Here is a 56027-nt window from a genome sequence, read left to right as displayed (position 1 = left end):
CCGGCGTGCGGGGGAGCGGCGGGGGCGGTGCGGCCTCCGGGGGCCCGGCGGGGGCCGGGCGGCCTCCGGGGGCGGGGGCCGGTACGGCGGGTGCTGCGGGCGCCGGATCCTCGTCCACAGGCTGTGGACGGAGATCCGGCGCGGGTTTCGCCGCTGTCGGGGCTGCTGCCGGGGCGGCCGGGGCTGCGTCCGCCCCCCGCGCGCCCCGTGCGGCGCCGCCGGCGGCCGTCCGGCTCAGGCGTGCGCGGGCGGCGTACCCGAGCAGGAGCAGCCCGGCCAGGGCCGCCAGCAGCAGGAGGAAGGCCCACCAGAAGGCCGCCGCCGAGGGCAGCGGCGCCGGCGCCCGGTCGGTGCGGGCGGCCGGGGCCCAGGCCGCACCCAGGTCGTGCGGGGCGGTCGCCAGGCGCCGGAGGGCCTGCGCGGACCGGGTGAACGGCAGGTCCTGCGGCCAGGCGCCCCGGGTGGCCAGGGCGGCCAGCCCGGTGGCCGTCCAGACGAGCGTCACCGAGCCGAGGAGGAAGGCCAGCAGGGCGACCACCGCCCCGTCGGGTATCCCCGAGCGGGGCGGTGGGGCAGGTGCGGACGGGGAGGGTGCGGGGGGACGGGTCATGGCGTTCCGGTGGGGGCTAGGCGGCCGGGTCGTCCGCGAGCTGCTGCTCCGCGCGCGTCCGTTCGGCGACCGCGTCCTCGGTCATGGCGCGGTCGGTGTAGACGAGCGGCCGCTCGGTCTCGGTGATGATGTGCTTGACGACCTGCACGTTGCCGTTGACGTCCCAGACGGCGATGCCGGGGGACAGCGTGGGGATGATCTCCACGGCCCAGCGGGGGAGCCCGAGGACCCGGCCGGTGGCGCGGGCCTCCTCCGCCTTCTGCATGTAGACGGTGCGGGTGGAGGCCATCTTGAGGATCGCGGACGCCTCCCTGGCCGCCGCGCCGTCGACCACGTCGGAGAGGTGGTGGACGACGGCGACGAAGGACAGGCCCAGGCGGCGGCCGAACTTCAGCAGCCGCTGGAAGAGCTGTGCCACGAAGGGGCTGTTGATGATGTGCCAGGCCTCCTCGACCAGGAAGATGCGCTTCTTCCGGTCGGGGCGGATCCAGGTGTGCTCCAGCCACACGCCGACGATCGCCATCAGGATCGGCATGGCGATGGAGTTGCGGTCGATGTGCGACAGGTCGAAGACGATCAGCGGGGCGTCGAGGTCGATGCCCGCCGTCGTGGGGCCGTCGAACATGCCGCGCAGGTCGCCGTCGACCAGCCGGTCCAGGACCAGGGCGACGTCCAGGCCCCAGGAGCGGACGTCGTCCAGGGAGACGCCCAGCGACTCCACCGAGGCGGGGTGGGGGTTGCGCAGCGTGTCGACGATGTCGGTGAGCACCGGCTGGCGGTCGGTGACCGCGGCGTGGACGTGCCCGTGCGCGGCCTTGAGGGCGAAGCCGGCCCGCTCCTCCAGGCCGCGGCCCATCGCCACCTCGACGATGGTGCGCAGCAGCGCCAGCTGGCCGGTGGTGGCGATCGCCGGGTCCAGCGGGTTGAGGCGGATGCCCCCGTCGAGGGCCGCCGCCGGGTCGAGCCGGATGGGAGTTATCCCCAGCGCCTCCGCGATGAGGTTCCACTCGCCGACCCCGTCCTCGCCCTGGGCGTCGAGCACCACGACCTGCCGGTCGCGGAAGCGCAGCTGGCGCAGGACGTAGGTCTTCTCCAGCGCCGACTTGCCGTTGCCGGACTCGCCGAGGACCAGCCAGTGCGGGGCGGGCAGCTGCTGCCCGTACAGCTGGAAGGGGTCGTAGACGTAGCCCTTGCCGCTGTACACCTCGCGGCCGATGATCACACCGGAGTCGCCCAGGCCGGGGGCGGCGGTGGGCAGGTAGACGGCCTGCGCCTGGCCGGTGGAGGTCCGCACCGGCAGCCGGGTGGTCTCCACCTTGCCGAACACGAAGCTCGTGAAGGCCTCGGTCAGCGCGCTCAGCGGGGACGGCATGGCGACTCCTCGGTGCGGCGGCAGGCGGGGGCGGCGGCGTGCGGCGGACTCACCGGCGGATGCCGGTGGCGAAGGGGAGGGTGTTCACGAAGGCCCGGTGGTGCTCGCGGTCGCACCACTCCAGCTTCAGGTAGCTCTTGCCGGCCGAGGCGCGGATGGTGCGCTTGTCGCGGGCCAGCGCCTCGGGGGAGCGGGAGGAGACGGTGATGTACCCGACCAGGTTGACGCCCGCGGCGCCGGAGGCGAGGTCGTCGCCGCGCTGGTCGACCCGGCCGGAGTGGGCGAGGTCGCGCGGGTCGACGGTGCGGTTCATCTTGGCCGCCCGGCTGGCCTCGGCGTCGTCGTTGGTCTTCTCGGTGAGCATCCGCTCGATGGCGACGTCGGTCGGCTCCAGGTCCATGGTGACGGCCACGGTGCGGATGACGTCCGGGGTGTGGACCAGCAGCGGTGCCAGGAAGTTGACGCCCACCGGGGTGAGCGGCCACTCCTTGACCCAGGCGGTGGCGTGGCACCACGGCTCGCGGGTCGCGGACTCCCGGGTCTTGGCGGTCAGGTACTGGGGATGGGTGGCGTCCAGCTCGGCCGGCCAGGCGTTCCGCCGCGACATGGCCTGGATGTGGTCGATGGGGTGGTCCGGGTCGTACATGGAGTGCAGCAGCGAGGAGAGCCGGGCCTGGCCGAGCGGCTGCCGGACCCGGATGTCGGCCTCGGCGAGGCGGGCGCAGATGTCGGTGAGCTCGCGCGCCATGACGGCGGCGATCCCCTCGTCGCCGCGGGCGCGGCGGTGCGCGGTGCGGCCCATCGCGTTGGCCTCGGCGGCGAGGTCGCGGGTGTAGTGCATGCAGGCGACCAGGTAGGCCCGGTGTTGCTCGGAGGAGGTGGAGACCATCGACTGCAGCTGGTCGTAGGAGTGCTGCAGCCACGGCGGGGCCCCCGGGTCGCCGCGGCGCTCGACGTCCTTGGCGTGGGCGTCGGGGTCGGCGGGCAGGGTGCGGGCCAGCATCTGGATGCGGGTCACGAAGCCGTCGCCGTTGGCGACGTGCTTGAGGAGGGTGCCGAACCGGTCGACCAGCGCCTCCTGGTCCTCCGAGTCGCGCAGGCCCACACCGGGCCCCTCGATCTCGATGGCGGCGGTGACGGTGTGCCGGTCCAGGTGGAGCAGGACGGCGACCTCGTCGGGCCCGAACGGTGCGGACAGCCAGCGCAGCCGCCCCACGCCGGGCGGCGGGCCGACCTCCACCTCGCGGCCGTCCAGCCGGGTGCCGGCCTCCATCGCGGTCGAGGCCCAGGCGGCGCGCCCGGAGCGGACGGTGCGCCGGTAGCTGCGGTTGATCTCCGCCCACTTGTAGAAGGTGCGCTTGCGGTACGGGACGTACACCGCTGCGAAGGCCAGGGCCGGGAAGCCGGCCAGGCCGAGGATGCGCAGGGGGAGGAGCGGGACCAGCAGGCCCCACATCATGCCGAGGAAGGCCCCGGCGATGATCAGCAGCACCTCGCCGGTCTCCCGGTTGCGGCCGATGACCGCGTTGGGCCTGGCCTTGCCGATGAGGTAGGTCCGGCGCTGGTGGACGTACGGGCTGCCGCCGTACTGCCCTCCGTACTGGCCGACGGGCTGGCTGGACACCGTCCGTCACACCCCCTTCGAGGTCGGGCTGCTGCGGTGGGCGGAGGAGGCGGGCGGCGGCGACTGCGCCGGGGGCCCGGCCGGGGCCTGGCGGCCCCCGCGGCCGGAGTGGGCGGCGATGCCGGAGCCGACCGAGCCGCCGGAGGCGGCGGCCGGGCCGCCCTGGGCGCGGGCGGGGGCGTCGCCGCCGCCGCGCGAGCCGTGGGTGGAGATGCCCTGCTTCACGAAGTTCGCCGGGCCGTTGACCACCGCCTGTCCGGCGGAGACGGCGCCTGCGCGGGCCCGGCGCATGGCGATCATGTCGTCGCCGAAGCCGGGCACGAAGCGGTAGATGGCGGTGCTCGCGAAGATCGACAGGAAGAGGATCGCCAGGCCCGACAGCACCCGGGCGAACGCGTCGGACGCCCCCGCGTCGGTGGCGATCGCCCCGGCGAGGCCGAGCACGATCACGATCACCGGCTTGGCGAGGTCCACCGCGACCATCAGCCCCGCCCAGCGGCGCACGTGCTGCCACAGCTGCCGGTCGACCAGCCCGGCGTAGACGGCCGTGCCGAGCAGCGCGCCCACGTAGAGCATGGCGGCCCGGATGAGCAGCTCCAGCCAGAGCACGGCGGCGGCGAGGACGGCGACCAGCGAGACGATGATGAGGATCAGCGGGCCGCCGCCGAGGTCCCCCTTCTGCAGGGTGTCGGCGAAGCCGCCCAGGTAGGTGCCGGTGTCGGACTTGGTGCCGAGCGCGATGGCCTTGGTCACCCCGTCGGTGGCGGTGACCACCGTGTACAGGATCAGCGGGGTGAACGCGGAGGCGAGGACCGTCAGCCACAGGAAGCCGACGGCCTCGGAGAACGCCTGCTGCAGCGGCGCGCCCCGGACGGCCCGCTTGGCCACCGCCAGCAGCCACAGCACCAGGGTGAGGATCGTGGAGGCGGCGAAGACGACGGCGTACTGGCGCAGGAACGCGGCGTTGGTGAAGTCGACCTCGGTGGTGCCGTCGATCGCGGCGGACAGGCGGCGGATGACCCAGGCGGCGGCCTCGGCGCAGCCCTTGGCGAGGGAGCCGAGGGGGTCGGTGACCGTGTCGAGGGTGCCGCCGCCGGGCAGTCCGCCGCCGGTGTCGCAGCGGCCGCTGCCGGGGCCGGGCAGCGTGACGCAGGTCGGTGACGGGCTGGGCGACGGCCCCGGGCTCGGCGCCGCCAGGACGGCCCGCGCCGCGGCCAGCGCCGTGAACTGCAGGGCGGCGAGGGCGCCGGCGAGGACGCCGACTCGGCGGAGGAGGGGGCTAGCGGGCATAGCGGAAGCCTCCGTACTGCTCGGCCGCGGACCTGATCTCGTCGGCGCTCGCCGCCCGCTGGTCGCCGTTGACCGGGGCGGGGCCCGCCTGCTGGCGGAAGTCGGCGACCTTCCAGTCGCCGCCCGCCCACCGCAGGGTGAGGGTGAGGGTGAACCAGTTCTCGGCGACGGGCTGGGTGGAGCCCTGTCCGGCCAGGCCGATCAGGCCGTTGCTCCACACCGCGACGCGGGCGCCGTCGCCGCCGTACTGCTCGGTCCTGGTGCCGACGGGGACGGTGCGGCTGATGAAGGTGAGGCCGGCGGGTGCGGCGCCGTGCTCGTCGAGGCCGTACCGGGCGGCGGCGCCCTGGGCGAAGGCGTCGTCGAGGCGGCGCTGCAGGGCTGCTGCGGCGGCGGGGTCGGCGATCGCGGCGACCACCGAGTGCCGCGTGCCGGGGTCGAACATCCCGGCGGAGCCGAGGGCGACGGCGTAGTTGGCGGCCGCGGACTGGGCGCCCTGGTCGGTGTGGGGGAAGCCGGTCGGGATGCCGTCGGCCGTGGTGGTGTCGACGGGACGCCGGCCGGTGGCGGCGGTGGGCGCGGCCCCGCCGCCGGAGTCGCCGGAGCCGCCGCCGGAGGAGGTGCCCGTGCCGCTGCGCGGGACGGGCTTGTCGCGGTTGGCGAAGGAGATGGCCACCACCAGCAGCACGAGGACGGTCATGACGGTGAGCAGGGTGCGCAGGGGGCGCGGCTGCCTGGTCGGCGGCGCGGAGGGCAGGTCGCCGACCGGGAGCCGCGTACGGGTGTGCGGCTGGTCGTCCGACAACGACACGGCGGGCCCTCCTGGGACGAAGGAAGGAGCAGCCCCGGCGGGCGGACCCGGGGCACGCGGTGGCAACAGTGGTGGATGGTGGTGGACGGGAGCGGCGGTCACAAGGGGCGCATGACCGGCGTCCGGGGGCAGGGCCGCGGGACGTGTGCGCTGTGGGAGGGCGCAGCGCCCGCTGCGGGATGACTAATCAGATCGTCAGATGGCCATCCCGTAGACAATGGTGAACAGGGTGCCGAGCGAACCGATGATGAACACGCCGGTGAGCCCGGCGATGATCAGGCCTTTCCCCTGTTCGGCGCTGAAGGTGTCCCGCATCGCCGTGGCACCGATGCGCTGCTTGGCCGCACCCCAGATCGCGATCGCCAGGCAGCCCAGGATGGCCACCGCCATGACCACCTCGACCATGACCCGCGCCTCCGCGCCGAGACTGGCGAACGGGCCCCAGTCGGGCGCGATGCCGCCGATGATCGTGTTGATGTCGCCCTTCGAGGGCGCCGCGCTGAAGTGGTCCGCAGACTGGAAGGTCATGTTCTCTCACCGCCTGATCAGGCATTCAAGGCCCCGCACCGGCTCCGGGCGAAGGGACGGGGACGGTTCTTGGCCAGATTTGGTGTCGACTTGGCTGTTTCCGGGGGATGTGTCGTGCGGTGCGGGACGTGTCGGCCACGATGGTCCGTGGCGCGGCACCCTGTAGAGGATACCGCTCACTCCTCGTACCTCTGATGATTGCTCAGAGCAACTCTCTGCCGCACACTGTGCGGTGGCGTCAGTCCGTCGACCCGGCATGTGCAGGGGGCATGTGATGGTACTCCGCAGGTCCCTCGCCGTGGCCGGGGCGGCAGGGGTCGTCGGGCTCTCCTTCGTCGGCCTGGTCGCCGTCGGCACCTACGCCGCCTCCGGGCCCGCCCCGGCCGGCACGGCGGCCCTCGCCCCCGGCACCGTGCCCGCCGCCTACCAGGGCCTCATCCAGAAGTGGGGCACCCTCTGCCCCGAGCTCAGCCCGCCGCTGCTGGCCGCCCAGCTCTACCAGGAGAGCGGCTTCGACCCCACGGCCGTCAGCCCCGCCAAGGCCTACGGCATCGCCCAGTTCATCCCCGCGACCTGGGCGAGCCACGGGGTGGACGGCAACGGCGACGGCAACCGGGACATCTGGGATCCGGCCGACGCCATCCCCTCCGCCGCGTCCTACGACTGCGCGCTGGCCCGCGACACCCGGGGCGTGCCCGGCGACCGCGTCGCCAACATGCTCGCCGCCTACAACGCCGGCCCGTACGCGGTGATCAGCAACGGCGGCGTCCCCCCCTACGCCGAGACGCAGGGGTACGTGCGGCGCATCCGCTCCCTCGCGGCGAGCTTCACCGCCGCCGCCGGCCCGGTCGGCTACTCCGCGCAGGCGGCCGGGGCCATCTACTTCGCCCAGGGCAAGCTCGGCACCCCCTACCTGTGGGGCGGCGAGGGACTGCCCTCCCAGGGCGGCCGCTTCGACTGCTCCGGCCTCACCCAGGCCGCCTACGCCACCGTCGGCATCCGGCTGCCCCGCGTCGCCAACGACCAGTGGTACGCGGGCGGGCACCCCGCCCGCGACCAGCTGCGCCCCGGGGACCTCGTCTTCTTCGCGCACGACCTGAACGACCCGCGCACCATCCACCACGTCGGCATCTACGTCGGCGGCGGCTACATGATCAACGCCCCGCACACCGGGGCCGTGATCCGCTACGACCGGATCGACACCCCCGACTACATCGGCGCCACCCGGGTCACCTCCGGCGGCGCCGCGGCCCTTCCGGCGCGCGGACGGGACGGCACGATCGCCAACGGGTCCGGCGCCCCCGCAGGCCCTCCGGCGAGCAGCTGACGCCCGGTCGGGCCCGGGCGGCCGGCCGCCGCGCACCGGGGACCCCGGCTGCGGGCCTCCCCGGTGCGGGTCCCTGCGGCGAGGAGCCGTGCGCGGCTGGCCCGTCCATGGCGGGCTCGTCCACAGTGGATCCGTCCGCGGCGGGTCCGTCCGCGGCGGGTCCGTCCGCAGGGGCCCTCTGCCGGACCCGTCCGCCGAGCGTCCGTGTGCGGAGGGTCCGTGTAAGGGAGGCGTGTGCGGCCAGTCAAGTTTCCATAACACTGCGCTCCGCGCGGAACGGCGTCCCCTCCGCACGGCGTTCCGACAGCGGGACCGCCGTGGCGTGTCCGCCGCGGCGACGCGGGACCGAACAGGCACCACACCCGGCCGGACAGCCGACCGGCGGGCGGAAGAGGAGGTGCGGCGTGCCGACGCTGCAGGCTGACGGCTCCAACCCCGACGTCGGCCTGCTCTACGACGTCAACGGCCTGGCCCGCGACGCGCCGGGCTGGGTGGACACCGCCGTCTCCTGGGTCGGCGAGTACGGCATCCTGCTCGGCCTGCTCGCGCTCTGCGCCACCGCCTGGCTGCGCTCCCGGCGCCGCCCCGACGCCCCCGCCGCCGTGGCGGCTGTCCTCTGGGCCCCGCTGGCCGCCGGCGTCGCCGAGGTCCTCAACATCCCGGTCCGGGCCCTGGTGGCCAGACCGCGCCCCTTCGTCGACCACACCGGGCTGGACGTCCTGGCGAGCGGCAAGAACGACTTCTCCTTCGCCAGCGACCACGCCACCATGACCATGGCCGTCGCGGTGGCCCTGCTCCTGGTCGAGCGGCGCCTCGGGCTCCTGGCCCTCCTGTTCGCCCTCCTCGAGGGCTTCTGCCGCATGTACATGGGCGTGCACTACCCCACCGACGTGCTGGGCGGCTACGCCCTGGGGACGGCCGTGGTGCTGCTGCTCGCCCCGCTCGCCACGGCCGTCCTGGTGCCCCTGTGCCGGTCCGTGTCCCGCTCCGCCGCCCGTCCGCTGGTGGCCGCCGCCCCCGGACGCCGGGAGCGGCCCGCGGCGGCGCCGTACGACAGCGGGAGCGGACGCCCCGGGTCCGGCATGGCCGCCTGACCCGGCCACGCCCGGTCCCCGCACGCCGGAGCGCGGCCGCGGGAGGGCGGGAGGCCCCGGAGGGGCGGGGTCAGGCCGCCGCGTGCTCGGCGGCGTCCCGGCGGGCCCGGTCGCGGGACCGCCGGGCGGGGGCGTACCAGCCGCAGCTGCAGCGGGCCGTGCAGAACGAGCCGTTCTCCGTCACGTCCACGCGGTGCCCGGGACGGTCGCCGGCCGGGGGGAGCCCGGGCGGCGGCACGGGGTCGGCGGTCCGGACGGCGCCGGAGGCCCGCGCGGTCCCCGGCGGCGGTGTGCCGACCAGGGCGACGGGGCCGCGCAGGGCGGCGGGGTGCGGCGGGAGGGGGCCGTCGGGGAGGAGGCCGGTGGAGAGGGGGCCGGGGGCGGCGGGCCGCTCGGCGACCGGCCGACGGCTTATGGCACGGGGCACGTACCTCACGGTAACCCCGGCGCGTCCCCGGACGGACCCCGGGTCGTAACCCCGGTCCGGTCCCGTCGTTAGCCGGTGGGGACTCGTCCGCGGCCACGGACGGAGCCCCGGCACGGCGAACGGCAGCCATCCGGGACACGGGAACAGGACCACAGGGGGCTCAGAGCTGATGAAGCGTCGGGAACGCGGCACCACCGACCGGGTGCGCCGCTCGATCGGTTCCGCAGGGGCGGCCGCCGCCCTGCTCGCGGCGCTGGCCGCCACGGCCGGCTGCACCGGCGTCGGCGGCGGCGGGACGGCCGCACGGTCGCCGCAGATCTCCTCGGACCGTCTGGCCGACGACCCCCTCACCGCCGTCCGCAGCGCCGCCGACATCACCGGCCACTCCGGGTCCGCCCGCACGGCCACCCGCCTGGTGACGAAGTCGCCCGGCAAGAAGGCGGAGTTCCGCGGCACCGGCGTCTACGACTACGCCAAACGCGTCGGCACCGTCTCCGTCGTGCTCCCGCCGGGCGCCGCCACCAAGGGCCTGATGAGCGAGGTGGTCACGCCTGGCGTCGTCTACCTGAAGAACAGCGGCGCCAGGGTGCCGGCCGGCAAGTGGGTGAAGGTCCCCGTCGGGCAGCTCTCCGACGGCAACCTGGTCAGCAGCGGCAGTACCGATCCGGCCACCGCCGCCGGCGCGCTGCGCGGCGCCCGGACCGCGTCCCTGGTCGGCACCGAGACGGTCGGCGGCACCTCGCTGAAGCACTACCGCGGCACCCTCGACCTGGCCGCGGCGGCCGACGCCACCGGCGGGCCCGCGGCCGAGGGGCTGCGGGTGGCCGCCCGCGCCTTCACCGTCAAGCAGGTCCCCTACGACGTCTGGCTGGACGACCGGGGACGGCTGCACAAGGTGGTCGAGGTGTTCACCTTCTCCTCGGTGCCCGGCTCGACCGCTAAGCGGGACCGGGTGACCGTGGTCTCCACCACGTCCCTGTCGGACTTCGGCAGTCCGGTGCAGGCGGCCGAGCCGCCCGCCTCCCAGGTCCTCACGACGAAGGCCCTCGGCGGCTCCCGGTGAGCAGCTCCCGCTGACCCGTCCGCGCCCCGGCGCGCACCCCGGCCCGGGGTGCGCGCCGGGGCGCACCCGTCGCCGGTCCCTCCCGGTGCGCCGCCGTGGCCGGGACACGTCGGAGGGGTCCTTCGGGTGGGGTGCAAATGGCCCGTCCGTGCCATGTGGAGCGGGCCCGCGCTGCCTACCCTGGTAGGGGCGGGCCGTCTGCCGTGCGGGCGTGCGTCCGCCTCCGCACCACCGGGACGGGCGGGGGCGGCGACGCGAGGGGTCGACGACGAGGAGGTGGTGTGCGTGACGTCTCCGCGCCGAGCGGGTGTCCACGACCACGTGGCCCTCGACGAGATCGAGATGTGCGGCGACCTGATGATCGCCGCCTCGTCCAGCGGGGAGGACCGGCTGACGCCGGCCAGGATCGACGAGGTGCTGAAGGTGGCGCGCCCCGACGGGCCCGACCCGCACCGGGTGCCCCTGCCCCGCAACGCGTAGCGCGGCGGCCGTCCGGACCCGCTGCCGAGGCCGCCTGCCCGGGTCGCCGGTCGGGGCCGCCGGTCGGGTCCGCCTGCCCGGGCCGCGGCCCGCCCTCCGGCCGGCGGTGCGGCCGGGCCGCCTCCGCGGCCGGGCCCGTCAGGTGCGCAGCAGCCGGGCGATCGCCGCCGTGGCCTCGGCCACCTTGGCGTCCGCCTCCGGGCCGCCCTGCTCCACGGCGGCGGCGACGCAGTGCCCCAGGTGCTCCTCCAGCAGGCTCAGCGCGAAGGCCTGCAGCGCCTTGGTGCCCGCGGAGACCTGGGTGAGGATGTCGATGCAGTACACGTCCTGCTCGACCATCCGCTGCAGGCCGCGCACCTGTCCCTCGATGCGGCGCAGCCGCTTCAGGTGCTCGTCCTTGCGCATGCTGTAACCGTGCGGGCCGTGCGGGCCGTCACCGGCCGGCACGGGCAGCTCCTCCGACGCCGTCATGCCCCCAGGGTAGAGGCGCGGCTCCCCGGGGGTAGGGGCACGGCGTACGGGCAGCAGATCACGCAACGGTATCCACCGGTGCACGAGGGGGGCGCTCCGCCGTGGCGTCCGGCACACTGAGGGGCGCCCGCCCTCCGGAGGGAGCACGGGACCGGCGGCCTGCGGTACGGGGGTGCGCCGCCACCCGGTTTGCGCGTTCCGCGTCCCCAGCGCCTAGCATCGACAAGTCCGCACCCTGCACACCGGAGATTTCTGTGCGTTTTCGTCTGACCCCACGGGAGACGAGTTTCTACGACATGTTCGCCGCCGCCGCGGAGAACCTCGTCACCGGCTCCAAGCTCCTGCTCGAACTGCTCGGCTCCGACGTCGCCGCCCGCTCGGAGATCGCCGAGCGCATGCGCGCCGCCGAGCACGCGGGCGACGACAGCACCCACGCGGTCTTCCACCAGCTGAACTCGTCGTTCATCACGCCCTTCGACCGCGAGGACATCTACTCCCTCGCCTCGTCGCTGGACGACATCATGGACTTCATGGAGGAGGCCGTCGACCTGGTCGTCCTCTACGACGTGCAGCAGCTGCCGCAGGGCATCGAACAGCAGATCGAGGTGCTGGCCCGGGCCGCCGAGCTCACCGCCGAGGCGATGCCGAACCTGCGGACCATGTCCAACCTCACCGAGTACTGGATCGAGATCAACCGGCTGGAGAACCAGGCCGACCAGATCCACCGCAAGCTGCTCGCCCACCTCTTCAGCGGCCAGTACGAGGCGATCGAGGTCCTCAAGCTGAAGCAGATCGTGGACGTCCTGGAGGAGGCGGCCGACGCCTTCGAGCACGTCGCGAACACGGTCGAGACCATCGCGGTCAAGGAGTCCTGAGCACGGTGGACACCGCCGCACTCGTCGTCGTCGTCGGCGTCGCGTTCCTCTTCACCTACACCAACGGCTTCCACGACTCCGCCAACGCCATCGCCACGTCGGTCTCGACCCGGGCGCTGACCCCGCGGGCCGCGCTCGCCATGGCGGCCGTGATGAACCTGGCCGGCGCCTTCCTCGGCGAGGGGGTGGCCAAGACGGTCTCCAAGGGGATCATCGAGACCCCCACGGGCAGCCAGGGCATGACGATCCTCTTCGCCTCGCTGGTCGGGGCGATCACCTGGAACCTGGTCACCTGGTACTACGGCCTGCCGTCCTCCTCCTCGCACGCCCTCTTCGGCGGCATGGTGGGCGCGGCGCTGGCGGGCGGCACGGACGTCATCTGGTCCGGCGTGGTGGAGAAGATCATCATCCCGATGTTCCTCTCCCCGGTCGTCGGCCTGATCGTCGGCTACCTGGTGATGCTGGCCATCCTGTGGGCGTTCCGCCGGGTCAACCCGCACAAGGCCAAGCGCGGCTTCCGGATCGCCCAGACCGGCTCGGCGGCAGCCATGGCCCTCGGCCACGGCCTGCAGGACGCCCAGAAGACCATGGGCGTGGTGGTCCTGGCCCTGACCATCGCCGGGGTGCAGGAGGGCAGCACCATCCCGGTGTGGGTGAAGGTCTCCTGCGCGCTCATGCTCTCGCTGGGCACGTACGCGGGCGGCTGGCGCATCATGCGCACCCTCGGCCGCAAGATCATCGAGCTGGACCCGCCGCAGGGCTTCGCCGCCGAGACCACGGCGGCGGGCATCCTCTACACGACCGCCTACCTCTTCAAGGCGCCGATCTCCACGACCCACGTGATCACCTCGGCGATCATGGGCGTGGGGGCCACCAAGCGGGTGCGGGCGGTGCGCTGGGGGGTGGCGCAGAACATCGTGATGGGCTGGTTCATCACCATGCCGGCCGCCGCCCTCGTGGCGGCGGTCTTCTACTGGATCACCCACGCCCTGGTGCTCGCGGTCACCTGACCGCCGCCGGCCACCTGCCACCGGACGCCGATCGCCGATCGCCGGCCGCCGGCCGCCGGCCGCCGGCCGCCGGCCGCCGGCCGCCGGACGCCGATCGCCGCGGACGCGGAGAGGGCCCGCCCCCCGAGGGGGACGGGCCCTTTTCCATGTCCCCCGGCGGCACCGCCATGCAGCGCCGGGGGACAGCTCGTGGCGAGGACCGCCACCGCTCAGCCGAAGCGGCCGGAGATGTAGTCCTCGGTGGCCTGGACGGACGGGTTGGAGAAGATCCGCTGGGTGTCGTCGATCTCGACCAGCCGGCCGGGCTGGCCGACGCCCGCCAGGTTGAAGAAGGCGGTGCGGTCGCTGACGCGTGCCGCCTGCTGCATGTTGTGGGTCACGATCACGATGGTGAACCGCGACTTCAGCTCGCCGATCAGGTCCTCGATGGCGAGGGTGGAGATCGGGTCGAGGGCGGAGCAGGGCTCGTCCATGAGCAGGACCTGCGGCTCGACCGCGATGGCGCGGGCGATGCACAGGCGCTGCTGCTGGCCGCCGGAGAGGCCGGCGCCGGGCTTGTTCAGGCGGTCCTTGACCTCGTTCCAGAGGTTGGCGCCCTTGAGGGACTTCTCCACCACCTCGTCCAGCAGCGGCTTCTTCCGCACGCCGGCGAGGCGCAGGCCCGCCACCACGTTGTCGTAGATCGACATGGTGGGGAAGGGGTTGGGCCGCTGGAAGACCATGCCGACGGTGCGGCGGACGGCGACGGGGTCGACCCCGGGGCCGTAGAGGTTCTCGTCGTCCAGCATCACCTTGCCCTCGACGCGGGCGCCGGGGATCACCTCGTGCATCCGGTTGAGGGTGCGCAGGAAGGTGGACTTGCCGCAGCCGGAGGGGCCGATGAAGGCCGTCACCGAGCGGGGCTCGATGGTCATCGAGATGTCCTCGATGCCCTTGAAGGATCCGTAGTAGGCCGACAGTCCGCTGACGTCGATGCGCTTGGCCATGGTGTTTCTTCTCTCGTTCCTCGTCGTCAGGATGTCAGTGGCCGGCCTTGGGCGAACGCCAGCGCGCGACGGCCCGCGCGACCAGGTTCAGGCCCATGACGATGGCGATCAGGACCAGCGCGGCGCCCCAGGCGCGGGCGTAGGTCTGGTCGTTGCCCAGCGAGTACTGGTGCCAGATGTAGAGCGGCAGCGACTCCTGCGCGTCCTGGAACGGGTTGGTGTTGATGACGTCCGTGGTGAAGCAGAGCAGCAGCACGGGGGCGGTCTCGCCGGTGATGCGGGCGACGGCCAGCATGATGCCGGTGGTGATGCCGCCGATCGCGGTGGGGACGACGACCCGCACGATGGTCTTCCACTTGGGGACGCCCAGCGCGTAGGAGGCCTCGCGCAGCTCGTTGGGGACGAGCTTGAGCATCTCCTCGGTGGAGCGCACGACGACCGGCATCATCAGGATCGCCAGGGCCATGCTGCCGGCGAAGCCGGAGAAGCTGAAGCCCAGGATGATGATCCAGAAGGAGAGGACGAACAGGCCGGCCACGATCGAGGGCACGCCGGTCATGACGTCCACGAAGAAGGTGACGGCCTTGGCGAGGCGGCCGCGGCCGTACTCGACGAGGTACACGGCGGTGAGCAGGCCGATCGGCGCGGCGATCAGGGTGGCGAGGCCGACCTGCTCCAGGGTGCCGAGGATGGCGTGGTAGATGCCGCCGCCGGGCTCGGAGCTGATCACGCCGTTCATGGAGTGGCTCAGGAAGGTGCCGTCCACGACGCCCGCGCCCTGCTGGACCGTGTACACGGTCAGCGAGACGAGCGGGATCACGGCGAGGATGAAGCAGACCCAGACCAGGCTGGTGGCCAGGCGGTCCTTGGCCTGCCGGGTGCCCTCGACCTTCGCGGCCAGCGCGTAGGAGGCGGACACGAAGAGCAGGGCCGCGATGAGGCCCCACTGGATGTGGCTGGCGAGGCCGGCCCCGGCGCCGATCGCGCAGCCGGCCGCGACGGAGCCGGCCGCGGTGGCGGCGGGGGCCCACTTCGGGAGGCGGCCCCCGGTGAGGGAGGTGCGGCCGAGGGGCGAGGAGGAGGCGCGGTGCTTCACGTCGGTGCTCATGCGTTGGCCCCCGAGAACTCCTTGCGGCGGGCGATGATCAGGCGGGCCGCCGCGTTGACCAGCAGGGTGATCACGAACAGCATCAGGCCGGACGCGATCAGGGCGCTGCGGCCGTTGTCGAAGGCCTCGCCGAACTTGGCGGCGATGTTCTGGGCGAAGGTGCCGCCGCCCGGGTCCAGCAGGTGCAGGTTCAGCTTGTCCGAGGGGGACAGGACGGTGGCGACCGCCATCGTCTCGCCGAGCGCGCGGCCCAGGCCGAGCATGGAGGCGCTGATCACGCCGGGGCGGCCGAACGGCAGCACCGCGGTGCGGATCATCTCCCAGCGGGTGGCGCCGAGGGCCAGGGCGGCCTCCTCGTGCATCCGCGGTGCCTGCTTGAAGACCTCGCGGCTGACCGCGGTGATGATCGGCAGGATCATGATCGCGAGCAGGATGCCCACGGTGAACAGGTTGCGCGGGGCGCTGCCGGAGACGCCGTCGCTCTGGCTGAGGAGGTGGGTCCAGCCGAGGTAGTCGTTCATCCAGGCGGTCAGGCCGTCCAGGTGCGGCACCAGGAAGAGCGCGCCCCACAGGCCGTAGACGATGCTCGGCACGGCGGCCAGCAGGTCGACCAGGTAGGCGATCGGCTGGGCCAGGCGGCGCGGCGCGTAGTGCGAGATGAACAGCGCGATGCCGACGGCCACCGGCACGGCGATGGCCATCGCGATGACGGCGCTGACCACGGTGCCGAAGAGCAGCACGGCGATGCCGAAGACCGGCGGGGTCGCGTCCGGGTTCCACTCGAAGGTGGTGAAGAAGTGGCCCGTGTTCGAGCTCAGCGACTTGCTGGCCTGCCAGCCGAGGAAGACGGCGATGGCCGCCATGATCACCAGCAGCAGGATGCCGGACCCGCGGGAGGCGGCGAGGAAGAGCGTGTCGCCGATGCGGTTGCGGGCCTTGGGCGGGGCGGTGACCCCGCGCTGGCCGGTGGCCTCGGCGAGGGCGGCGGGCAGCTCGGCCGGGAGCTCGACCGGGGTCTGGCCGTGCGCGGCGTGGCCGTGGGAGGTCTGGTGGGGGCCGTACGGTCCGTCCCGGTCCTGCGGGACGGTCGGCGAGGGTGTGTCCATGTCTTCTCCGGTCTGTAGGCGCCTGTCCCTGGGGGACGGCGCCTGGCGGCGGTGCACCGGACTGTCGGTTCTGTCGGTTCTGTCGGCGGGCGGAGGGGGAGGGGGCCTTGCCGTGGCCGGTCCCGCCCCCCTCCGTCGGGGCCGGCCACGGCGGGGTCCCGCGTGTGCGGGACCCCGGGCGGTGGGTCAGGCGAGGGTCGGGATGACGGCCTTCACCTTGCCGGCGACCTCGGCCGGCAGCGGCACGTAGCCCTTGTCGGCGATGGCCTGCTGGGCCTCGTCGCTGATGGTGTAGTTGAGGAAGGCCTTGACGCCGGGGAGGGTCTCCGGCTTGTTGCCCTTGTCGCAGACGATCTCGTAGGTCACCAGGACGAGCGGGTAGGCGCCGTCGGCCTTGGTGGCGTAGTCGAGGGACAGGGCCAGGTCGCTGCCGGTGCCCTTGACCTTGGCGAGGCCGATGGTCTTGGCAGCCGCCTCGGCGGTGGCCTCGACCGGCTGGGCCGCACCGGTGGCGATCTTCGCGGTCTTCAGGCTGTTGGTCTGCGCGTAGGAGAGCTCGACGTAGGTGATCGAGTTCTTCTGCTGCTTGACCTGGCCCGCGAGGCCGGCGCTGCCGGTCGCGGCCTGGCCGCCCTTGCCGGCCCACTTCTTGTCGGGCTCGTACGGCCAGGCGGACTTGCCGGCGGCGGCCGCGAAGTAGGCGGTGAGGTTCTTGGTGGTGCCGGAGTCGTCCGAGCGGTGGAAGGCCTGGATGTTGGCGTCCGGCAGCTTCACGCCCGGGTTCAGCTTGGCGATCGCCGGGTCGTTCCACTTGGTGATCTTCGAGTCGAAGATCTTGGCGGTGGTCTGGGCGTCGAGGACCAGGTTGTCCACGCCGTCCACGTTGTAGGCGATGGCGACGGCGCCGCCCACCATCGGGAGGTCGATGCCCTGGCCGCCGGCGCAGACCTTCTTGGAGGCGTCGACCTCCTCCGGCTTCAGGGCGGCGTCGGAGCCCGCGAAGGCGACCTTGCCCTGGTTGAAGTTGGCCACGCCGGCGCCGGAGCCGTTGCCGTTGTAGTTGATGACGGTGCCGGAGCACTTGGCCTGGAAGGCGGCCTTCCACACCTCGATGGCGTTGGCCTGCGCGGTGGAGCCCGCACCCAGCAGCTGGCCGCCCTTGCCGCAGTCGGCGGCCGCGCCGCCGGCCGAGGCGCCGCCGGCGGAGGACGAGGCCGACGTGTTCGAGCCGGTCTTGGTGTTGTCGTCAGAGCCGCACGCTGCGAGCGACAGCGAGCTGACGACCGCCAGGGCGCCGATCGCGAGGGCCTTGGTGCGGCCGTTCCGCTGGAGCTTCACTGTGTGTCCCTTTCTGGCAGCCCCTGTACAACCTGACCTGGGGCTTCGCGGATTCACGACGGCCTTCCCGGACGCCGTTGACCCCGACGTTAGGCCGGGCAGGTGAAGCTGCAGGCGGGCGGACATGAACGGGGGGTGAACCTCGGAGGGATGCCAGGAGACCGCGGCCGGTAGTAACGGTTTCCTCACGGTGGGGACACGGTGGGATCAAGGAAATGTCGGTACCATGTCAGGCTGCCCGCCGCCGGGGGAGGCGCCCGCCAGCACCGCCAGCAGCGCGTCCACCAGCACCCGGTCGTGGTCGTGGGTGAGCCGGGCGCGCGCCGCCGCGGCGGGCAGCCACTCCAGCCGGTCGACCTCCCGGTTGGGCGCGAAGGCGCCGCCCGACGGCACCGCGGCCCAGTACCGGACCTCCTTCGGCCGCCCCCGCACCCAGTACCGCCGCACGGGCAGCTCGGCCCCCGGCACGCAGCCCAGGCCGGTCTCCTCCCGGACCTCGCGCAGCGCGGCCGTGAGCGCGTCCTCGCCCGCCTCCAGCTTGCCCTTGGGCATCGACCAGTCGTCGTACTTCGGCCGGTGCACCAGCGCCACCAGCGGCTCGAACCACGCGAACCGGGCCTCCGCCGCGTGCCGCGCCGCGCCGCCCGAGGCCCCCGGCAGCCAGAGCACCGCCCCCGCCGCCCGGACCGTCCGCAGCCGGCGCGGCCCCTGCCCGGCCCCCTCTCCGGCCGCCGCCGCACCCGGGCCGTCCCCGCCGCCCCCCGGCAGCGGGCCATGCCCCCTCAGCGGACCGCCCACCCGTGCCGGGCGCGGTCCGCGACCTCGGGCCACTGCCGGCCGAAGGCGTACCGGGCGGCCTCCACCTCCAGCCGCTGGTCCGCGTGGACCACCCCCAGCACGTAGGCCGTCGCCGGGGTGATCCGCGGGGTGCAGGCCACCGCCGCCGCGGTGGCGGCCGCGTCGGCGGCCTCCTGGTGCCGGTCCAGGACGCGCCCCAGCGCCCCCAGCCGGGCCGCCGTCCCCGCCGCCTGCCCGTCCAGGAGCGGCTCGCACACCTCCAGCGCGTAGCGGGCCCGCTTGGCGAGGATCCGCACCCGGAGCCACGGCGCGTCGTCCGCCGCCGGCGCCCCGGCCGCCCCCGGCCCGCCGACCGCAGCCCCCGGGTCGCCGGCCGCGGCTCCCGGGCCGCGGCCCTCGGACGGGCCCTCCCCGCCCAGCCGGTGCAGCGCGTCCCCGTTGTAGGCGGTGCCGGCGCTCGCCAGCGGCAGCGCCCGCGCGGCCCGCTCCAGCGCCCGCAGCGCGGCCGCCGCCTGCGGCAGCAGCACCTCGGCGGCCGGTCCGGCGGCCGGGGCGGCCAGCGGCACCTCCCCGCTCATCAGCGTCATCCGGTCGGCCAGGGCGTGCAGCCTGGCCGAGCGCAGCTGCTGCAGGTTCTCGCTGTGGACGCGGGAGCGGGCCGCCGTGAGCTGCCGCTCCAGCAGCGCCCGCGCCTTGGCGGCCCCCGCGTGCCCGGCCAGGATCCCGGTGCCGCCGCTGCGGTCGGCCCCCGGCGGTTCCGCGCCCCGCTGCGGGGGCAGCCGGTCGGGGGCCGCCGTCCCGGTCAGCGAGTCCAGCGAGCCCAGCAGCCGGGCCAGCCTGCGGTCGCAGGACGGCTCCCGGCTCAGCGTGCCGAGCAGCCACCGCAGCTCGTCGCGCAGCTCCTGCGCCCAGCCCGGCTGCACCACGGCCGCGAAGGTGTGCAGCGCCCCGCCGACCCGCCGGACGGCGCGCAGCAGCTCGCCGACCCGGTCCGCCGGCCCGCCCGGCCCGCGGCCGTCCGGCCCCCCGTCGGCCCGGGGCGGCCCGTCCGTGCGGGGCAGGGCGTGCACCAGCGGCAGGGCGCGGAGGAACGCCCCGGCCTGCGCGGTGAGGTGGACGGTGAGCACGTCCCCCGCGGTCGCGGCCGCCGGGAGCGACACGGACTGCGAGGACGGCGAGAGCGCGTCGTTCATGGTGGAAGTGGTCCCCGTCCCCGTGGAGCGTGAGCGGCGGCCGCGCGGCCCCTACCGGCCCGCCGACCGACGGCGGCGCTTGCGCGACTCGATGAGCGTCTCCTGGACGTGCCGCAGCCTGCGGCCCTCCGCGTCGTGCCAGTGGCGCGTCCAGGTGCCGTCCGGGCCCAGGTGCCAGGAGGCGGTCTCGTCGGACATGCCGAGCTCGATGAGCCCGGCCAGTTCGGCCCGCTGCGCCGGGTCGGCGACGCGGACCAGGGCCTCGATGCGGCGGTCGAGGTTGCGGTGCATCATGTCGGCGCTGCCGATCCACACCTCGGGGTCGCCGCCGTTGCCGAAGACGAAGATCCTGGAGTGCTCCAGGAAGCGCCCCAGCACGCTGCGGACCCGGATGTTCTCCGACAGCCCCGGCACGCCGGGCCGCACCGCGCAGATGCCGCGCACCCACACGTCGACGGGCACCCCGGCCTGCGAGGCCCGGTAGAGGGCGTCCACCAGGGTCTCGTCCACGATCGAGTTGACCTTGATCTGGACGCGGGCGGGCCGGCCGGCCCGGTGGTGGGCGATCTCGTCGTGGATGCGGGAGACCAGGCCGTCGCGCAGCCCGCGCGGCGCCACCAGCAGCCGGCGGTAGGACTCGCGGCGGGAGTAGCCCGAGAGGCGGTTGAACAGGTCCGACAGGTCGGCCCCGACCTGCGGGTCCGAGGTGAGCAGGCCCAGGTCCTCGTAGAGGCGGGCGGTCTTCGGGTGGTAGTTGCCGGTGCCGACGTGCGCGTACCGGCGCAGCGTCTCGCCCTCCTGCCGTACCACCAGCGAGAGCTTGCAGTGCGTCTTCAGCCCGACCAGGCCGTAGACGACGTGGCAGCCCGCCTCCTCCAGCTTGCGGGCCCACTTGATGTTGGCCTGCTCGTCGAACCGGGCCTTGATCTCCACCAGGACCAGCACCTGCTTGCCGGCCTCGGCGGCGTCGATCAGGGCGTCCACGATCGGTGAGTCGCCGCTGGTGCGGTACAGCGTCTGCTTGATCGCGAGCACGTGCGGGTCGGCGGCGGCCTGCTCCAGGAACGCCTGCACCGAGGTGGAGAAGGAGTCGTACGGGTGGTGCAGCAGCACGTCCCGCTCGCGCAGGGCGGCGAAGACGTCCGGCGCGGACGCCGACTCCACGTCGGCCAGGCCGCGCGCCGTGCCCGCCACGAACTTCGGGTACAGCAGGTCGGGCCGGTCCTGGGCGGCCAGGCCGAACAGGCCGGTGAGGTCGAGCGGGCCGGGCAGCGGGTAGACCTCGGCCTCGCTGATGTTCAGCTCGCGGACCAGCAGGTCCAGCACGTACGGGTCGATGGACTCCTCGACCTCCAGGCGCACCGGCGGGCCGAAGCGCCGCCGCATGAGCTCCTTCTCCAGCGCCTTGAGGATGTTCTCGGCGTCGTCCTCCTCGACCTCCAGATCCTCGTTGCGGGTGACCCGGAAGGCGTGGTGGGCGAGCACCTCCATGCCCGGGAACAGCTCCTCCAGGTGGGCCCCCATGACGTCCTCCAGCGGCACGTACCGCTGCGGCGACGCCTCCAGGAAGCGGTGGAGCGACTGGGGCACCTTCACGCGGGCGAAGTGCTTGTGGCCCGACAGCGGGTTGCGGACCACGACCGCCAGGTTGAGGGAGAGGCCCGATATGTACGGGAAGGGGTGCGCCGGGTCGACCGCCAGCGGCGTGAGCACGGGGAAGATGTTCTGCCGGAACAGGGTGTGCAGGCGGGCCTGCTCCGCGTCCGTGAGGTCCGACCAGCGCACCAGCTCGATGCCCTCGGCCGCCAGCTCCGGCAGCACGTCCTGCTGGAAGGCGGCGGCGTGCCTGGCCATGAGCTCCCGCGAGCGGGTCCAGATCAGGTCCAGCACCTCGCGGGGCTGCAGGCCCGACGCGGAGCGCTGGGCGACGCCGGTCGCGATGCGGCGCTTGAGGCCCGCCACCCGCACCATGAAGAACTCGTCCATGTTGCTCGCGAAGATCGCCAGGAACTTGGTGCGCTCCAGCAGCGGGGTGTCCGGGTCCTCGGCGAGCTCCAGCACCCGCTCGTTGAACGCCAGCCAACTGCGCTCCCGGTCGAGGAAGCGGCCCTGCGGCAGCTCCTCCTCGAACTCCGGGAAGACCTCCTCGGGCACGTCCCCGTCCACCAGGGCGGTGCCGGGCGGCAGCGGGATGCCCAGCGTCGCGGTCACACCGCCGTTCGGCGGCTGCTCGACGGCCGGGCGGGCGGGACGCGGGGTGCTGCTCATGGTCTCCAGCTCCTCCTGCACGGCGACGTCCGGCGATACCGGCTCATTCCTCGCATACCCCGCAGGGCGCTCCCGGACCGCCGGGGGCGCCGCGGCGAGTCCGGGCGCGGGGAGGGCACTGCCGGCGTCGTCCCGTGATCTTCGCAACAGTGGTTGAATCCACGGTAAACAGCGCGTGGCCGCCAGGGAAGCTCGGGCGGTCGCGCTGTCCACACGCCGGTCACCTGCGGTGACGCACCGGGGCACGGGCCCCGGGTCACGTGTCCCGGGTCACGCGCCCGGGGTGCGGTACATCAGGTCCACCTCGTGCGTGGCGAAGCCCATCCGCTCGTACACCCGCAGCGCGGCCGGGTTGTCCGCGTCGACGTACAGCACCGCGGTCCGCAGCCCCCGGTCGGCGGCCAGGTGGCGCAGGCCCACCGCGGTCAGCGCCCGTCCGAGGCCGCCGCCCTGCCCGGCCGGGTCCACACCGAGCACGTACACCTCGCCGACCTGCTCCTGGCCCGGGGTGCGGGGGGCCACCTTCGTCCAGTGGAAGCCGACCAGCGCCTCGCCCCCGGGCGTGTCGCGGACGGCCAGGAAGAAGCCCGCCGGGTCGAACCACGGCTCGTCGAGCCGCTCCGCCAGGTCGCGGGCGGTCCAGGCGCCCTGCTCGGGGTGGTGGGCGAAGGCCGCGGCGTTCAGCCGCAGCCACGCCTCGTCGTCCTCGCCCGGCCGGAACGTCCGCACCGACACGCCCTCGGGCAGCGGCGGCTGCGGCAGCTCCGCGTCCAGGGCGGGCCCCGCCGGCGGCAGCGGGCGCCGCAGCTGCCGCAGCTCCCGGAACAGCTCCAGCCCGAGGGACTCCGCGAGGTGCCGGGCTGCCGGGTGGCCGCCGTGCGCCCAGAGCCGCACGGCGCCGCCGGCCTCCGCCACCGCCGCCCGCGCCAGCACCCGGCCGTGGCCGCGGCCGCGGTGGGACGGGTCGACCACCAGCTCCACGACGGGCGCCCGGCCCCCGGCCGAGCCGTCGAGCTGCGCGTAGCCGACCAGGGTGCCGTAGCCGTCGTGCTGGAGCAGGTGCCGCACCCCGGCCCGCTCGGCGCGCAGGTGCAGCCGGCCCTGCTCGGACACCGCCTCCCTGCCGTCCTCGCGGGCGGCCGTCTCCAGCAGCGCGCCGATCAGCCGGGCGTCGTCCGGCAGCGGCACGGCGACGGTCTCGATGCGGTCCTCGTCGGGGCTGGTCCCCGCGGCAGCAGCGTCCATGGTCATGACCTTACGGCTGTCCCGCCGCCGGATGTTTGAACCGGCCCCGGGACCCGCGCGTAGAGGACGGCAGCGCCCGGCGGACCACCACTTGCGGCGGGCCCATCGCCTCTACTCCCCCGATGGAGGGCATAGCACCATGAGCCAGCACCAGCGCGCTCGGCGCAGGGGCCGTACGGTGGCCATCGGCGTGGCCGCCGCCTTAGCACTGGGAGGCGGGGGATACGCCGCCTTCACCGCGAGTGCCAATGCGGACGACAACGTGGCCGGGGCCACCATCGCCTGTCCGCGCGTGAACGAGATGATCGGGGCCGTCCCCGCCCAGGCGCAGAACGAGGTGAACAGCAACCTCGCGCTCCTCGACCAGCAGGTCGCCGAGGCCAACCGGCGGCTCGCCTCCTCACAGGGCCAGGGCGGCCCGAACTTCGTGCAGAACGCCATCCTCGGCCCGCTGCGCGACAAGCGGGTCTCCACCCTCGACCGGATCGCCATCGCCATCGGCCGCACCGGCGCCCAGCGGCCGCAGGGCCTGCAGAACCTGGCGGACTGCTCCCTGCAGAACGGCGGGGGCCAGAACCAGGGCGGCCAGAACAACGGGGGCCAGAACCAGGGCGGCCAGAACCAGGGATCCGCCGACGCCGGCCAGGTCCAGGGCAACCAGGGCCAGGCGCAGAACGGCGCCGGCGGCATCGCCTGCCCCGACGTGAAGGGCGCCGTCGGCAACGTCCCCGCCCGGGCGCAGAACGAGGTGAACCGGAACCTGGCGCTCCTCGACCGGCAGGTCGCCGAGGCCGACCGGCGGCTCGCCTCCTCGCAGGGCCAGGGCGGCCCGAACTTCGTGCAGAACGCCATCCTCGGCCCGCTGAAGAGCAAGCGGGTGGCGACGCTCGACCGGATCGCCATCGCCATCGGCCGTACCGGCGCCCAGCGGCCCCGGGGCCTGAACAACCTCGCGGCCTGCGCGCTGCAGAACGGCGGCCAGAACCAGGGAGGCCAGAACCAGGGCGGCCAGAACGGCGGGGGCCAGAACAACGGCAACGTCAACGCCGGCCAGAACAACGGCGGCAACCAGAACCAGGGCGGCGGTATCAGCCCCGACGGCTTCGCCAACGGCCTCTCCGCGGCCGACTTCGCCGACATCCGCACCGGCACCCCGGCCAACGATCCCAACCTCGCCGCCGGCCCGGCCTCCGGCACCTTCACCTCCAACTGCGGGGTGAGCGACCACAACAACCCCGCCAACTTCATCGTCGCCCCCGGTGTCGCCAACGGCGCCCACCACGTGCACGACTACGTGGGCAACAGGACCAGCGACGGCTTCTCCACCAACGACAGCCTCCTCGCGGGAGGCACCACCTGCGCCGAGCAGCAGGACAAGTCGGCGTACTACTGGCCCGTCCTGCGCCTCACCCGGGCCGGCGACCAGGGCGACGCCAACGAGCTGGGCGGCCAGGGGGACAAGAACATCGGCACCAAGCTCCGCGCGAGCAGCGTCAAGCTGGAGTTCCGCGGCAGCCTGACGGCCAAGGTCGTCGCGATGCCGCAGTTCCTCCGCATCATCACCGGCGACGCCAAGGCCGCCGTCACCAACGGCCCCGCCAACGCGAAGGCCCAGTGGAGCTGCAGCAACGCCCTCAACCTGCGGCTGAAGGACAAGTACCCGCTGTGCGGCGGCGCCCGGACGGTCCGCATCCTGGACTTCCCCAGCTGCTGGGACGGGCAGAACACGGACAGCGCCAACCACCGCACCCACGTGGTCTTCCCGGGCGGCGACGGCGCCTGCCCGAACGGCTTCCGGGCCATCCCGCAGCTGCGCATGACGCTCAGCTACCAGATCCCGCAGGGCGCCAGGTTCGCGCTGGACAGCTTCCCCGAGGAGCTGCACAAGGCGGTCACCGACCACGGCGACTTCGTCAACGTGATGTCCAGTGAGCTGATGAACAAGGCCGTCAACTGCATCAACGCTGGCCAGAACTGCACCTGACGCACCGTCGTGCCACGGCCGGCACCCGATGCGGGCGCCGGGCCGGTCCCCTCGACCGGCCCGGCGCCGCCGCGTTCCCGCGCCGTTCCCGCACCGCCGCGGCGCCGGGCGTACGGCGGTCGGAAACCACACCGTTACCCGAAGGACCCTGACAGCTACGCGCGTTGACCCTAGGCTTCCCCCGACACTCCCGTGCCTCGTCCCAAGGTGAAGGGGACCCCCTTGCCCGAGACCATCAGAACCGGCGCCCGCCGGAGCCGCCTCCTGCTGACCGCAGCGGCCTCCGCGGGACTGGTCGCCCTGGCGATCCCGGCGGCGACCGCCTCCGCCGCCGACGCGCAGCCCGCCCCGGCCGGCCTCGCCGCCCAGCGCATCGACGACCTGCAGCTGCTGGCGATCAACGACTTCCACGGAAACCTGGAGCCCCCCGCGGGCTCCTCCGGGACCATCAAGGAGAAGGACGCCTCCGGCGCCGTCGTCTCCACCCCGGCCGGCGGCGTCGAGTACCTCGCCACCGCGCTGCGCCAGGCCCGCGAGGGCCACAAGCACTCGCTCACCGTGGCCGCCGGAGACATCGTGGGCGCCAGCCCGCTGCTGTCCGGCCTCTTCCACGACGAGCCGACCGTCGAGGCGATGAACAAGATCGGCCTCGACGTCACCAGCGTCGGCAACCACGAGTTCGACGAGGGCTCGGCCGAGCTGCTGCGCCTCCAGAACGGCGGCTGCCACCCGACCGACGGCTGCTACGCCGAGGGCCGGAAGTTCAAGGGCGCGAAGTTCGACTACCTCGCCGCCAACGTCACCAGCGAGGCGACCGGCAAGCCGCTGCTGGCCCCGTACTGGGTCAAGAACGTGCACGGCGTGAAGGTCGGCTTCATCGGGGTCACCCTGGAGGGCACCCCGAACATCGTCACCGCGGCCGGCGTCAAGGGCCTGAAGTTCGGCGACGAGGTCGAGACGATCAACCGGTACACCGCCGAGCTGAAGCAGCAGGGCGTGCGGACCATCGTGGCCCTGGTGCACGAGGGCGGCTACCCGGCCGGCAACACCTACGACGCGGACTGCGACTCACCGGGCGCCGGCGCCGGCATCTCCGGTCCGATCGTGGACATCGCGAAGAACGTCGACCCCGAGGTCGACGCCATCGTCACCGGCCACACCCACAACGCGTACAACTGCACCATCCCGGACCCGGCCGGCCAGCCCCGCCGGGTGACCAGCGCCGCCTCCTTCGGGCGCCTGTACACCGAGATCGACCTGCCCATCGACCACGCCACCGGCGACGTCGTCCGCAGCTCGGTCACGGCCGCCAACCACGTGGTCCGCCGGACGGTCCCCAAGGCCGCCGACCTGACCGACCTGATCGCGTACTACCAGCGGATCGCCGCCCCGATCGCCGGCCGGACCGTCGGCTACATCTCGGCGGACATCAACGGGCGCGGCAGCGACGCCTACGAGAAGCCGCTCGGCGACGTGATCGCCGACGCCCAGCTGGAGGGCCTGGCGCCCGCCGACAAGGGCGGCGCCCAGATCGCCCTCATGAACCCCGGCGGCATCCGCGCCGACCTGGTCCAGAAGGCGTCCGGCACCGAGGGCGACGGCGTGGTGACCTACGCCGAGGCCTTCGCCGTGCAGCCGTTCACCAACATGATGAACGTGGTCGACCTGACCGGCGCCCAGGTGGTCGCCGCCCTGCAGCAGCAGGTCAGCGGCTCCAACCTCGCCGCGCCGAAGATCCTCCAGGTCTCGAGGGGCCTCACCTACACGCTGGACCTCACCAAGGCCGGCGCGGACCGGGTCGTGGCCTCCTCGATCCGGCTGAACGGCGAGCCGATCGACCCGGCCCGCACCTACCGCGTCGCCATGAACGAGTTCCTGGCGGGCGGCGGCGACGGCTTCCCGGCCCTCGCCCAGGGCACGAACAAGCTGGTCGGCCCGTCCGACCTGGACCTGTTCACCGCCTACCTCACCGCGCACTCCTCGGCGGCGTCCCCGCTGGCCCCGCCGGCGCAGGACCGCATCACGGTCGTCGGCCCCGGCACCGCCCAGGGCTGACGAGGCGTCACCACCTCCGGCGGGCGCGGTGCTCAGGCACCGCGCCCGCCGTCGTCGTCCCCGCCCCGCCCCGGCGGGCCGGGCGGGTCCCCCGGCGCGGGCGGCACCGGCGAGCCCGGCAGCCGCACCACGGCCTCGGTGCCGGCGCCCCCGTCCGGCGGCGCCCCCAGCGCGACCTCGCCGCCGCCGTCGCGCACGGCCTGGGCGACGATGGAGAGCCCCAGGCCCGAGCCCGGCAGCTGCCGCGACGACGGCGAGCGCCAGAACCGGTCGAAGACGTAGGGGAGCTCGTCCGGGGCGATGCCCGGCCCCCGGTCGCGGACCGCGAGCCTGCCGCCGGAGAGCGCCACGTCCACCGTGCCGCCGGGCGGGCTGTACTTCACGGCGTTGTCCAGCAGGTTGACCACCGCCCGCTCCAGCGCGTGGGCGTCGCCCCGCACGTACCAGGACTCCAGCCGCACCTCGAAGCGCAGTCCCGGGCCGCGCAGCCGCCCCCGGTCCACGGCGCGGGCGGCGACCTCGTGCAGGGCGACGACCGACGCCTCCCCGTCGGAGCGGCCGGCCGCGGGCCGGGACAGCTCCAGCAGGTCGCCGATGAGCGTCGAGAGCTCGCCCATCTGGGCCTTCATGCTCCCCAGCAGCCGGGTGCGGGTCTCCGGCGGCAGCGGACGGCCGGTGGAGTCGCTGCGGACCAGCAGGTCCACGTTGGTGCGCAGCGAGGTCAGCGGCGTGCGCAGCTCGTGGCCGGCGTCGGCGACCAGCCGGGTCTGCCGGTCCCGGGAGGCGGCGAGGGCCGTGCTCATGGCGTTGAACGACTCGCTGAGCCGGGCGATCTCGTCCCGGCCCTCGACGGGGATGGTGGTGCCGACCTCCTCGGTGCGGGCGATGTGCTCCACCACGTCGGTGAGGCGGTCGACCGGCTTGAGCGAGGCCCGCGCGACCACCAGGCCCGCGCTGGAGGCCATGACCACGCCGCAGGCGGCGACGAGCGCGAGCCGCAGGGCCAGGGAGCCCAGCTGCCCGTCCACCTCCCCGGTCGGCGTGGCGACGGCGAGGGCCACCCCCGGGCCGATGTTGCGGGTGTAGACGCGGACCTCCGTGCCGTTGGCGAGGGTCCCGTAGCGGAACCGGCCGCCGCCGGGCTCCCCCGCGACCTCGCGGTCGGCCGCGGTGGCGGTCACGCCCCTGAGCCGGTCGGCGTCCTCGCGCGCGGAGCTGCAGGCGTGCCCGTCGGCGAGGACCACGGTCGGTGTGGCGTCGGCCTGCCGCAGCCCCCGCGGCCCCCGCGGGTCGACGCAGAACTGCCGGACCGCCTGGTCGGGGCTGAAGAGCACGTCCGGGGGCAGGGCGAAGGTCGCCCGGAGCCGGTCCTCGCGCTGCTTGTACAGCTGCTTGCGGACCAGCAGCCAGCAGGAGAGCGCCGACACCGCCACCGCCACCGCCACGGCCAGCGCCGTGAGGAGGGCGAGCCGGCGGCGCAGCGGCGCGCGGCGGAACCAGCCGGCGGCGGGGAGGGCGGGGCGCCTCATCGCCGGGCTCAGCCGGCCCGGCCGGCGGCGCGCAGCGCGTAGCCGACGCCCCGGACGGTGTGGATGAGGCGGGGCCCGCCGCCGGCCTCGGTCTTGCGCCGCAGGTACATCACGTACACGTCCAGGGAGTTGGAGGAGGGCTCGAAGTCGAAGCCCCACACGGCCTTGAGGATCTGCTCGCGGGTGAGGACCTGCCGGGGGTGGGAGAGGAACATCTCCAGCAGCATGAACTCGGTGCGGGTCAGCTCCACGGGCCGCCCGTCGCGGGTGACCTCGCGGGTCGCGGTGTCCATCCGCAGGCCCTCGAAGGCGAGGACCTCCCCGCCGGCCGCCTCCTCCAGCCGGGCCGCCTCGGCGGCGAGGGCGCCGCGGCGCAGCAGGGCGCGGACCCGGGCCAGCAGCTCGTCCAGCTCGAAGGGCTTGGCGAGGTAGTCGTCCGCCCCGACGTCCAGGCCGGTGACGCGGTCGCCGACGGCGTCGCGCGCGGTGAGCATCAGCACCGGCACGGTGTCGCCGCGCGACCGCATCCGGCGGACCGCGGTGAGGCCGTCCATCCGCGGCATCATGACGTCGAGCAGCACCAGGCCGGGCCGCTCGCGCTCGACGGCGGCCAGCGCCTCCAGGCCGTCGGAGGCGGTGCGCACGTCGTAGCCCTCGAAGGCGAGGCTGCTCTCCAGGGCGTCGCGCAGGGCGGGCTCGTCGTCGACCACGAGGATGCGGGCGGCGCTGCCGGCCGCCTCGGGGCGGCCGCGGTCGGCGTCGGGGGGCGTCATGGGGGCTCTCCGGGGTGGGGTGCGGTGCCGGGGCGGTCCGCCGTACGGGGCTACGGGCGCACGGGCCGCGGCGTCGTGCTCCGGGCGCGGGTGCAGGGGGCCATTGTCCGCCGCCGCGGTGCGGGGCCGCGACGGCCGGCCGGTGCCGATCAGGCGGACAGGGTGCGGCCGGCCTCGAGCTGGGGGAGGACCTTCCGCACGTCGTCCACCGGGATGGCGAAGCCGAGGCCGACGGAGCCGGACCCGCCGCCGGCGGCGGCGCCGGAGCCCGTGCCCCCGTCCGGCGGGGAGTACATCGCGGAGTTGATCCCGACCACCCGGCCGGAGGCGTCGATCAGCGGACCGCCGGAGTTGCCGGGGTTGAGCGCCGCGTCGGTCTGCAGCGCCCGGTAGGTGGCGGTGGAGGAGCCGCCCGAGGAGCCCTGGGAGCCCTGGGCGCCCTGGGTGCCGGACGCGCCGGGCAGGTGCGGGTACCCGAAGCCTCCGTTGCCGCGGGTCGACTCCTCGTCGACCTCCACCGTGACCTCGCGGTCCTTGGCGCTGACGATGCCCGAGGTGACGGTGCCGGTGAGGCCCTCGGGCGAGCCGATCGCCACCACGGGGTCCCCGACGGCGACCGCGTCGGAGTCGCCGAGGACGGCCGGGGTCAGGCCGTGGACGCCGGAGGCCTCGACCACGGCGACGTCCAGCGCCCTGTCGGTGCCGCCCACCGCCGCACGCGCGGTGGAGCCGTCGTGGAACGTGACCGTCACCGTGCCGCCGCCGCCGACCGCGCCGGAGACCACGTGGTAGTTGGTGAGGATCCGGCCGCCGGAGGTGAGGACGATCCCGGTCCCGGTGGCGGTGCCGCCCGCCGACCGCACGGAGATCTCGACCACGCTGGGGGAGACGGCCGCGGCGACGGCGGCGGCCGACGGGGCGCCGGACGAGGTCCGCTCGGCGACGGTGCGCACCACGGCGGCCCCCGCCGCGCCGGAGCCGCCGTCCCGGCGGGCGGCGACCAGTCCGCCGCCGACCGCGCCCGCGGCGGCGGCCAGCACGGCGACCGCCGCGACCAGGGCGGCGGGGCCGGCCGCCCGGCGCCTGCGGCCCCGGTGGCCGGGCGCGGCGGGGGAGGGGGCGGCCGGCGGGGGCGGGGGCGGCGGTCCGTCGGGACCGCCGTGGCCGCCGGTGCCGGGGGCGTGCCCGACGACGGTTCCCTCCAGGACCCGCGGCGGGTCGTGGGGCCGGTCCGCGCCGGCGGTGCCGGCCGGGCCGGCTGTGCCGACCGGGCCGTCGGGGGTGGAGGGGGTGCCGGGGGTGCCCGTCCTGTCCGTACCGGCCGTGCCGCCGGTACCGTGCTGCTGCTCGTCCATGCCGACCAGGCTCCGCCCCGCACGTGAGAGCGCGATGAGAGCCGGGTCAGAAGCGCCCGAGAAGCCCGCCGGGTCCGCGGGGGCGCCGGCGCGGCGGGACGTCGGTCACGGGCAGCCGCAGGAGCGGCGGACGACCAGCCGGTTGGGGAACTGCCGGACCCGCTCGGTCTCCGAGCCCGGCACCAGCAGCGAGTCGTCCAGCACCAGGTCGACGGCGGCGCGGGCCATGGCGTCCCGGTCGGAGGCGACCGTGGTCAGCGGCGGGTCGCAGAACGCGGCCTCGGGGATGTCGTCGAAGCCGACCACCGCCAGGTCCTCCGGCACCCGCACCCCCGCCTCCCGGGCCGCGCGCAGCACGCCGACGGCCTGGTCGTCGGTGGAGCAGAAGACCGCGGGCGGCCGGTCCGGCGAGCGCAGCAGGTCCAGTGCCACCTTGTAGGCCCCGTACCGGTCGAAGGGCGCCTCGACGAGCCGGCGGCGCGGCTCGGCGACGCCGTGCGCCTCCATGGCCCGCAGCCAGCCCTCGATGTGGTCCACCACCGGGTCGCCCGGCGCCGGGGAGGCCACCGGGCCGCCGAAGCAGGCGACGTACGGGTGGCCGTGGACCTCCAGCAGGTGGCGCACCGCGTTCTCGGCGCCGCCCACGTCGTCGGTGACCACCGCGACGTCGTCGATGGCCTCGGGGCGGCGGTGCAGCAGCACCACCCGGGCCCCCTCCATGGCGGCGAACTCCTCCGCGGCCCGCTCCGAGGGGCCCTGGCTCACCAGGATCAGCCCGGAGACCCGCATGCCGAGGAAGGCGCGGACGTAGTGGACCTCGCGGTCGTCCACGTAGTCGGAGTTGCCGATCAGCACCAGCTTGCCCCGCTCGGAGGCGACCCGCTCCACGGCGTGCGCCAGCTCGGCGAAGAACGGCTGGCGGGCGTCGGGCACCACCATGCCGATCAGGTTGGTGCGGCGGCTGGCCATGGCCTGCGCCACGCTGTTGGGCCGGTAGCCGAGCTGCTCGATGGCGGCGAGCACGCGCTCCTTCGTCGCGGGCGCGACGGGGCGCGGACCGTTGTTGATGACATAGCTGACGACCGCGGTCGAGGTACCTGCCAGCCTGGCCACATCGTCACGTGTCACCTTGGGCACGCGGGGATTCTACGCGTGTGGCGGCCGGTGCGGACCGGCTGTCCACCCCTTGGCGCGTCCGCGGTCCGGCGGCGGGCCCGGGACCGGTGGGCCGCTCCGGCCGGCGGGCCCGCCGGCCGGGCGCCCTCCCCCGGGCGCCCGGCCGCTCCGGGCCTGCGCGGCCGCGGCCGTTCAGGCCCGGCGGGGCGTTCCGGCCTGCTGCTCCTCCGCGTCGGTCCGGTCGGAGGAGGCCCGGTCGGCGGAGCTCCGGTCGGCGGAGGTCCGGTCGGCGGCCGACCGGTCGCCCTTCTCCGGCACGACGAAGCGGTAGCCGACGTTGCGCACCGTGCCGATCAGCTGCTCGTGCTCGGGTCCGAGCTTGGCCCGCAGCCGCCGCACGTGGACGTCGACCGTGCGGGTGCCGCCGAAGTAGTCGTAGCCCCACACCTCCTGGAGCAGCTGGGCGCGGGTGAAGACCCGGCCGGGGTGCTGCGCCAGGTACTTCAGCAGCTCGAACTCCTTGAAGGTGAGGTCCAGCACCCGGCCCTTGAGCTTCGCCGAGTAGGTGGCCTCGTCCACCGACAGGTCGCCGTTGCGGATCTCCATCGGGCTGTCGTCGGAGGTGATCTGGAGCCTGCCCGTGGCCAGGCGCAGCCGGGCCTCGACCTCGGCCGGCCCCGCCGTGTCGAGCAGGACGTCGTCGACGCCCCACTCGGCGGTGACGGCGGCCAGCCCGCCCTCGGTGACCACCAGGATCAGCGGGCAGCCGGGGCCGGTGGACCGCAGCAGCTGGCACAGGCTGCGGATCTGCGGCAGGTCGCGCCGCCCGTCGACGAGGATGACGTCGGCGCCGGGGGTGTCGACCAGGGCGGAGCCCTCGGCCGGGGCCACCCGGACGCTGTGCAGGAGCAGGCCGAGGGCGGGCAGCACCTCGGCGGACGGCTGGAGGGCGTTGGTCAGCAGGAGCAGTGAACTCATACCCGGCAGTCCCCTTTCCGGGTCGTCGCGGTCGCTTCCGGTCCGCTGCCGCCGCAGGCGGTGGACACAGGCGCGAGGGCCATGCGGGCGGAGGCGGCCGACGGCCGGCGGGGGGCGCGGCGCGCGGCGGGGACGGGACGGGGCCGGGGGTCCCGCGACCCTCGGCGTCTGCTCCCTGCTCCGCCTGCCATCCAACGACCCTTCCGGTGTCCTGCCCTCCCTCCCGCGGGAGCGGGGAGGAGGGCCCCGTACCGGGCGGCGGCCCGGGGCGGGATCGGCTCGGTGTCCGACCGCCGGGTGCACTCCGTCGTGCGGTGGCGGCCGGTCCGCCCGGGCGCGGCGGCACGGGCGGGTGCCGCGCTCCCGGACGTCCGTGCTGGCGTCCTCAAAGCACGAAAGGACCCGGGGGCGACTCTGCCCGGATCCTTCACGGGAACGAGAATAGCCGACATGACACCCACCGCGAAGGTCCGTGCCGGGGTCTCCTGGGGTGCGGGCGCCTGGAGCGCGCCCGCGGAGGCGCTGCTGACCGCGGCCGACGGCACGCGCGTCCACGCCGTCCACACCCCCGCCCGCGCCCTCCCGGGGGCCGCCCCGGGCGGCTCCGGTACGGCCTTCGTGGTCGCGCACGGGTTCACCGGGGCGGTGGAGCGCCCGGCCGTGCGGCGCGCCGTCGGCGTGCTCTCGCACCACGGCGGGGTGGTCGCGTTCTCGTTCCGCGGACACGGCCGTTCGGGTGGCCTGTCCACGGTCGGCGACCGCGAGGTGCTGGACCTGGAGGCCGCGGCGGCCTGGGCCCGGTCGCTCGGGTACCGGCGGATCGCCACCGTCGGCTTCTCCATGGGCGGCGCCGTCGTCGTCCGCCACGCGGCCCTGTACGGCGGGGTGGCGGCGGTGGCCGCGGTGAGCGCCCCCGCACGCTGGTACTACCGCGGCACGGCGCCCATGCGGCGGCTGCACCGGGTGGTGATGCACCCGCTGGGCCGCGCGGTGGCCCGGCACGGCCTGGGCACCCGCATCGATCCGCGGGACTGGGCCGAGGTGCCGGTGCCGCCGGTGGAGGCGGCCGGGATGCTGGGCGCGGTGCCGCTGCTGGTCGTGCACGGCGACCGGGACGCGTACTTCCCGCTCGACCACCCGAGGTCACTGCACGGGGCGGCGCGGGCGGCGGGCACGGAGTCCGAGCTGTGGATCGAGCCCGGGTTCGGCCACGCCGAGAACTCCGCGGGGGAGGAGCTGCTGCACCGGATCGCCGGCCGGCTCGCGGAGCGGGCGGCGGCGGCCGGGGAGCCGGCCCCGGCGGGGGCCGGGCGCACGGCAGGCCATGATGGACGGCGTGACGCGGCGGGCGGCGGCGCGTGAGGGCCGGCCCGGACGGCGGCGGGCGGCGAGGAGGAGGGGAGCCATGACGGAGGCACCGGCGGGCACGATCCGCTACTGGGCGGCGGCGAAGGCCGAGGCGGGCACGGCCGAGGAGCCGTACCGGGCCGCGACGCTGGCGGAGGCGCTGGAGCAGGCCCGGGAGCGGCACGCGGACCGGCCGCGCTTCGCGCGTGTCCTGGCGCACTGCTCGTTCCTGGTGGACGGCGACCCGGTGGGCGGCCGCGACCACGGCGCGGTGGCGCTGGCCGAGGGCGGCACGGTCGAGGTGCTGCCGCCGTTCGCGGGCGGCTGAGGGCCCGCCCGGCGGTTCGGGGACGCACTGCCGTTCGGACCGGTACGGCATGATGGGCCGCTCGGCGGAACCGCGCCTCCGGGCGGGGCGTCCGAAACCGACGACGACGCAACCCACCGAGGGAGCCCCATGCGCGCCTTGCCCAAGCTGACGATCGCGCTCGTGATCCTGGTCGGACTCCTCGTGGCTGCCGACCGGGTCGCCGTGGGGGTGGCGGACGACAAGGTCGCCGAGCAGATCCAGAACCGCAAGGGGCTCAGCACGAAGCCCGACGTGCAGATCGAGGGCTTCCCCTTCCTCACCCAGGTGCTGGCGAAGAAGCTGGACAGCGTGAAGCTCTCCGCCGACGGCATCGAGATCAGCGGCGGCGGCCGGCGGGCGACCCTGAAGAGCTTCTCCGCGCACATCACCGGGGTCCGGGTCAACAGCAGCTTCTCCTCGGCCACGGCGGACGCCGCGGACGGCACGGCCGTGATCTCCTACGCCGACATCACCTCGCTGATCGGCAACAAGAACGCCACCGTCGGCTACGGCGGCAACGGGCGGATCAAGATCTCCGGCAAGGTCGACACGCCGCTGGGCGCGGTGGACGGCAGCGCCACCGCGCAGCTCTCGGTCAGCGGCGGGGACACCGTCCGGGTCGGCGGCCTGAAGGTGAACGCGCTGGGCACCGGCGTGGACCTCGGCTCCATCCCCGGGCTGGACGCGGCGTTCAGCTCGCTCTTCGCGACCTCGCAGAAGCTCAGCGGGCTGCCGGTCGGACTCTCCCTCACCTCGCTGGACCCGCGGCCGGACGGGGTGGCCATCGGCTTCGCCGGGCACGACGTGGACCTGGCGGGCTGACCCGGGCCGTCCCGTCCCGGCCCTGCTCTGTCTGCCTCGTCCTGCCCGGCCCCGCCCCGCTGCGCTCCGCCACGTTCTGTCCCGCCCCGCCCCGCTGCGCTTCGCCGCGTTCCGCCCCGCCCCGGGGCCGCTGCGCCGGGCGGCGGGGCGCGGGCGGGGCGGTCCGGACGGCGGGCCCTGCGCGGATCCGCCGCCGGTACCACCATGTGAACGCATCCGTCTCGCCATTCGATACACCGATGACACGCGGCGCCGTCGGTCCCTAGCATCGACGGCATGAAGCGACAGGCGGACCTCACGAAGCGGCGGGCGGTCGACCTGTGCCGCGTGTCCGCCTGCCTGTGTCGAATGCCCTGACCGGACGGCATCTCCCGGCTTTCCCCGCCCTGCCGTCCGGGCCGGCGGCCGGCGACGACCCGGTCCGCCGGGCTCCCGGCCGCGCAGGCCTGCCGCACCACCGACCACCGCCGGCCCCACCCGCACCGTCCCGGCATCCGGACACTTTGCCGGACACGGAGCGGCGCAGCGGCCCGCGCACCCCCTTCCGCAACTGCCCCGGAGGAGAAGACACCATGAGCCGCAGCGACGTCCTGGTCGACGCCGACTGGGTCCAGGCCCACCTGGACGACCCGAAGGTCGTCATCGTCGAGGTCGACGAGGACACCTCCGCGTACGACAAGAACCACATCCGCAACGCGGTCCGGATCGACTGGAGGAAGGACCTCCAGGACCCGGTCCGCCGCGACTTCGTGGACCAGGCCGGCTTCGAGAAGCTCCTGTCGGAGAAGGGCATCGCCAACGACGACACGGTCGTCCTCTACGGCGGCAACAACAACTGGTTCGCCTCCTACGCGTACTGGTACTTCAAGCTCTACGGCCACGAGTCGGTGAAGCTCCTCGACGGCGGCCGCAAGAAGTGGGAGCTCGACTCCCGCGACCTGGTCGCCGAGGTGCCCGAGCGCCCCGCGACCGAGTACCGGGCCAAGGCCCAGGACACCTCGATCCGCGCCTTCCGCGACGACGTGGTCGCTGCCATCGGCTCGGCCAACCTGGTCGACGTGCGCTCGCCCGACGAGTTCTCCGGCCGCCTGCTCGCCCCGGCCCACCTCCCGCAGGAGCAGTCGCAGCGCCCGGGCCACGTGCCGAGCGCGCGCAACATCCCGTGGTCCAAGAACGCCAACGACGACGGCACCTTCAAGTCCGACGAGGAGCTCAAGGCCCTCTACGAGGCCGAGGGCGTCGACCTGTCGCAGGACACCATCGCCTACTGCCGCATCGGCGAGCGCTCCGCGCTCACCTGGTTCGTGCTGCACGAGCTGCTGGACCAGTCGAGCGTCCGCAACTACGACGGCTCCTGGACCGAGTACGGCAGCCTCGTCGGCGTGCCGATCGAGCTCGGCTCCGGCAAGTAGCCCGTCCCCGTCCCACCCCACCCCACCCCACCACTGAGGAGAACAGCACATGTGCGGTGCGAAGGCCGGCGGGCCCGAGCTGGCAGGAGTCGACGTGGCCAGTGAGACGATCATCCAGGGGTCGGTGACCCGCGACGGCGAGCCGGTCAACGGCTACGTGCGCCTGCTCGACGAGGGCGGCGAGTTCACGGCCGAGGTCCCGACCTCGGCGACTGGGCAGTTCCGCTTCTTCGCGGCCCCCGGCACGTGGACCCTGCGCGCGCTCGTCCCCGGCGCGAGCGTGGACCGGAAGGTCGTCGCGCAGCAGGGCGCCTTCACCGAGGTCGCCATCGCCGTCTGACCGACGCCGTCTGACCGACGCCGTCCGGCCGACGCCGTCCGGCCCGCCGCCGTCCGTGCGGCGGCGGTGCGGCCGGACCGGGGCCCGGCCGCGGAGCGATCCGCGGCCGGGCCCCGGCACGTCCGGCCCCCCCCGGGCCCCGTACGGCCCTGGGGGCCGCGGGGCCCCGGCGCGTACGGTGGGGGGCATGCAGGCGCGACGGCGGCACCTCTACTTCGCCCTCATGGGCACGTGCGTGACCCTCTTCGTGCTGGCCTGGGCCGTGGTCCGGCTCTGGTCGGTGCCCGCGGCCATCGCCATGTGCGTGGTGGCGATGGTCATCCCGCCGTGCGCGGCCGTCGTCGCCAACCGGCGCGGGCCCGACGACCGCTGGTGGGACGAGCGCTGAGGCCCGCCGGAGGCCCGGCGGGGGCGCGCCCGTGGGGGGCGCGCCCGGCCGGGACCGCCGGGGAGGTCAGTACACGAGGGCCTGCACGCCGTCCTCGACGGCCTCGCTGACGAAGACCTGCGCCCCCGCGATCCGCACCCCCTCCACCACGTCGTCCTGCGTGATCCCCCGGCGCGCCGCGCACTGGGTGCAGAGCGTCACCGAGCCGCCCGCCAGCACCGCGTCCAGCAGGTCCGGCAGCGGCGCGGCGTGCGGCAGCTCGAACTCCGCCGCCCGGCCCGGCAGCGCGAACCACGCCGACTCCCCGGTCAGCCAGAGGGAGACCTGCACTCCGCTGGCCACCGCCACCGCCGCCACGGTGAACGCCTGCGAGCAGCGCTCCGGCGCGTCCGCCCCCGCGGTGATCTTGATGACCAGCTTCCTCGCCACTGCCCGCTCCTCGCCTCGCCGTCCGGCCCGCCCGGCGGTGTCCGGGCGGCGCCGACCGTCCGGGGCGGCCCTCACGGCGGCCCCGCGACGGCCGGACACTAGACTGCCAGGTGCAGCCGTACGCTCACCGTCGACGCCTTGAGGAGCACAGAGGTGCTTGAGATCGCATACTCCGCCCTGCTCGCCGTGGTGGCCGTGGCCATCGTCTGGTTCGCGGTCTTCGCCGTCCTGAAGCTCTACCAGGGCCAGCGCTGACACCGGGGTACGGTGGGGGGTGGCCCCGCGCCGCCCTCCGAACCCCGCCCGCGACACCCGAGGCTTGACCAGGACCATGATCGAGATCCCCTCCGACCTCCACAAGGACGTCGTCCCCCTCGCCTTCCTCCTCGGTACCTGGGAGGGGGCGGGCGTCTTCGACTTCCCCGGCCACGAGAAGTGCAACTTCGGCCAGGAGGTGATCTTCCGCCACGACGGACGCGCGTTCCTGGAGTACCGCTCCCGCACCTGGGTGCTCGACGCCGAGGGCAACAAGGCCCGTCCGCTCGAGAACGAGTCCGGCTTCTGGCGGATCACCAGCAACGCCCAGGGCGCGAGCGGCGTCCGCGGCGTCGAGGTCTCCATGGTCCGCGACGAGGGCGTCATCGAGATCTGGTACGGCGAGATGGCCGACGGCCGCCCGCAGATCGACGTCGCCACCGACGCCGTGGCCCGCACCGCGTCCGCGGCCCCGTACACCGGCGGCAAGCGGCTGTACGGCCTGGTCAACGGCGAGCTGATGTGGGTCGGCGAGAAGGCCGCCCCCGAGGTCCCGCTGCGCCCGTACATGTCCGCGCAGCTCAAGAAGGTCCTCAACCCGGCCAAGCTGATCGAGGACATCGCGGACCTGCCCGACGACGGCATCGCCTTCTTCCGCTGACCCGCCCGCCCCCCCCCCCCCGCGCCCCGCGGCGCGTCCCGCACGGGACGCGCCCGGCGCAGGACGGGCCGTCCGGCCGCTCCCCCGGACCCGGGCCCCTCCCTACACTGGGGGCCGGACCCCGGCCCGCGGGGCGCGGGACGCGAGGGACCGAGACGCGAGGGACTGGAGACCGTGGCGAGGACCGGCACCGACCAGCACAGCCCCACCGACTGGAAGACCGAGCTGCGCACCCGCGGCTACCGCCTCACCCCGCAGCGCCAGCTCGTCCTGGAGGCGGTCGGCGCCCTCGACCACGCCACCCCCGACGACATCCTCACCGAGGTCCGCCGCACCGCCAGCGGCGTCAACATCTCCACCGTGTACCGCACCCTGGAGCTGCTGGAGGAGCTGGGCCTGGTCTCCCACGCCCACCTGGGACACGGGGCGCCGACGTACCACCTCGCCGACCGCCACCACCACATGCACCTCGTCTGCCGCGACTGCGGCGGGGTCACCGAGACCGACACGGCGGTGGCCGCGCCCCTGGTCGACCGGCTGCGCGCGGAGCACGGCTTCGACACCGACATGCAGCACTTCGCGATCTTCGGCCGCTGCGCCGGATGCACCGCCCGCCGCCGCGGGGCCGGCGGCGCGCAGGACGCCCACCCGCAGGACGCCCACCCGCAGAACGTCCCTCACGACACCCCGCCGGAGTGACCCCGCGGGAGCGGGCCGGCCGGGGCTGGCCCGCACGCCGGGGGACGCCCCTCCGCGCGGGGGCGCCGCCGCCGTAAGGTGGGGGCATGAGGAGCCCGCTGCTGTCCCTGCCCGGTGCCGTCGCCGCCGAAGGAGCCGACGAGGGCGTCGCCGCCCACTACGGCGACCTCTTCCGCGAGCAGCGGCGTCTCGCCTCCGGATCCGGCTTCGTCGACCTCTCCCACCGCGGCGTCGTCACCGTCACCGGCGAGGACCGCCTGACCTGGCTGCACCTGCTGCTCACCCAGCACGTCAGCGAGCTCCCGCCGCAGCAGGCCGTGGAGGCGCTGGTCCTCTCCCCGCACGGCCACGTGGAGCACGCCCTCTACCTGGTCGACGACGGCACCACCACCTGGGCCCACGTGGAGCCCGGCACCCAGGGCGCGCTGGTCGCGTACCTGGAGTCGATGGTCTTCTTCCACCGCGTGAAGGTCGCCGACGCCACCGCCGAGTACGCCGTGGCCCACCTGCCGGCCGGCTCCACCGCCTCCGCCGAGGGTGCGGCGGCCGTCCGCGAGACCCCGTGGGGCCGGGACCTGTTCGTCCCCCGCGCGGACCTGGCCGGCCTGGCGCGCGGCTGGGGCGAGCCCGCCGGGGTCTGGGCGTACGAGGCGCTGCGGATCGAGGCCCGCCGGCCCCGGCTCGGCTTCGAGACCGACCACCGCACCATCCCGCACGAGGTGGACTGGCTGCGGACCGCCGTGCACCTGCAGAAGGGCTGCTACCGCGGCCAGGAGACGGTGGCCCGGGTCCACAACCTGGGCCGGCCGCCCCGTCGGCTGGTGGTGCTGCACCTGGACGGCACCGAGGAGGTGCTGCCGCCGCACGGCGCCGAGGTCCGCCTCGCCGCCGACGGCCCGGAGGGCCGCCCGGTCGGCTTCGTCACCTCCTCCGCCCGCCACCACGAGCTGGGACCGGTGGCGCTGGCCCTGGTCAAGCGGAACACCCCCGTGGACGCCGTCCTGCTGGCCGGTACGGTGCCGGCCGGCCAGGAGGTCGTCGTCCCGCAGTGACGGCCGGCCGTCCGGGACGGCCGTGACAGCCGGGACGGCGGTGACCGCCGGGGCGGCCCGGGCGGGCCGTCACCGGCGGGCCGTCACAGGTCGGCGGGCGGGCTCATCGTCCAGCGGGCCTCCACGGTGGCCCGCACCCGCTGCTTGACCGGCTCCAGCTCCAGCTGGGGCAGCGGCGGCGCGCCGGCCGGGGCCGCCGCCCGCATCATGCCCGCCGGGCCGCCGTACGCGACCGGCTCCGGACCGCCGCCGCCCAGCCCCTGGTCGGCCAGCTCCACCAGCCCGGTCAGCGAGGAGCCCAGCGCCGCCGCGTACTGCCGGGCCCGCTCCAGCGACGCCCGCACCGCCTCCTCGCGGACCTGCCGGTGGACCGGGCTGTCGGGGCGCAGCCCCCACCAGGGGCCCGCCACCACCGTCAGCTCCCGGTCGGCGATGCCGAGCAGCAGCTCGCCCAGCGCCCCGAACTCCACCACGGTGATCCGCAGCTCCGCGCTCCCGCGGTAGCCGCTCACCCGCTCCCCGGGCCGCTTGGTGTCCCGGTACTCGGGCTGCACCCAGAGCGAGCCGGTGTCGGCCCGCTCCACGGCCGCGCCGAAGGAGGCGATGTGGCGGCGGAGCGCGTCCAGGCGCTCGGTCAGCCGCGCCAGGGTGCGGCCGCGGTCCCGGTCGCGGGCGGAGACGGTGACCAGGAGCCGGGCCAGCTCCGGGTCGACCTCCAGCTCGGCCTCGCCGCGCACGGCGACGGTGGGGGGCGGTGCGGACGTCATGGGCTGCCTCCCGGGGCGGCTCGACGGGACCGGCCGCCAGTCTCGCACCTCCCCCGCGGGCCTGTCCGGCGCACCGCCCGCCGGTCCGGGGCGGGGTGCGCCGGCGGCGGGTCAGATCTCCAGCAGCACCGTGAAGGGCCCGTCGTTCACCAGGGACACCTTCATGTCGGCGCCGAACCGGCCGGTGGCGACCGTGGCGCCCAGGGCCCGCAGCCGCGCCACGACCTCGTCCACCAGGGGCTCGGCGACGGGGCCGGGGGCCGCGCCGTTCCACGTGGGGCGGCGGCCCTTGCGGGCGTCGCCGTACAGCGTGAACTGGCTGACCACGAGCAGCGGCGCGCCCAGGTCGGAGCAGGACTTCTCGCCCTCCAGGACGCGCAGCGACCAGAGCTTGCGGGCCAGCTGCGCGGCTTGCTCCGGGGTGTCGTCGTGGGTCACCCCCACCAGCACGCAGAGCCCCGGTCCCAGGATCGACCCCACGGTCTCCCCGTCCACGGCCACACTCGCCTCGGTCACCCTCTGCACCACTGCACGCATGGCCCCATTGTCCCCGGGCGCGGATCCGGCCCGGCGTACGCCTCCCGCCGTTGCCCGCCCCGCCGCCGTCCCGGTCGCCCCCCGTCCCGGTCGCCCCCCGTCCCGGTTGCGCCGGGGAGGCGCGGGCGGCGGACGCCGGGGGCGCTCTCCGCGCGTGCGCGCCCCTTCAAGAGCCGTGCGCGCCCGGCGCGGAGCCGCACGTGCAGGGCGGTCTGTTCGTCGTACTAGCCAGGGGCATTCGCCAGAGGTCCGATCGGGTGCACCGGCGGTGCGGGCCGCGTGTCCCGGATGGCAGCATGCGGGCAGCGAACGGGGGTCCGGCGGCATGCGGCCGTGCACCCGCATCCGCACCGCTCCCGCCCGGCACCGGGCCGGGGGCCTGCTGCCGCCCGCGCCACGGCCGTCCCGGGGCGCCGCCCGTCGTCCGGACGGGTGCCGGACGACCCGGCGGGGAACCACCGGTCCCCGCCGTACGTGAGCGGGTGGGGGACACGCCGGGGACGACGACAGACAGCAGGTGGCTGATGGACGAGCACAGCGGGCCCGACGGCGCGGCGGCCCGGGCGGCCGGAGGCGAGGCCGACCTGGGCATGGAGGAGCTGCGGGCCCTGCGACGCAGCGCCCAGGAGGACGAGGCCGACCTCTCCTACCTGCGCCGCCTGCTCCAGGGGCGGATCGACATCCTGCGGGCGGAGCTCGCCCGCCGCTCCGGCGGCCCGCAGGACCCGCACGACCCGCAGCCCGCCGACACCCTCGTCGACCGGCTGCCGGAGATCCTCGCCGACGGCCCCGGCCGGTTCCGCAGCGCCCGCCACGTCACGCTCGCCACCCCGCGGGGCGAGCGCTACGGCTGCGAGGCCGACCAGCTGATGGGCGACGTCCGGCTCTCCGACCTCGCGGCCCACGGCGACCCGGAGCTGGCCGCCGCGCTGGAGCGGCTGGCCGGGTACGAGCGCGAGGTCTCCCACCGGCGGCAGGCGCTGCAGCGCACGGTGGACCGCTGCAGCGCCGAGATCACCCGGCGCTACCGCGAGGGCGAGGCCCGGGTCGACGACCTGCTGGCGGGAGGCTGACCGCACCGGCCGCACCGGCCGCACCGGCCGCACCGGCCGTCCCCCGCGCCGCCGGACCCTCCTTGCCCGGTCCCGGCCCGGTGCCGGACCGGGCGCCGCGGAAAACCGCGTGCCGCCGTCCGGGCGGCGCCGTACGGTGCCCCCATGGCCATGCAGACGAGCAGTCCGGACGGCCGGTCCGGCATCGACATCCGCGAGATCACCGAGGACGACCTGCCCGGCTGGGACCGGGCGGTGAACGCGGGCTTCCTGCGGTCCGGCGGCCAGGACGGCACCGAGTTCCGCCGCGCGTTCTTCGAGCCCGGACGCTCGCTCGGCGCCTACGACGGGGACCGCTGCGTCGGCACCTTCCGCAGCTTCGCCACCGAGCTGACCGTCCCCGGCGGCGCGGTGGTGCGGGCCGACGCGATCAGCAACGTCACCGTGACCGCCACCCACCGCCGGCGCGGCCTGCTGCGCCGCATGATGGCCCGCGACCTGGAGGCCGCCGTCGGCCGCGGCGACGCGGTGGCGATCCTGGTCGCCGCCGAGTACGGCATCTACGGCCGGTACGGCTTCGGGCCGGCCACCCGCTGCGGCGGCCTGGAGATCGACCTCGCCCGCGCGGGCGGCCTGCGCGCCGTGCCCGGCGAGGGCGCCGGCCGGATCGACCTGGCCACGCCGGAGGAGGTCCGGACGCTCGGCCCGGCCCTCTTCGAGCGGTACCGCCGCACCCGGCCCGGGGCCATCGAGCGCCGCGAGACGTTCTGGCGGCTCCGGACCGGCGACCTGCGGCACCCGGGCTCCGACTGGAAGGAGCCGTTCACCGCCCTCCACCGCGACGCCGCGGGCGACGTCACCGGCATGGTCACCTACACGGTGACCGACGACTGGGACGGCAAGCGCCCCGACTGCACGCTCGTGGTCCGCGACCACGTCGCCCTGGACCGGGCCGCGGCCGCCGCCCTGTGGCGGTTCGTCCTCTCGGTCGACTGGGTGCGCCGCGTCGAGGTCCGCGACCTCGCCCCCGACGACCCGCTCCCGCTGCTGCTGGAGGACCCGCGCGCCGCCCGCTCCACCGCGACCAGCGGCGACTTCCTGTGGCTGCGCGTGCTGGACGTGCCCGCCGCCTTCGGCGCGCGCACCTACGGGGCGCCCGGCCGGGTCGTCATGGAGGTGTCCGACCCCCACGGCTGGGCGGCGGGCCGCTGGGCCCTGGAGACCGCCGCCGACGGCACCGGCATCTGCACCCGCACCGCCGACCCGGCCGACCTGGCGCTCGGCGTTGCCGCCCTGTCCTCGCTCCACCTGGGCGGCGAGACGGTCCCGCGACTGGCCGCCGCCGGCCTGGTCGAGGAGCTGGTGCCGGGGGCCGCGGCGCGGGCCGACCTCACGCTGCGCACCCCGTTCCGGCCCTGGTGCCCCGACATCTTCTGACCGCCGCGCCGTGACCGCCGCGCCGTGACCGCCGCGCCGTGACCGCTGTGCCGTGACCGCCGTGCCGTGACCGCCGCGCCGGCCGGCGCGGCGGTCAGCCGGCCGGGGGCGCCGCCCTGCCGAGGGTCGGCAGGACGAAGTCCCGGACCATGCCGGTGGCCTCGCGCACCAGGGGGCGGAAGACGCGGTAGCGGGACAGGCCGACCATCTTCGCCACGAACGGCGCGCAGCGGGCGACGAAGGCCCGGGTGCGCCAGGTGTCCTCCGTGCGGTCGAAGACCCAGTACAGCACCACGACCATCAGGTGCAGCCAGAGCAGGTCCGGCAGCAGTTCGTCGAGCTCCTCGTCCAGCTTGGGGCCGAGCTCCGAGCCGTCCAGGACCTCCCGGAAGAGCAGGACGGCCGTGGCGCGGGCCGGGTGCGACTCGTTCGAGAAGGGGCTCATGGGGCTGTCGGGGTCCGCCGCGGTCCGGAAGAACTGGGCCGCGAAGCCGTGGTAGTCGGCCGCGCAGTCCACCCACGAGTCGAGGGCGATCCGCAGCCGCTCCGCGAAGTCGGCCGTCCCGGCCATCCGCACCCGGGCGTCGGCCGCGTGCTCGTGCGTCATCCGGTCGTAGAAGCCCTGGATGAGGGACTCCTTCGACGCGAAGTAGTAGTAGGCGTTCCCGACGGAGACCCCGGCCTCGCCGGCGATGGCGCGCATGGTGGTCCTGTCGTACCCGCGCTCCCGGAAGAGCCGCATCGCGGTCTCCAGGATCAGGGCCCGGGTCTGCTCGCTCTTCCCGGTCTTCGGGCGGGCCCGTCCCCCGACGGGGTCCGCGGGCGCGGGTGCGCCCGGCACTCCTGCGGGCCCGGACGCCCCTGCGGGCCCGGACGCCGTGGTGCCCGCAGGCCGCCCGCTCTGCTCGGTCAGGGGCCGCGCGGCCGGAGGGTGCTGCGTCGTCCACAGTGGTCGAGCCTAGCCCGGCGTGCGGCAGGAGCCGTCCCCGCAGCCGGGGCCCGGGAGGCCCCCGCGGCCGCGGGGCGCCGCACCGGGTGCCCCCTGCGCACCCGGTACGGCCCTCCCGCGCGTCGCCGCCCGGTACTTCGAGGCGGCGAACGCCGCGCCCCGGGCGAACGGCAGCCCGGCCGGGGAGCCCAACCGGCGGGCGAGCGGGCGGTGGTCCGCCAGCGCCCACAGGCAGACGACGAAGGCGTGGGGCCCGGTCCACACCTCGCCGGTGTCGGCGACGACGGTGATCTCGCCGAGCGAGGCGTCGTGGTCCACGTCCGGGAAGCGCCGCCGGGCCTCGGCCGACGCGACGGTGACGAACTCCAGCGGGACCAGCTGGCGCCGTCCGGCGAGCCAGGCGCCGAGATGGCGGCAGAGCAGGCAGCCCGGGTCGTGGAGCACGGTGAGCCGGCGGACCGGCGGCGGTGCGGCGGGCCCCGGTGCGCCCGACGCGCCCGGCGTGCCCGCTCCGTCCGGCGCGGCGGCCGCGGGTGCTCGCGGGTCCGGGTACTGCGGGTCCGGGCGCTGCGGGTCCGGGGTGTGGGCGGCGGGGTGCACGGCGGCTCCTCCGCTGCTCAGAGCTGGGGGGCGGCCTGGGCCGTCCAGCCCTGCGGCCGCACCGGCGGGCGCTGCTCGTGCTCCATGAGGCCGCGGCGGCGGATGCGGGTCAGCGCGTACACGTTGACCAGGTGCAGGGCCCCGAGGACGAGCAGGACGGTGCCGAGCTTCACCGAGAGGGAGTCGAAGACGCCCGTGATGCTCCCGATGCTCCTGCCGGTCTTCATCCACAGGGCGACGAAGCCCAGGTTGAGCAGGTAGAAGCCGACCACCAGGAGGTGGTTGACGGCGTCCGCCAGCTTCTCGTCGCCCCCGAAGACGTCGGCCAGGAAGAGCCGGCCGTGCCTGCTGAGGGTGCGGGCCACCCAGACGGTGAGGCCGGTGGCGGCCGGCAGGTAGACGGCGTAGCTGACGACTGTCAGGTCCATGGGAACCACTCCGTTTCGAACGTGTTCAAAACTGCGGTGGGCAGGACTGTAGACCTGTTTTTGAACATGTTCAAGACGGGGTTCGCGGGACCCGCGCCGGGGAAGCCGATCACCATGGACCAGCTCACCCTGCTCTTCGTCGTGCTGCTGGCGAGCATCCTGTCGGTGCCGGTCGGGAGCAGGCTGAAGCTGCCGCCCCCCGTGCTGATGACGGCCCTGGGCGTGGTGCTGGCGCTGCTGCCGTTCGTCCCCGACGTGCACGTCGACCCGGACCTGATCCTGCCGCTGGTCCTGCCCCCGCTCCTCTACGCCGCCGCCCAGCGCACCTCCTGGCGGCAGTTCCGCGCCAACGTCCGCCCGATCCTGCTGCTCGCCGTCGCGCTGGTCCTCGTCACCACCGCCGTCGTCGCCCAGGTCTTCCAGGCCCTCGTCCCCGGGGTGCCGGTGGCCGCCGCCGTGGCGCTCGGCGCCGTGGTCTCCCCTCCCGACCCGGTCGCCGCCACCGCCGTCGCCGGCAGCGTCGGCCTGCCGCGCCGCCTGGTCTCCGTCCTGGAGGGCGAGGGGCTCTTCAACGACGTCACGGCCCTGGTGATCTACGGGGTGGCGATCGACGCCGCGGTCTCCGGCACCTTCTCCGCGCCCGAGGCGCTGGGCCGGCTGGTGCTCTCCGCCGTCATCGCCCTCGCCGTCGGCTGGGGCCTCGGCTGGGCCACCACCCGGCTGATGGGGCTGCTGGGCGACGCCACCCTCCAGGTCGGGCTGAGCCTGCTGGTGCCGTTCGCGGCCTACGTGCTCGCCGACCAGCTGGACGGCTCCGGGGTGCTCGCCGTCCTCGTCTGCGCCCTCCACCTGGGCGCGCACGCCGGCGACGAGGACGACGTCTCCTACCGCCTCACCGGCACCGCCTTCTGGGAGGTCGTCGAACTGCTGGTGACCGGCATGGCCTTCGGGCTGATCGGCCTGGAGCTGCACACCGTGATGGCCTCGGTCGGCAGCTCCTGGCACGGCATGCTCGGCGACGCCGCGGCGGTCCTGGCCGTGGTCGTGCTGGTCCGGCTGCTGTGGCTGCTGCCCGCCGCCTGGGTCTCCCGCAACCTGGACCGCGACCGCAGCACCCGCGAGGACGAGCCGGTGACCTGGCGGGAGACGGTGGTCATGTGGTGGGCCGGGATGCGCGGCGTGGCCTCGGTCGCCCTCGCCCTGGCGATCCCCCGCACCGTCGACGGCGGCGGCGCCTTCCCGGAGCGCGACCGGATCCTCTTCGTGGCCTTCTCCACCGTGCTCTTCACCCTGCTGGTCCAGGGCCTCACCCTGCCCTACCTGGTGCGCCGCCTCGGCGTCACCGCCGACACCGACGCCGAGGATCTCGCCGAACGGCAGCTGTGGCACCGCGCCAGCCGGGCCGGCCTGGTCCGCCTCAAGGAGCTGGTCGCCGACGGGGAGCTGCCCGAGGAGATCGTGGAGCGGCTGCGCCGCCGCCAGCGCGACCGCCTCGTCCGGGCGCTCCCGGAGACGTACGACGAGGGGCAGCGGGCCGCCGCGCACGAGCGCAAGGCCTACGCCGACCGCTTCCGCGAGGTGGAGCAGGAGATGCTCTCCGCCTCCCGGCGGGAGATGCAGGCCGCCCGGAGCGAGCCCGGCGCGGACCCGGAGCTCGTCGACCGGGTGCTGCGGGCCCTGGACCTGCGCAGCGCGCGGCACTGACGGGCGCCGCCCGGGCCGCCGCCGCCGCCCTCGCCGACGTGCCCCGGCCCGACGTGCTCGTGGTGCCCGGCGGACCCGGCCGGGCCGCCCTCGTGGAACCCGGACCCGTCCGCACGCGGCTGCGCGCCGCCGACGCCCGCACCGCCCCGGTCCGCACCGGGCCGCTGCCCTTCGCCGCCGGGCTCCTCGCCGGACGCCGCGCGACCACGCGCCGGCCGCCGCCGGTCGGAGCCGCCGGGCGCCGTCCGGGCGGACGGGCGGGCGATCCTTGACGACCTGCCCGCGGCGGCCTGCCCGCGGCGGCCTGACCGGAGCCGGCCCGGCGGACAAGGCCCGGCGGGGAAGCCCTGCGGAGAGGGCCTGACCGGATCGGTCCGGACCGGAGCATGATGGTGCCTTACCCGGAGCCGCCCGGAGGAGCAGGATCGAGAGCATGGAGAACCAGAGCGCACTCATCGTCGTCGACGTCCAGGAGTCCTTCCGGCAGCGCCCGCTGTGGCAGGCCGTCTCCGACCCCGGCATCGCCGGGCAGGTCGGCCGCCTGGTCGACGCCGCCCGCGGACGGGGGGACCTCGTGGTGTGGGTCCTGCACGCCGAGCCCGGCACCGGCGGGGTCTTCGACCCGGCCTCCGGCCACGTCCGGCTGATGGACGGCCTGGAGCCGCGGGAGGGCGAGCCGGTGCTCACCAAGACCTCCCGCAACGCCTTCACCACGACCAACCTGCAGCAGCAGCTCACCGCCCGGGGGATCCGCCGCCTCACCGTCTGCGGCATCCAGACCGAGCAGTGCTGCGAGACCACCGCCCGCCTCGCCGCCGACCTCGGCTTCGACGTCGTCTTCGCGGTCGACGCCACCGCCACCTTCCCCATCCCGCACCGCGACGCCCCGCAGGACCGCACCGTCGCCGAACTGCTGGCCGACCCGCGCACCCTGCGGACGGCCGAGATCATCGCCCGCACCGAGTACGCCCTCGCCGGGCGCTTCGCCGCCGTCGCCACCGTCGACGAACTGGTACGGCCCGTCGCGGCCGCCGCCGGGAGCTGACCGGATCGTGACCCTCGTCGTCTTCCTGCTCGTTCCCGGCCTGCACCTGCTGGACCTCGCCGGGCCCGCCCAGGTGTTCTCCACCGCGGCGGACCTCGGGCACGGCTACCGCCTGCACTACACGGCCGAGCAGGAGGACGTCCCCACCGCCCAGGGGCTGCCCGTCCGGGCCCGCACCGACTGGCCCGCCCTCGGACCCGAGGACCTGGTCGTCGTCCCCGGCTGGCGGGCGCCGACCCTCCACGGGCACGGGGAGCTCGCACCCGCCACGCTGCGCCGCCTCGCCGCCCACCACGCGGCCGGCGGCACCGTGGCCAGCGTCTGCGCCGGGGCCGACGCCCTCGGCCGGGCCGGCCTGCTCGACGGCCGTCGCTGCACCACCCACCACGACGTGCAGGACGAGCTGGCCCGCCGCCACCCGGCCGCCCACGTCGTCCGCGACGTGCTCTACGTCGAGGACGACCGGGTCGTCACCTCCGCCGGCATCGCCAGCGGCATCGACCTCGCCCTCCACCTGGTGGCCGTCCGCCACGGGCCCGGCGCCGCCGCCCGGGTCGCCCGCGCGATGGTGGTCTACGCCCGCCGCAACGGCGACGAGCAGCAGGCCAGCGCCATGCTGCGGCACCGCGCCCACCTCAGCGACGCCGTCCACCGCGTCCAGGACCTCCTCGACGCCCGGTTCGCCGACCGCTTCTCCCTTGCCGACCTGGCCGCCGCCGCCCGCGTCAGCGAGCGCACCCTGACCCGGCGCTTCACCGAGGCCACCGGCCTCACCCCGCTCCGGTACCAGCAGCTGCTCCGCACCGAGCGCGCCGAGCACCTCATCGGCCGGGGCGCCACCGTGGAGGCCGCCGCCCGCGCCGTCGGCTTCCAGGACGCCCGGATGCTCCGCCGCCTGCGCGCCCGCGCCTGACGGTCCGGCGCCGCCGCCCGCGCGGAGCCCGTGTCCCGGGCCGCACCGCGTCCCCGCCGCCGGGTCGCGTCCCCGCACCGGGGTGCCCCGCCGCAGCGCCCGCCGGGGCGGCCGGGGCGGCCGCCGCCCGCTCCGGGAGCACTCCGCGACGGGCCGTCACCCGGTGTGCGGCTCTGGTAGTGTCACCGCTCCCGGAAGTGGACCCCGTCGGAGGAGGTGAGACCCGTTACCGCTGTTGAGACCGGGTGCTCTCCCCTCACGACCGTGCGGACCGCCTGACGCACCGACGCAGGCGGCCGGGAGGGCGCCCCACGGCACCCCGGAAGGCCCTCCATGTCGCACCCCGCGTCCTCCCTGCCCGACTCCTCCCTGCCTGACTCCTCCCTGCCCGGGGCGCCCCTGCCCCCGGCCTTCGCCGTCGCCGCGCTCCGTGCCGCCGGCTGCGTCTTCGCCGAGGAGGAGGCCCGGCTCATCGCCGGGACGGCGCGCACCCCCGCCGAGCTCGCCGCCATGGTGGAGCGCCGCACCCTCGGCCTGCCGCTGGAGCACGTCCTCGGCTGGGCCGAGTTCTGCGGCCTGCGGGTCGCCGTCGGCCCCGGCGTCTTCGTCCCCCGCCGCCGCACCGAGTTCCTCGTCCGCGAGGCGGCCGCCCTCGCCCGGCCCGGCGCGGTCGTCGTCGACCTGTGCTGCGGCTCGGGCGCCGTCGGTGCCGCGCTCGCCGCCGCCGTGGGTCCGGTCGAGCTGCACGCCGCCGACATCGAGCCCGCCGCGGTGCGGTACGCCCGCCGGAACGTCGCCGCGGTCGGCGGCCGGGTGCACCTGGGCGACCTGTACGGGCCGCTGCCCGCCGCGCTGCGCGGCCGCGTCGACGTCCTGGTCGTCAACGCCCCCTACGTCCCCAGCGGGGCGATCGGGCTGCTGCCCCCCGAGGCCCGGGACCACGAGCCGCGGGTGGCCCTCGACGGCGGCGCGGACGGCCTCGACGTCCAGCGGCGGGTGGCCGACGGCGCGCCGAGGTGGCTGGCGCCGGGCGGCAGCCTGCTGATCGAGACGAGCGGACGCCAGGCGCCGCACACCGCCGCGGCCCTCGCCCGTGCCGGCCTCGTCCCGCGGGCCGCCGTCTGCGACGACCTGGACGCCACGGTCGTCGTCGGCACCCCGGCCGCCGGGCGCACCGGGTGAGGCGGGCCGCCCGCACCGGGCCCGGCCGGGCGCGCCCCCGCCCGGGCCGGACCCCTACAGGAGGGCGGCCAGGTCGGTGCGGGAGCCGACGCCCAGTTTGGGATAGGCCTTGTAGAGGTGGTAGCCGACGGTCCGCGGGCTGAGGAAGAGCCGGGCGGCGATGTCCCGGTTGCTGTTCCCCTCGGCGGCGAGGCGGACGATCTGCAGCTCCTGGGGGGTGAGCGCGGCGAGCGGCCCCTCCGGGCGGGGGGCCGGCACGCCGGCGCCGGTGGCGGCGAGCTCGGTGCGGGCCCGGTGCGCCCAGGGGTGGGCGCCCAGGAGTTCGAAGTCCTCCAGGGCGGCCCGCAGGTGGCTGCGGGCCTCCGTCCTGCGGCGCTGCCGCCGCAGCCACTCGCCGAGGAGCAGCGCGGTCCGGGCCTGCTCGAAGGGCCGGCCCCCGCCCCGGTGGAGGTCCAGCGCGGCGCGGTACCCGTCCTCGGCCAGCTCGTCCGGGCCGAGCAGCGCCTGGCAGCGCAGGAGCAGGGCCCGCGCCCAGGGCCGGTCGGCCGCGGCGGCCCAGCGGGCGAAACGCCGGTAGGGCTCCTCGGCGCGGGCCGGCTCCCCGAGCCGGACGGCGGCCTCGACCAGGTCGGGGACGCACCGGGTGCCCGAGACGTGGTGGCGGTGGACGCCGCCGGCGAGGTCGGCGAGCCGGTCGGCGGCGTCGGCGGCGCGGCCCCGGGCCAGGTCGAGCAGGCCGAGCGACCAGGCGGCCCAGGGGTGGCCGGCGGCCGGGCCGGCGCCGGGGCCGTCCTGGGCGAGGGCGGCCAGCTCGCTGCACCGCCCGTCGTCGCCGGCCACGGCGGCGAGGTGGGCGAGGAGGCCGTGGAGCTGGCTGGCCCACTGCCGCTGGCCGGTGTCCCGGGCGAGGGTGAGGCCCTCCGTGGCGGTGGCCTCCGCGTCCCGGTGCCGGCCGTGGAAGAGCTCGGCCTCGGCCAGGAAGAACAGCAGGGTCGGCAGGGCCCCGACCGCGCCCCGGGTCCGTGCCCGGGCCGTGAGCTCGGCGGCGAGGGCGTGGGTCTGGTCGTCGCGGCCGAGGATCAGGGCGGCGCCGCAGACCTGGAGCAGGTCGACGACCGGGTCGCCGCCGGCCGTGAGGCAGGCGGCGAGCACCGAGTCGGCCGTGGGCAGCGCCGAGGCGGGCCTGCCGAGCACGGGGAGGACGGCGGCGCGCAGGTGGCGCAGGACGGCTGCGGCCGGGTCGCCGTCCGGCAGCGCCGGCTCCAGCGCGCCCATCCGGTCCATCACCGTGCCGAGCCGGTCCTCCCCGAGGTACCAGGCGGCGTGGAAGGCCTGGACCAGCATCCGGGCGGCGTACGGGGCCTCGACGGCGGAGCCGGCGGCGTCCAGCAGGAGCCGGTACGCGCCCGGGTGGTCGCCGTGCCAGAACCGGGCGACCGCCCGGACCTGGTCGACCAGGGCGAGCGCGAACGGGTCGGCGGTGCGTCCCCTGGCCTCCTCGGCGAGCGCGGCGGCGCGGTCCGGCTCCCCGGCCTCGGTGGCCGACTCGGCGGCGAGGACGAGGCGGCGGGTGGCGCCGTCGCGGTCGGGGGTGAGCCGGGCGGCGCGCTCGTACGCGGCGGCGGCGCCGGCCGGGCCGCCCCGGGCCTCCGCCCGCTGCGCCGCCTGCTCCAGCGCGTCGGCGAGGGCGGCGTCCGGGCCGGCGGCGGCGAGGGCGAGGTGCCAGGTGCGGCGGTCGCCCGGTTCCAGGGCGGCCCCCAGGGCCCGGTGGGCCTCGGCCCGCCGGGCCGTCGGGGCGTCCCGGAGGACGGCGGCGCGCAGCAGCGGGTGACGGAACGTCAGTCTCCTGTCCGCCGACACCCGCACCAGGCCGTCCCTCTCGGCGGGGTCGAGGGCCTCCGCCCCCGACCCGAGCGCGGCGGCCGCCCGCAGGACGACGCCCAGGTCGCCGCTCTCCTCCGCCGCGGCGACCAGGAGCAGCGTCCGGGTGGCGGCCGGGAGCCCCGCGACCTGGCCGTGGAACGCGCTCTGCAGCCGCCGGGTGAGGGGGGTCCCGTCGGCGGCCCCGGACTGCTCCCGCGCCAGGGCGGCGGGCAGTTCGGTGAGGGCCAGCGGGTTCCCGTGCGCCTCGGCGAGGACGCGGCGGCGGATGCCGGGCTCCGTGCCGAGGTCCGAGAGCAGGTCGGCGGAGGCGGCGGCGGACAGGCCGGCGAGCCTGAGCTCCGGCAGTCCCGGCGCCGGGAAGGCGCCCTCGCCGTCCCGGGCGGCGAGGAGCAGCACGACCCCCTCGGCCCGGAGCCGGCGGGCGGCGATCAGCAGCGCCTCGGCGGAGGCCCTGTCCAGCCACTGGGCGTCGTCCACCAGGCACAGCAGGGGCTGCCCGGCGGCGAGTTCGGCCAGCAGGCCGAGGGTCGCCAGGCCGGTGAGCAGCCGGTCGCCGGGGCCGTGCCCGGCGAGCCCGAAGGCGCTCTCCAGGGCCCGGCGCTGCGGGCCCGGCAGGGCGGCCAGGTGCGCGAGGCCGGGCGTGAGCAGCAGGGTGAGCCCGGCGAAGGGGAGCTCCGCCTCGTGCTCGACGCCGGCGGCACGGACGGTCCGGAAGCCGGGCCCGGCCGCGCGGGCGGCGTACTCCAGCAGCGCCGTCTTGCCGATGCCCGGTTCGCCGCGCAGCACCAGCACGCCGCTGCGGCCGTCCCCCGCCCCGGCGAGCAGCCGGTCGACCGCCGCCTGCTCCTCCGCCCTCCCGTACAGCATGACCGGCACCCTACCCAGTCGGTGACGGATAGCCGACAGATTCGCGGTCCGCCCGCCGCTCCTACGGTCGTGGACTGCAGGGACACCGAGGAGAACCACCGCAGCCCCACCGAAGGAGCAGAACCGTGAGCGACATCCGCAACCTCGTCGAGCGCTACCTCGCCGTCTGGAACGAGACCGACCCGCAGGCCCGCCGCGCCCTGGTCGACGCCCTCTGGGCGGAGGACGGCTCCTACACCGACCCGCTGGGGGAGGCCGTCGGACGGGAGGCGTTCGACGCGACCGTCGGCGCCGTCCAGGGGCAGTTCCCGGGCCTCGCCTTCTCGCTCGGCCCGGTGTTCGACACCCACCACGACCTGGCCCGGTTCACCTGGCACCTCGGGCCCGCCGGCGGCGAACCGCTGGTCGTCGGCTTCGACGTCCTGGTCGCGGACACGGAGGGCCGCGTCGCCTCGGTGTTCGGCTTCCTGGACCGGGTGCCCTCCGCCTGACCGGCCCCCGCCCCCGCCCTCCCGTAAGGAGAACCGGAGATGAGCACCCCCCTGCGCACCCCGGCCGCGGTCCCGGACCCGGTCCCGGCTGCGACCACGACCGCGATCGCGACCACGACCGCGATCGCGACCACGACCGCGATCGCGACCACGACCGCGACCGCCGAGCTGCCCCCGGCCGCCGCCGGCGGGCAGCACCGGGGCCTGCTGCCGGTGATGCTGGCGGCGACCTTCATGACCGCGCTCGACGTCTTCATCGTGAACGTGGCGCTCCCCTCCCTCCAGGCCGACCTCGGCGCCGGGGCGGCCGCGGCCCAGTGGACGGTCGCCGGGTTCGGACTGGCCCTCGCGGCCGGGCTGGTCACCGCGGGCCGGCTCGGCGACCGGTACGGCCGGCGCCGGGTCTTCGCCCTCGGACTGGCGCTGTTCACCGCCGCCTCGGCGGCCTGCGGCCTGGCCCCCGCCGCGGGTGCCCTGGTGGCCGCCCGGGTGGCCCAGGGCGCCTCGGCGGCGCTCATGGGACCGCAGGTGCTGGCCGTCCTGCGGACCGCGTTCACCGGCGCCGCACAGGCCCGCGCCTTCGCGATGTACGGACTGACCATGGGGGTCGGCGCCGTGCTGGGGCAGCTCGTCGGCGGCCTGTTGATCCGGGCCGACCTGCTCGGGCTGGGCTGGCGCAACTGCTTCCTGATCAACCTGCCGGTGGGGCTGGCGACCCTGGCCCTGGTGCGCCGCACCGTGCCGGAGTCCCGGGCGCCGCAGCGCCCGGGACTCGACCCCGGCGGCGTCGCCCTCCTGACGGCCGGGCTGACCGCCCTGGTGCTGCCGCTGATCCAGGGCCGGGAGACGGGCTGGCCGCTGTGGACCCGGCTGTCGCTGGGCGCCTCCGCCGTGCTGCTCGCCCTCTTCGGGGCGCACCAGCACCGGCGCCGCGACCGGGACCCCCTGGTGGACACCCGGTTGTTCCGGGAGCGGGCCTTCACCGTCGGCATCCTCGCCCAGCTGGCCTTCTGGCTCGGCCAGGCGTCCTTCTTCCTGGTCCTGGCGCTCTACCTCCAGCAGGGCCGCGGCCTGGACGCGCTCGGCTCCGGCCTGCTGTTCGTCTCCATCGGCACCGGGTACCTCGTCACCTCCACCACGGCGCACCTGGTCGCGGAGCGCCTGGGCCGCCAGGCGATCGCCCTCGGCGCCGTGCTGATGGCGGCCGGACTGGTCCTGCTGGAGCTGACCGCACACGGGATCGGCACCACCGGCGGCGTCTGGTGGCTCGCGCCGGCGCTGTTCCTCGACGGGATCGGGATGGGCCTGGTGATCGCACCGGTCACCGCCACGGTGCTCGCCGGGGTCGCCCCGCGGCTGGCCGGCTCCGCGGCGGGGGTGATCGCCACCGTCCAGCAGGTCGGCGGCGCCCTGGGGATCGCCCTGATCGGCCTGCTCTTCTACGGCGCCGGCGGTGCGGTGTCCGGCTTCGGGCACAGCGTGGCCGCCCTGGCGGTGCTGGAGCTGGTCCTGGCGGGACTGGTGCAGCTCCTCCCGCGCCGGACGGCCTGACCCCTGACCGCGGGTGTGCGGCGGCCCCCCCCCGGCCGGGGAGGGGCCGCCG

54 protein-coding genes (1 of these 54 only partly in view) are annotated in these 56027 nt (G+C 75.5%); 26 read left to right on the top strand and 28 right to left on the bottom strand.

Translation table 11 applies throughout. The features are described from left to right. From LO771_RS31155 to LO771_RS25320, 6 genes are all read right to left on the bottom strand, one after another. A protein-coding gene (locus LO771_RS31155; protein ID WP_304944863.1) for a type IV secretory system conjugative DNA transfer family protein crosses the window boundary here: on the bottom strand, window positions 1-610 show its beginning. Its footprint begins 1334 nt before the window's first position; the window shows 610 of its 1944 coding nt (coding positions 1-610); its start codon is at window positions 608-610; the stop codon falls past the left edge of the window. Window positions 611-626: 16 nt separating this feature from the next. Then, window positions 627-1982, bottom strand: coding sequence for an ATP-binding protein (locus LO771_RS25340; RefSeq protein WP_230746816.1), 1356 nt, complete (start codon window positions 1980-1982; stop codon window positions 627-629). A gap of 49 nt (window positions 1983-2031) precedes the next feature. Continuing rightward, on the bottom strand, window positions 2032-3606 hold the full coding sequence (locus LO771_RS25335; RefSeq protein WP_374228239.1) for an SCO6880 family protein: 1575 nt from the start codon (window positions 3604-3606) through the stop codon (window positions 2032-2034). Window positions 3607-3612: 6 nt separating this feature from the next. Beyond that, window positions 3613-4896 carry a hypothetical protein gene (locus tag LO771_RS25330; RefSeq protein WP_230746814.1) on the bottom strand — a complete coding sequence of 428 codons (1284 nt, stop codon included), beginning with the start codon at window positions 4894-4896 and terminating at the stop codon, window positions 3613-3615. Then, a complete protein-coding gene (locus tag LO771_RS25325; RefSeq protein WP_230746812.1) occupies window positions 4886-5707 on the bottom strand; it encodes a hypothetical protein in 822 nt (273 codons plus the stop codon). Before LO771_RS25325 ends, LO771_RS25330 begins: the two co-directional genes overlap by 11 nt. 195 nt (window positions 5708-5902) lie before the next feature. Then, a complete protein-coding gene (locus LO771_RS25320) occupies window positions 5903-6235 on the bottom strand; it encodes a hypothetical protein (RefSeq protein ID WP_230746810.1) in 333 nt (110 codons plus the stop codon). Window positions 6236-6509: 274 nt separating this feature from the next. Here LO771_RS25320 and LO771_RS25315 point away from each other — a divergent pair, with 274 nt between their 5' ends. Then, the gene (locus tag LO771_RS25315; protein WP_230746808.1) at window positions 6510-7562 is read left to right on the top strand and encodes a bifunctional lytic transglycosylase/C40 family peptidase; all 1053 of its coding nucleotides are present in this window, start codon (window positions 6510-6512) and stop codon (window positions 7560-7562) included. Window positions 7563-7966: 404 nt separating this feature from the next. Then, on the top strand, window positions 7967-8656 hold the full coding sequence (locus tag LO771_RS25310; protein ID WP_230746806.1) for a phosphatase PAP2 family protein: 690 nt from the start codon (window positions 7967-7969) through the stop codon (window positions 8654-8656). A 70-nt stretch (window positions 8657-8726) separates the two neighbouring features. Here the strand turns inward: LO771_RS25310 and LO771_RS25305 are convergent, their stop codons facing one another. Next, the gene (locus tag LO771_RS25305) at window positions 8727-9083 is read right to left on the bottom strand and encodes a hypothetical protein (RefSeq protein ID WP_230746833.1); all 357 of its coding nucleotides are present in this window, start codon (window positions 9081-9083) and stop codon (window positions 8727-8729) included. A gap of 169 nt (window positions 9084-9252) precedes the next feature. Between LO771_RS25305 and LO771_RS25300 the strand changes: the two genes are divergently transcribed. After that, window positions 9253-10146: a hypothetical protein gene (locus LO771_RS25300; RefSeq protein WP_230746803.1), complete on the top strand. Its 894-nt coding sequence runs from the start codon at window positions 9253-9255 to the stop codon at window positions 10144-10146. Window positions 10147-10431: 285 nt separating this feature from the next. Then, window positions 10432-10626 carry a hypothetical protein gene (locus tag LO771_RS25295; protein ID WP_230746831.1) on the top strand — a complete coding sequence of 65 codons (195 nt, stop codon included), beginning with the start codon at window positions 10432-10434 and terminating at the stop codon, window positions 10624-10626. A gap of 138 nt (window positions 10627-10764) precedes the next feature. Here the strand turns inward: LO771_RS25295 and LO771_RS25290 are convergent, their stop codons facing one another. After that, on the bottom strand, window positions 10765-11097 hold the full coding sequence (locus LO771_RS25290) for a metal-sensitive transcriptional regulator (RefSeq protein WP_304944862.1): 333 nt from the start codon (window positions 11095-11097) through the stop codon (window positions 10765-10767). A gap of 254 nt (window positions 11098-11351) precedes the next feature. On the opposite strand from LO771_RS25290, the gene LO771_RS25285 reads away from it, so the two are divergent. Together LO771_RS25285 and LO771_RS25280 are read left to right on the top strand one after the other, a co-directional pair. Further along, window positions 11352-11972 carry a DUF47 domain-containing protein gene (locus LO771_RS25285; RefSeq protein WP_230746801.1) on the top strand — a complete coding sequence of 207 codons (621 nt, stop codon included), beginning with the start codon at window positions 11352-11354 and terminating at the stop codon, window positions 11970-11972. A gap of 5 nt (window positions 11973-11977) precedes the next feature. Beyond that, entirely contained in the window at window positions 11978-12982 is a 1005-nt protein-coding gene (locus LO771_RS25280; RefSeq protein WP_230746799.1) for an inorganic phosphate transporter, read from the top strand. A 209-nt stretch (window positions 12983-13191) separates the two neighbouring features. Here LO771_RS25280 and pstB read toward each other — a convergent pair whose 3' ends face one another. From pstB to mshD, 8 genes are all read right to left on the bottom strand, one after another. Further along, a complete protein-coding gene (pstB, locus tag LO771_RS25275) occupies window positions 13192-13968 on the bottom strand; it encodes a phosphate ABC transporter ATP-binding protein PstB (protein WP_230746796.1) in 777 nt (258 codons plus the stop codon). Between the two features lie 34 nt (window positions 13969-14002). Then, window positions 14003-15076 carry a phosphate ABC transporter permease PstA gene (pstA, locus tag LO771_RS25270; RefSeq protein ID WP_230746794.1) on the bottom strand — a complete coding sequence of 358 codons (1074 nt, stop codon included), beginning with the start codon at window positions 15074-15076 and terminating at the stop codon, window positions 14003-14005. After that, on the bottom strand, window positions 15073-16182 hold the full coding sequence (gene pstC / locus LO771_RS25265) for a phosphate ABC transporter permease subunit PstC (protein WP_230746792.1): 1110 nt from the start codon (window positions 16180-16182) through the stop codon (window positions 15073-15075). Before pstC ends, pstA begins: the two co-directional genes overlap by 4 nt. A gap of 186 nt (window positions 16183-16368) precedes the next feature. Further along, on the bottom strand, window positions 16369-17520 hold the full coding sequence (gene pstS, locus LO771_RS25260; protein WP_230746790.1) for a phosphate ABC transporter substrate-binding protein PstS: 1152 nt from the start codon (window positions 17518-17520) through the stop codon (window positions 16369-16371). A gap of 207 nt (window positions 17521-17727) precedes the next feature. Further along, window positions 17728-18189 (bottom strand): NUDIX hydrolase, encoded by a 462-nt coding sequence (locus LO771_RS25255; RefSeq protein WP_374228238.1) that lies wholly within the window; start codon window positions 18187-18189, stop codon window positions 17728-17730. Window positions 18190-18302: 113 nt separating this feature from the next. Beyond that, window positions 18303-19511 carry a CHAD domain-containing protein gene (locus tag LO771_RS25250; protein ID WP_230746789.1) on the bottom strand — a complete coding sequence of 403 codons (1209 nt, stop codon included), beginning with the start codon at window positions 19509-19511 and terminating at the stop codon, window positions 18303-18305. Between the two features lie 51 nt (window positions 19512-19562). Beyond that, window positions 19563-21779 (bottom strand): RNA degradosome polyphosphate kinase, encoded by a 2217-nt coding sequence (locus LO771_RS25245; protein ID WP_230746788.1) that lies wholly within the window; start codon window positions 21777-21779, stop codon window positions 19563-19565. 270 nt (window positions 21780-22049) lie between these two features. After that, window positions 22050-23024 (bottom strand): mycothiol synthase, encoded by a 975-nt coding sequence (mshD, locus tag LO771_RS25240; RefSeq protein WP_230746787.1) that lies wholly within the window; start codon window positions 23022-23024, stop codon window positions 22050-22052. A 139-nt stretch (window positions 23025-23163) separates the two neighbouring features. Between mshD and LO771_RS25235 the strand changes: the two genes are divergently transcribed. Then, the gene (locus LO771_RS25235; RefSeq protein ID WP_230746786.1) at window positions 23164-25008 is read left to right on the top strand and encodes a DUF1996 domain-containing protein; all 1845 of its coding nucleotides are present in this window, start codon (window positions 23164-23166) and stop codon (window positions 25006-25008) included. Window positions 25009-25230: 222 nt separating this feature from the next. Next, a complete protein-coding gene (locus tag LO771_RS25230) occupies window positions 25231-27063 on the top strand; it encodes a bifunctional UDP-sugar hydrolase/5'-nucleotidase (protein ID WP_230746783.1) in 1833 nt (610 codons plus the stop codon). A 32-nt stretch (window positions 27064-27095) separates the two neighbouring features. On the opposite strand, the gene LO771_RS25225 is transcribed toward LO771_RS25230, so the two are convergent. The 5 genes from LO771_RS25225 to LO771_RS25205 all read right to left on the bottom strand — a co-directional run bounded on the left by LO771_RS25225 (window position 27096) and on the right by LO771_RS25205 (window position 32814). Beyond that, complete coding sequence (locus tag LO771_RS25225; RefSeq protein WP_230746782.1) at window positions 27096-28592, bottom strand: HAMP domain-containing sensor histidine kinase; 1497 nt, start codon at window positions 28590-28592, stop codon at window positions 27096-27098. An 8-nt stretch (window positions 28593-28600) separates the two neighbouring features. Continuing rightward, window positions 28601-29365 carry a response regulator transcription factor gene (locus tag LO771_RS25220; RefSeq protein WP_230746781.1) on the bottom strand — a complete coding sequence of 255 codons (765 nt, stop codon included), beginning with the start codon at window positions 29363-29365 and terminating at the stop codon, window positions 28601-28603. A gap of 149 nt (window positions 29366-29514) precedes the next feature. Next, window positions 29515-30720 carry a S1C family serine protease gene (locus LO771_RS25215; protein ID WP_230746780.1) on the bottom strand — a complete coding sequence of 402 codons (1206 nt, stop codon included), beginning with the start codon at window positions 30718-30720 and terminating at the stop codon, window positions 29515-29517. A 105-nt stretch (window positions 30721-30825) separates the two neighbouring features. Then, on the bottom strand, window positions 30826-31857 hold the full coding sequence (locus LO771_RS25210) for a LacI family DNA-binding transcriptional regulator (RefSeq protein ID WP_230746779.1): 1032 nt from the start codon (window positions 31855-31857) through the stop codon (window positions 30826-30828). Between the two features lie 171 nt (window positions 31858-32028). Further along, a complete protein-coding gene (locus LO771_RS25205; protein WP_230746777.1) occupies window positions 32029-32814 on the bottom strand; it encodes a response regulator transcription factor in 786 nt (261 codons plus the stop codon). A gap of 450 nt (window positions 32815-33264) precedes the next feature. Between LO771_RS25205 and LO771_RS25200 the strand changes: the two genes are divergently transcribed. The 7 genes from LO771_RS25200 (at window position 33265) to LO771_RS25175 (ending at window position 37472) form a co-directional block, all read left to right on the top strand. Continuing rightward, entirely contained in the window at window positions 33265-34176 is a 912-nt protein-coding gene (locus LO771_RS25200; protein ID WP_230746776.1) for an alpha/beta hydrolase, read from the top strand. Between the two features lie 43 nt (window positions 34177-34219). Beyond that, the gene (locus LO771_RS25195; RefSeq protein ID WP_230746772.1) at window positions 34220-34489 is read left to right on the top strand and encodes a MoaD/ThiS family protein; all 270 of its coding nucleotides are present in this window, start codon (window positions 34220-34222) and stop codon (window positions 34487-34489) included. A 129-nt stretch (window positions 34490-34618) separates the two neighbouring features. Beyond that, complete coding sequence (locus LO771_RS25190) at window positions 34619-35332, top strand: DUF2993 domain-containing protein (RefSeq protein ID WP_230746770.1); 714 nt, start codon at window positions 34619-34621, stop codon at window positions 35330-35332. 276 nt (window positions 35333-35608) lie between these two features. Beyond that, window positions 35609-35689 (top strand): Ms5788A family Cys-rich leader peptide, encoded by an 81-nt coding sequence (locus LO771_RS31720; RefSeq protein ID WP_374228240.1) that lies wholly within the window; start codon window positions 35609-35611, stop codon window positions 35687-35689. A gap of 215 nt (window positions 35690-35904) precedes the next feature. Next, entirely contained in the window at window positions 35905-36744 is an 840-nt protein-coding gene (locus LO771_RS25185) for a sulfurtransferase (RefSeq protein WP_230746768.1), read from the top strand. A gap of 49 nt (window positions 36745-36793) precedes the next feature. After that, window positions 36794-37084 carry a DUF1416 domain-containing protein gene (locus tag LO771_RS25180; RefSeq protein WP_230746767.1) on the top strand — a complete coding sequence of 97 codons (291 nt, stop codon included), beginning with the start codon at window positions 36794-36796 and terminating at the stop codon, window positions 37082-37084. 187 nt (window positions 37085-37271) lie between these two features. Continuing rightward, the gene (locus LO771_RS25175) at window positions 37272-37472 is read left to right on the top strand and encodes a DUF3099 domain-containing protein (protein ID WP_230746766.1); all 201 of its coding nucleotides are present in this window, start codon (window positions 37272-37274) and stop codon (window positions 37470-37472) included. A gap of 66 nt (window positions 37473-37538) precedes the next feature. Here the strand turns inward: LO771_RS25175 and LO771_RS25170 are convergent, their stop codons facing one another. Continuing rightward, window positions 37539-37901 (bottom strand): DsrE family protein, encoded by a 363-nt coding sequence (locus LO771_RS25170; RefSeq protein WP_230746765.1) that lies wholly within the window; start codon window positions 37899-37901, stop codon window positions 37539-37541. A gap of 331 nt (window positions 37902-38232) precedes the next feature. Here LO771_RS25170 and LO771_RS25165 point away from each other — a divergent pair, with 331 nt between their 5' ends. From LO771_RS25165 to LO771_RS25155, 3 genes are all read left to right on the top strand, one after another. Further along, window positions 38233-38817, top strand: a complete 585-nt coding sequence (locus LO771_RS25165; RefSeq protein ID WP_230746824.1) for an FABP family protein — start codon at window positions 38233-38235, stop codon at window positions 38815-38817. A 174-nt stretch (window positions 38818-38991) separates the two neighbouring features. Then, window positions 38992-39516 carry a Fur family transcriptional regulator gene (locus tag LO771_RS25160; RefSeq protein ID WP_230746764.1) on the top strand — a complete coding sequence of 175 codons (525 nt, stop codon included), beginning with the start codon at window positions 38992-38994 and terminating at the stop codon, window positions 39514-39516. 86 nt (window positions 39517-39602) lie between these two features. Then, the gene (locus tag LO771_RS25155) at window positions 39603-40568 is read left to right on the top strand and encodes a folate-binding protein YgfZ (protein ID WP_230746762.1); all 966 of its coding nucleotides are present in this window, start codon (window positions 39603-39605) and stop codon (window positions 40566-40568) included. 83 nt (window positions 40569-40651) lie between these two features. Here the strand turns inward: LO771_RS25155 and LO771_RS25150 are convergent, their stop codons facing one another. Both LO771_RS25150 and dtd read right to left on the bottom strand, forming a co-directional pair. Next, complete coding sequence (locus LO771_RS25150; RefSeq protein WP_230746760.1) at window positions 40652-41335, bottom strand: SIMPL domain-containing protein; 684 nt, start codon at window positions 41333-41335, stop codon at window positions 40652-40654. 111 nt (window positions 41336-41446) lie between these two features. Next, window positions 41447-41872, bottom strand: a complete 426-nt coding sequence (gene dtd / locus LO771_RS25145) for a D-aminoacyl-tRNA deacylase (protein WP_230746758.1) — start codon at window positions 41870-41872, stop codon at window positions 41447-41449. 524 nt (window positions 41873-42396) lie between these two features. Between dtd and LO771_RS25140 the strand changes: the two genes are divergently transcribed. After that, complete coding sequence (locus tag LO771_RS25140; protein WP_230746757.1) at window positions 42397-42945, top strand: ABC transporter substrate-binding protein; 549 nt, start codon at window positions 42397-42399, stop codon at window positions 42943-42945. A gap of 144 nt (window positions 42946-43089) precedes the next feature. Continuing rightward, window positions 43090-44361 (top strand): GNAT family N-acetyltransferase, encoded by a 1272-nt coding sequence (locus LO771_RS25135; protein ID WP_230746755.1) that lies wholly within the window; start codon window positions 43090-43092, stop codon window positions 44359-44361. 94 nt (window positions 44362-44455) lie between these two features. On the opposite strand, the gene LO771_RS25130 is transcribed toward LO771_RS25135, so the two are convergent. The 3 genes from LO771_RS25130 to LO771_RS25120 form a co-directional block, all read right to left on the bottom strand. Beyond that, the gene (locus LO771_RS25130) at window positions 44456-45202 is read right to left on the bottom strand and encodes a TetR/AcrR family transcriptional regulator (protein ID WP_230746754.1); all 747 of its coding nucleotides are present in this window, start codon (window positions 45200-45202) and stop codon (window positions 44456-44458) included. Between the two features lie 117 nt (window positions 45203-45319). After that, on the bottom strand, window positions 45320-45910 hold the full coding sequence (locus tag LO771_RS25125; RefSeq protein ID WP_230746753.1) for a DUF393 domain-containing protein: 591 nt from the start codon (window positions 45908-45910) through the stop codon (window positions 45320-45322). 17 nt (window positions 45911-45927) lie between these two features. Then, the gene (locus LO771_RS25120) at window positions 45928-46338 is read right to left on the bottom strand and encodes a hypothetical protein (protein WP_230746752.1); all 411 of its coding nucleotides are present in this window, start codon (window positions 46336-46338) and stop codon (window positions 45928-45930) included. A gap of 114 nt (window positions 46339-46452) precedes the next feature. On the opposite strand from LO771_RS25120, the gene LO771_RS25115 reads away from it, so the two are divergent. From LO771_RS25115 to LO771_RS25100, 4 genes are all read left to right on the top strand, one after another. Continuing rightward, window positions 46453-48042, top strand: coding sequence for a Na+/H+ antiporter (locus LO771_RS25115; RefSeq protein ID WP_230746823.1), 1590 nt, complete (start codon window positions 46453-46455; stop codon window positions 48040-48042). A gap of 433 nt (window positions 48043-48475) precedes the next feature. Further along, on the top strand, window positions 48476-49087 hold the full coding sequence (locus LO771_RS25110) for a cysteine hydrolase family protein (protein WP_230746750.1): 612 nt from the start codon (window positions 48476-48478) through the stop codon (window positions 49085-49087). Window positions 49088-49094: 7 nt separating this feature from the next. Beyond that, window positions 49095-50000 (top strand): GlxA family transcriptional regulator, encoded by a 906-nt coding sequence (locus LO771_RS25105; protein WP_230746749.1) that lies wholly within the window; start codon window positions 49095-49097, stop codon window positions 49998-50000. A 333-nt stretch (window positions 50001-50333) separates the two neighbouring features. Next, window positions 50334-51182: a putative protein N(5)-glutamine methyltransferase gene (locus tag LO771_RS25100; RefSeq protein WP_230746747.1), complete on the top strand. Its 849-nt coding sequence runs from the start codon at window positions 50334-50336 to the stop codon at window positions 51180-51182. Between the two features lie 54 nt (window positions 51183-51236). Here the strand turns inward: LO771_RS25100 and LO771_RS25095 are convergent, their stop codons facing one another. Then, a complete protein-coding gene (locus LO771_RS25095) occupies window positions 51237-53933 on the bottom strand; it encodes an AAA family ATPase (protein WP_230746745.1) in 2697 nt (898 codons plus the stop codon). Window positions 53934-54058: 125 nt separating this feature from the next. Between LO771_RS25095 and LO771_RS25090 the strand changes: the two genes are divergently transcribed. Together LO771_RS25090 and LO771_RS25085 are read left to right on the top strand one after the other, a co-directional pair. Next, window positions 54059-54424 carry a nuclear transport factor 2 family protein gene (locus LO771_RS25090; RefSeq protein ID WP_230746744.1) on the top strand — a complete coding sequence of 122 codons (366 nt, stop codon included), beginning with the start codon at window positions 54059-54061 and terminating at the stop codon, window positions 54422-54424. 39 nt (window positions 54425-54463) lie between these two features. After that, on the top strand, window positions 54464-55975 hold the full coding sequence (locus LO771_RS25085; RefSeq protein ID WP_230746743.1) for an MFS transporter: 1512 nt from the start codon (window positions 54464-54466) through the stop codon (window positions 55973-55975). The last annotated feature ends 52 nt before the right edge of the window (window positions 55976-56027 follow it).

This window comes from Streptacidiphilus sp. ASG 303 (genome assembly GCF_020991365.1).
In the GTDB taxonomy this organism is placed as follows: domain Bacteria; phylum Actinomycetota; class Actinomycetes; order Streptomycetales; family Streptomycetaceae; genus Peterkaempfera.
This window is presented reverse-complemented; position numbering and strand designations above follow the sequence as displayed.

What these genes read in the sequence shown, in the direction of transcription:
- LO771_RS25330 (WP_230746814.1), bottom strand. Translation starts at nt 4,896, where the DNA reads ATGCCCGCTAGCCCCCTCCTCCGCCGAGTCGGCGTCCTCGCCGGCGCC.
- pstB (WP_230746796.1), bottom strand. Translation starts at nt 13,968, where the DNA reads ATGGCCAAGCGCATCGACGTCAGCGGACTGTCGGCCTACTACGGATCC.
- pstC (WP_230746792.1), bottom strand. Translation starts at nt 16,182, where the DNA reads ATGGACACACCCTCGCCGACCGTCCCGCAGGACCGGGACGGACCGTAC.
- LO771_RS25175 (WP_230746766.1), top strand. Translation starts at nt 37,272, where the DNA reads ATGCAGGCGCGACGGCGGCACCTCTACTTCGCCCTCATGGGCACGTGC.
- LO771_RS25150 (WP_230746760.1), bottom strand. Translation starts at nt 41,335, where the DNA reads ATGACGTCCGCACCGCCCCCCACCGTCGCCGTGCGCGGCGAGGCCGAG.
- LO771_RS25110 (WP_230746750.1), top strand. Translation starts at nt 48,476, where the DNA reads ATGGAGAACCAGAGCGCACTCATCGTCGTCGACGTCCAGGAGTCCTTC.
- LO771_RS25135 (WP_230746755.1), top strand. Translation starts at nt 43,090, where the DNA reads ATGGCCATGCAGACGAGCAGTCCGGACGGCCGGTCCGGCATCGACATC.
- LO771_RS25200 (WP_230746776.1), top strand. Translation starts at nt 33,265, where the DNA reads ATGACACCCACCGCGAAGGTCCGTGCCGGGGTCTCCTGGGGTGCGGGC.
- LO771_RS25180 (WP_230746767.1), top strand. Translation starts at nt 36,794, where the DNA reads ATGTGCGGTGCGAAGGCCGGCGGGCCCGAGCTGGCAGGAGTCGACGTG.
- LO771_RS25085 (WP_230746743.1), top strand. Translation starts at nt 54,464, where the DNA reads ATGAGCACCCCCCTGCGCACCCCGGCCGCGGTCCCGGACCCGGTCCCG.
- LO771_RS25220 (WP_230746781.1), bottom strand. Translation starts at nt 29,365, where the DNA reads ATGACGCCCCCCGACGCCGACCGCGGCCGCCCCGAGGCGGCCGGCAGC.
- LO771_RS25140 (WP_230746757.1), top strand. Translation starts at nt 42,397, where the DNA reads ATGGACGAGCACAGCGGGCCCGACGGCGCGGCGGCCCGGGCGGCCGGA.
- LO771_RS25155 (WP_230746762.1), top strand. Translation starts at nt 39,603, where the DNA reads ATGAGGAGCCCGCTGCTGTCCCTGCCCGGTGCCGTCGCCGCCGAAGGA.
- LO771_RS25120 (WP_230746752.1), bottom strand. Translation starts at nt 46,338, where the DNA reads ATGGACCTGACAGTCGTCAGCTACGCCGTCTACCTGCCGGCCGCCACC.
- LO771_RS25165 (WP_230746824.1), top strand. Translation starts at nt 38,233, where the DNA reads ATGATCGAGATCCCCTCCGACCTCCACAAGGACGTCGTCCCCCTCGCC.
- LO771_RS25115 (WP_230746823.1), top strand. Translation starts at nt 46,453, where the DNA reads ATGGACCAGCTCACCCTGCTCTTCGTCGTGCTGCTGGCGAGCATCCTG.
- LO771_RS25100 (WP_230746747.1), top strand. Translation starts at nt 50,334, where the DNA reads ATGTCGCACCCCGCGTCCTCCCTGCCCGACTCCTCCCTGCCTGACTCC.
- LO771_RS25185 (WP_230746768.1), top strand. Translation starts at nt 35,905, where the DNA reads ATGAGCCGCAGCGACGTCCTGGTCGACGCCGACTGGGTCCAGGCCCAC.
- LO771_RS25095 (WP_230746745.1), bottom strand. Translation starts at nt 53,933, where the DNA reads ATGCTGTACGGGAGGGCGGAGGAGCAGGCGGCGGTCGACCGGCTGCTC.
- LO771_RS25190 (WP_230746770.1), top strand. Translation starts at nt 34,619, where the DNA reads ATGCGCGCCTTGCCCAAGCTGACGATCGCGCTCGTGATCCTGGTCGGA.
- LO771_RS25215 (WP_230746780.1), bottom strand. Translation starts at nt 30,720, where the DNA reads ATGGACGAGCAGCAGCACGGTACCGGCGGCACGGCCGGTACGGACAGG.
- LO771_RS25315 (WP_230746808.1), top strand. Translation starts at nt 6,510, where the DNA reads ATGGTACTCCGCAGGTCCCTCGCCGTGGCCGGGGCGGCAGGGGTCGTC.
- LO771_RS25300 (WP_230746803.1), top strand. Translation starts at nt 9,253, where the DNA reads ATGAAGCGTCGGGAACGCGGCACCACCGACCGGGTGCGCCGCTCGATC.
- LO771_RS25290 (WP_304944862.1), bottom strand. Translation starts at nt 11,097, where the DNA reads ATGACGGCGTCGGAGGAGCTGCCCGTGCCGGCCGGTGACGGCCCGCAC.
- dtd (WP_230746758.1), bottom strand. Translation starts at nt 41,872, where the DNA reads ATGCGTGCAGTGGTGCAGAGGGTGACCGAGGCGAGTGTGGCCGTGGAC.
- mshD (WP_230746787.1), bottom strand. Translation starts at nt 23,024, where the DNA reads ATGGACGCTGCTGCCGCGGGGACCAGCCCCGACGAGGACCGCATCGAG.
- LO771_RS25250 (WP_230746789.1), bottom strand. Translation starts at nt 19,511, where the DNA reads ATGAACGACGCGCTCTCGCCGTCCTCGCAGTCCGTGTCGCTCCCGGCG.
- pstA (WP_230746794.1), bottom strand. Translation starts at nt 15,076, where the DNA reads ATGAGCACCGACGTGAAGCACCGCGCCTCCTCCTCGCCCCTCGGCCGC.
- LO771_RS25340 (WP_230746816.1), bottom strand. Translation starts at nt 1,982, where the DNA reads ATGCCGTCCCCGCTGAGCGCGCTGACCGAGGCCTTCACGAGCTTCGTG.
- LO771_RS25320 (WP_230746810.1), bottom strand. Translation starts at nt 6,235, where the DNA reads ATGACCTTCCAGTCTGCGGACCACTTCAGCGCGGCGCCCTCGAAGGGC.
- LO771_RS25245 (WP_230746788.1), bottom strand. Translation starts at nt 21,779, where the DNA reads ATGAGCAGCACCCCGCGTCCCGCCCGCCCGGCCGTCGAGCAGCCGCCG.
- LO771_RS25225 (WP_230746782.1), bottom strand. Translation starts at nt 28,592, where the DNA reads ATGAGGCGCCCCGCCCTCCCCGCCGCCGGCTGGTTCCGCCGCGCGCCG.
- LO771_RS25205 (WP_230746777.1), bottom strand. Translation starts at nt 32,814, where the DNA reads ATGAGTTCACTGCTCCTGCTGACCAACGCCCTCCAGCCGTCCGCCGAG.
- LO771_RS31720 (WP_374228240.1), top strand. Translation starts at nt 35,609, where the DNA reads ATGAAGCGACAGGCGGACCTCACGAAGCGGCGGGCGGTCGACCTGTGC.
- LO771_RS25195 (WP_230746772.1), top strand. Translation starts at nt 34,220, where the DNA reads ATGACGGAGGCACCGGCGGGCACGATCCGCTACTGGGCGGCGGCGAAG.
- LO771_RS25235 (WP_230746786.1), top strand. Translation starts at nt 23,164, where the DNA reads ATGAGCCAGCACCAGCGCGCTCGGCGCAGGGGCCGTACGGTGGCCATC.